The sequence below is a fragment of the Streptomyces sp. NPDC013455 genome (genome assembly GCF_040632975.1).
Lineage (GTDB): Bacteria > Actinomycetota > Actinomycetes > Streptomycetales > Streptomycetaceae > Streptomyces.
Window position 1 is genome coordinate 1 of sequence record NZ_JBEYCX010000033.1, and the last position, 43,355, is coordinate 43,355.

Genomic DNA, 43,355 nt, shown 5'->3' on the forward strand with positions numbered 1-43,355 from the left:
GCCGACGCCTGCTCGGTCGCCTCGCTCCGCGTCCACCGGCTGCTCGACCCGGCCGCCGACGGCACCCCGGTCGCGGACGGCACCCCGGCGGGCCCGGCCGGGCGGCGCGACAGGCGAGGGCCGCGGTCGTCGCCTCGCCCGCGCACACCACGGTGCCGGCCATCGCCGGCTGCTGGATTGGCGGCATCAGCGTTCAGCAGCTGCACGCCATCTGCGTCCTGGCCGGGCAGAAGGGTATCGGGAACCTTCCCAGGCCCTGGATTGTGTTGAGCTGGAGGGCTGTTCGCGGGGTCTGTTCTGGTGTTCTCCGTGGCGGACATGTCCGCCACGGTTACGTGTCACGTATGCCGCCGATGTCATGCGGCAGGCGGTGTCGCGACATCGCCTACCGGTGGGTTGAGGCGGGCGAAGCCTTCCTGGCGTTGGTAGGGAAAGTACGGGTAGGGCGCTGTCTTGCCGCTCGCCGCATTGAGTTTCGCCACCTGGTCGGGTGTAAGAGTCCAGCCGACGGCACCGAGGTTCTGCCGGAGCTGCTCCTCGTTGCGGGCGCCGATGATGACGGATGAAACGGTTGGCCGCTGGAGCAGCCAGTTGATGGCGATTTGCGGGATTTTCTTGCCGGTCTCCTGAGCGATCTCGTCGAGGGCATCGACCACGCGGTAGAGGTGTTCGTCCTCGACCGGCGGGCCGTAGTCCGCGGTGTGGTGCAGTCGGCTGTTGGCCGGCAGGGGCTGGTTTCGGCGGACTTTGCCGGTGAGCCGTCCCCAGCCGAGGGGGCTCCAGACGAGGGCTCCGAGGCCCTGGTCGAGTCCGAGGGGCATCAGCTCCCATTCGTAGTCGCGGCCGATGAGGGAGTAGTAGACCTGATGCGCGACGTAGCGCGGGTAGCCGTACCTCTCGGCGACCGAGAGGGACTTCATCGCCTGCCACCCGGAGAAGTTCGAGATGCCGACGTAGCGGACCTTTCCTGCTCGTACGAGATCGTCGAGTGTGGACAGGACTTCCTCGACGGGGGTGCCGGCGTCGAAAGCGTGCAGTTGGAACAGGTCGAGGTAGTCGGTACCGAGCCGGCGCAGGGCGTCCTCGCATGCGGTGATCAGACGCGAACGGGAGGAGCCCGCATCGCCTGGGCCGTCGCCCATCGGCAGGCTGGTCTTGGTGGACACGATCACCCGGTCCCTGCGGCCTTTGATCGCTTCGCCCAGCACCTCCTCGGAGGCGCCGCCGGAGTACACGTCGGCGGTGTCGAACATCGTGATCCCGGCGTCCAGGCAGATGTCGACGAGGCGGCGTGCCTCTCGCGCGTCGGTGGTGCCCCAGGCGCCGAACAGCGGTCCCTGGCCGCCGAAGGTGCCGGCGCCGAAGCTCAGTGCGGGGACCTTGAGGCCGGACGCACCCAGCCGTCGGTATTCCATCGCTGTTCCTCTCTCGCTGCCTGACTGGCTAACGGTTCTGGAGTTCCGTTAGTGTGTGCCTCAAGGTAGCAGACGTAAGCGATTAATGGAACTGGAGTCCCGTTATGGGGTTTGAGGGTGCGGATCCGGGGACCCTCCGTCCTGGAGGGCGCACGGCGCGGGTGCGGTCGGCGGTGCTGCAAGCGGCTGGGGACGCCTTGGCAGAGCATGGCTTTGCCCGCCTGGACCTCGCCGACATCGCGCGCCGTGCCGAGGTGGGCAAGACCACCGTCTACCGCCGCTGGGGAACGGTGACCGGCTTGGTGGCCGACTTGCTTGTGGACATGGCCGAGCAGTCACTGCCGCGTACCGACACCGGTTCGCTGCTCGGCGATCTCAAGGCAAACGCCCGTCTTGTGCAGCGCACCTTGGCCGACCCGCGGCAAGGAGCACTGTTCAAGGCAGTGATCGCCGCCGCCACCTGCGAGGCCAGGACGGCTGAGGCCCTGCACAGTTTCTACGACATCCGCGTCAAGGAGTGGGCGCCCTGCGTCCAGCAAGCCATCGAGCGGGGCGAGGTGCCTGAGGGCACCGATGTCCACGAGGTCATCCGTGCTGTCTCCGCCCCCCTCTATTACCGCCTGCTGACCACGGGCGACCATCTCGACGAGGCCGCCGCGGACCAAGCCGCCGAGGCCGCCGCAGCCGCAGCGTGCGCGGGAGCATACGTGCGGGGTGAACGAGGTCTTTCGTGACCGACTTCTTGCACCCGTCCGAGTGCTGATCACCGTGCGCCGATCTTGGGGGGATAGGGACTCAAGGTTCCGTCGACCTCGGGGGCGATCTCGTTGTGGTGGCCGAGCATGCGGGTGGCCATGGAAGGCGAGGGCCTGGTCAACGAGCAGGCGCATCGCGGCCGCGCGTTCCCGCTGGGCAAAGAACCCCGGGCGGGGGAGGCGGAGTGCGAGGGCCTCAGTGGTCATGAGCTGCCCTGCCCGCCGGCCGGGAAAGAGCCATGGGGCCCAGTTGGCGGCGCTCATGGTGTTGGGTCGCTGGCGGAGATGGTCCGGCAGCGACACCATGGAGCCTTCCTTGAGGACCAACGGCAGCTCGATGCGCTCAGTCTCGGTTCCGACCCGCACCGGCGCCGCGGAGACTGGTAACTCCGGGCCGGCGGACATTCCCGAGCCGCGTGCACAAGAGTCCTCCCCGGAGGAGTCCAAGACCACTGCACACCCCGATCGGCAGCCCTGGAAGGTGCCGTACGACGAGCCCGGTCCCCTCGCCGTGCTGCTGGACTCGCCAATCTCCTCGGACGAGACGTTCTTCGATCTTCTTCGCATCCTGGGGATAAGAGGACTCGAGCCAGACGCGGCACGTCTCGGTGAACTGGCACAGGCCCTGGCCGGACAAGCAGCCGGCAGCCGTCAAGGTCGACTGACCGCCGGGCGGTCCGGCCCCTGTACGCGAGGGGCAGCTGCTGACGTTGTGGGGCGTCGAAGGGCCAACGGCCGACGGCGCCACAGCAGGGCCGGCCTCCTCGGAGACCAGCCCTGCGTCGTCGGTGGTGGGGAAGAGGCACATCACGCAGTGCGCGCCCACGGTCGGGTTGCTTTGCCACGCAATGTCTCGCGGTGAGTACGCCGACCGTCGGAGCCGGTACGCCTGTGGTTGCGTGAGGGCGGCCGCCACCGCGGATCTGGTGCTGCGGCGCGCTGACGTGCCGGCGGGGACGCGGCGCGGGTCGACCGTGAAACCAGTGGTCCAGGTCGGACTGATCACGTTGCCCGGCTGCCAGGACCCCTGGTCCCGGGCGCGGGTCATGCGTAGGAGCCGACCCGCCCGCGCCCCAGCAGGTGAACGGGCTGGCATTCCACGGTCGGCGGTATCAGACCTCGCCGCGCCAGGCGCCGGTCTCGTTGCCGCCGCGGGATTCGATGAACTCCTTGAACCGCTTCAGGTCGCCGGTGGCCTGCCGCTTGACGAAGCCGAGTTTGTCGCCGACGGTCTCGGCCAGCCCTTCGGGCTCGTAGTCGAGCTGCAGCATGACCTTTGTGGTGGTCTCGTCGATGTAGTGGAAGGTGACGACGCCGGCCTGCTTGGCCTCACCGTCGACGCTGGTCCAGGCGACTCGCTCGTCGGGGATCTGCTCGGTGATCTTTGCGTCGAACTCCCGCGTGACTCCGCCGATCTTCGTCACCCAGTGGGTGAGGGTGTCGCTGCGCTGCTCGATGCGCTCGACGCCGTCCATGAACCGCGGGAAGTCCTCGAACTGGGTCCACTGGTTGTAGGCGGCGCTCACGGGGACGTTGACCTCGATGGATTCCTCGACCTGCGACACGGATGATCCTTCCTAGGTGATGTCAGCTGTCCAGTGACACGTTCCTTCTAAGGCGGTTCTCATGCCTGCCGGCGTGTGCCCGTCTCGGCCGACCTCCGCTGACGCCTTCACGACCCGCCGCCCGAGGGGACCTCTGACGTGCTCAGTGCCCAGGGCGTCCCCCGAGGGGCGCCGGTGACCGGCTGACCGTCAGGGCAGGAGCGGGGTGACGGCGCGGGCGTGCTCCCACATCCCGTGCAGTTGCTCGAGCGGCCGCTGCTGTTCGCCGTGCAGGGCGTTGAGGACGACGAGGCATCCGGTCAGGGCCGGCACCGCCCACTGCACGCAGGCGAGCTGGCGCTGGGCCTTGGCGGTGTCGATGGGGTGCTTGGCTGCCTTCTCGGTGTCCTGAGGGTCGGAGGAGGAGGCGAGTTCGATCTTCCTCCCCAGGACGCGGGCATAGGCGGTGGCGGCCAGTGCCGCCGCGGTGACGACCGTCTTCGCGGTGGAGGAGCCGGCCACACCTTTCTGCCTGCCCACCCGGTGGGCGTTGACGGCGAGGAGGCCTCCGCCTCCGTACAGGTGCGCAGCGACGGCGGCCGCACTGACCGGCATCCACTTGGTCCAGCCGGCTGATGCGATGCGCGCCTGGGCGGTCTCTGTACCGCCTTCCTGTCTGGCGGCCCCGTTGAGACCAACAGCGCCCATCAGGGAGCCACCGAACCACGCGGACAGCCCCAGATCGTGCAGGCTGCGGATAACGGTATTGCGTCCGGACACGGCGGTGCTCCTTGCAATGCGGGACATCGGTGAGCCGATGAAAGGGCAGGTCTCCGACCACCTTCGCCCGGCCATGGGCTGCTCGCGAGCGCTGATCGCCCAGTCGTGACCGGTGAAGGTGGCGGTGGCTTCATTCGCGGCCTCCGACAGCCTCCGCGGCCCACGCCGGACGATCCGCGCGGGCCACCGTGAGCGCACGCCTCCCGCCCGAGCAGCAGGAATGGCTGTCCACACTGGACATCGGCCGTGGCGCGGCTGACCTGCAGAGCGGTCTCACGGTCCCCAGCGCCATCCCCGCGCTGGGGGCGTCATCGCTGCGGCAGGGCCAGCACCCGGTATGGGCGCTGGTCGGCTCCTCCTGCTCGTGGCGGCACCGCGCGAGAGACCGAGACACGTTCACCTTTCGGCGGCTTCTGCGTCCTTTGCCTCGCCGACCACAACGGTCACCCCTCAGTGCCGCCTGGAAGCTACCGTCGGCTTCATGCGGTCACGGAAACGCCGGAAGGCAGCAGTGGTCTCGAACGGCGAACAACCGACATTCGCACCCATGACGAGGCAGGAACGCGAGCTCGGCGCCTACGAGCTGCTGCGGGCAGCCCGTAAGGCCGCCGCCATCCTTCGCACCCAGTGCCCTGCAGAGGAGCGTGCGGAGAAGGTGAGCAAGGTGGTCTCGCAGGCTGCAAAGCTGCTGGGCCTGCCGCCCGGCCCGGTTCCCGGCGATGCGGCGTCCCAGGAAAAGCTCGTCAAGGCTGCCGGTGAACTGGCGGTGCTCCTGCGTGCTTACAACTGGGCCGACAGCGACATCACGGTCACGGCCCTGGACGACGACATAGTGAGGCCCCACATCGGCGAGAGGGGTGCGGCCGACGGCTTCGACGCCCTCGGCAAACTCATCCTCCCGGAGGCCTCCCCCGAGGGCTGGGCGAGTGAGCTGGTCACCAGCTCCGCCAAGGGCAACCCCACGCTCGAAGCCGCCGTCAAGTTCGGCAAGTACCTGCTGCACCCCACGCCCCTGCTCGTCCTGGACGACTTCACAAAGATCGTCGGGCAGGCGGTGCACTCTCTGAACGTCATCCGGTTGGACACATGCGTGAGCGACCTGCGCACCTTCATGCAGGACGACTTCCCGGCCATCGAGCCGGAGAGGACGTTCATAAAACCTGACGTTCTTCCTGGCGACATTTCGTACGGCAGGTTGGACGGACTGGACTGCCCGGCGGCGCAGCCTTTCGACCACACCCACGCTGAGCACACGGTCGAGGCACCGGACGGACCCGACATCGCTCTCGGCGGCCTCTAAGCGGAAACACGGGTGCGGCTCGGACGCGAGTGCCTGGAGCGACGCCGGCCCCGCGAGCGGGCGTACGCGCGGGGGCCGGCGGGGGAGCGGTGACGATGAGGGAGGGCCGTGCGGTGGTCTGCTGGTGGCGGCCGAGGATCATCAGCCCGGGCCGGGCACGACGGCCTAGCGCCCGGCGGCCGGCGGGTGAGGCGAGCAGCCGCGGCTGGCGGCCGGGCCCGACCGTTGCCTCGGGTTCCGGCCCGCGTCCCGCTGCCCGGCTCCGTCGCCGGCCGCCGCTTCCGGCCGAGCGACCGGCTTCGGCTGCCGCAGTCGGCTCGGCCGTGCCCGGTCCGCACCCCGGCCGCTTGCCACCACGGCCGCGCCGCTGTGCCCTGCCGCTCCGTGATCCGCATGTCCCCGCCCGGCCGCGCGCCCGCCGCCCGCCCGGCCGCGCGCCCGCCGCCCGCCGGGCCGCGCACGGCCGCAACGGCCGGCGGCCCGCGCACGGCCGCAACGGCCGGCGGCCCGCGCACGGCCGCAACGGCCGGCGGCCCGCGCACGGCCGCAACGGTCGACGGCCCGGCACCTCGCGGGCGCTCCCTCGCCGGTGGCAGGTGTGCAGCCGGCGCAGCCGAGGTGACGATGGCGGCCGATCCGGGGGCGCGTGCGCCCCGTCCGGGCGGCCTGCCCGTCCGGCGGACTCCGCCGCTGGGGCTGCTCGGCCTGCTGATCGCTCTGCTGCTGATCCGGCTGCCCTTCCGTGTCCTGTTGCGGGTGGTGCGTTGGACCTCGCGCCACTGGTGCCGGTACGAGGCCACCGGGGCCCAGGGTGCGGCGGCTCTGGCAGCGGTGCGACAGGCCGCTGCCCGCCATCCCGGACGCGCCGCCTGCCTCGAAACATCCCTGGCCTCGCTCACGTTGCTCGCCCTGCGCAGACGCCTGACGTGGTGCATCGGCACGGCCGCCGACCCGTTGCGGTTCCACGCCTGGATCGAAACCGCGGCCGGCCCGGTCATGGCCGCGGACGAGCAGGGCATCGATGCCTTCCGCCGCATTTGACTGCGTGAATTCTTCGAATCCCGCCCCCTCGGGTGACAGGCGGAGAGATTACCGGGCAGTTTCAAGGACTGCGGTCGATGCGGCACGGAAAGGACTTCACCCGTCACCCTTTCCGCGCTAACCTGACAAGGCGAAAGGGCGGCTGCCCCGTCGGCAACCGCCCTTCGTGAGGAACGGACACGTTCCTCAGATGCGCCCCAACAGCGCGTCAACCGGTGTCGTCGCTCCGTGCACCTGCGCCAGCACAACCCAGAGCACGAGGACGACGACGATGATGACCATCCGCAGCTGCTCCCGCTGCAGGGAGACCGAGCAGCGGGTGGTCATCGTCATCTTGACCCCCATGATTCCGTCACCTCCTTCCCGCAAGCCACCGCCCCTTTGTGCAATGCACGTAATCCAGTGTTCTCCGCAACCCGCTTGAAATCAATCGCCCTTCCTGCGGCTCTGACGTGCTTACAGGCGCTTTATGCCCGCACGTTATCGAGAACGAGAATTCAAATCGGAGCAACTTCCCGGCGCAGCTGGCCTCGGATCGCGGAAATCGAAAGACGAGACGGCCCGCAGCCCGTCACCTGCCCCGAACGGCCCCGCTGGCGGCCGGTGGAGCGCGGGCCGGGCGCACCCACCCCGCGGCGACAACACCCTCGGTGGAACCCGGGCACACCACGGGCGCCGAATCGAAGACCAAAGGGTCCCGCCGCGCCCACCCGGGGCCCAAACAGACGAACAGCCGGTCCGGTCGGCCCGCACCCAGCCCGCGTCACCGGCCTCCACCCATGCCGTGTGATTAGTGTCACATTCTCATGGGTGGCGGCCCTCGCCGGGAAGCCGCTGCTGCGACACGACCCGAGAACGTGCGCGGCCCATCTCGAGGGGGGAGGCCCGCACCTGACGCGCTGCCCGCCGCAACGGACGGGGGACCGTCGCCTACCAGGCCTGCGCCGAGGACGACTGGTTCTGCACCGGTGGCTGTACCGGGCCTGACCATCCGCCGGCCTCGGGTAGATCGTCCGGGCCGCGAGGTGCAGGCTCCGGCAGATCCGGTACGGCGCCGACCTGGTCGCGGCCCGCCCCGCAGCCACCGCACTCACCCGGAGGCCGAACGGTACATTGCCGCCATGTGCATCTCGACGGGTGAGGCCGCGTTCTCCGGCACGATCGTGTACTGCGGAAGGCAGCACCACCCGGTGCACGGTCTCATCCACGTCCTGGGCTACCAGAACACCGCCGTCAATCTGGCGGACGGCCCGAACGCCATGCTGTTGCACCTGCCCACCACGCAGCTCACCCCCAGGCACTTCCTCTCCGCCGGGCGCACGGGCGACGTCCTGCACCGCATGGTCGCCGCTGCCGGAACCGCCACCGCCCGAGCCGACGACATCGCGTGGATGAGCGCGGAACCGCAGCCCGTCCAGGTCTTCGACCACGACGTCTACACGGTGCTCCTGGCCACCGACCCCACCGCAGTCCCCACCGCGCTGCGACAAGTGCCGCCGCACCGCCGCCCCGACCTCGACCCCGGCCTGCTGCGCTTCTACGCCGACCACTTTCCCGGCCACACCATCGCCGTGTGCTGCTTCGACAACGCCGACGCGCAACGCGCCAAGCCCCTGCTGCTGTGGTACCCGCCACTCGACCCCGACCGGTTGACCGTGCCGGCCCTGGACAGCCACACCGGAACGGTGCCGGACCTCGACGCCGCCGTGGCCGTGGACCACTGGGTCCTGTTCGCCACCGACCAAGCCCCCGCCGGCTGGGGTGAACCCGTCGACTACCCCGGGAACATGCGCCACAGTCTGCGCGCCTTCCTTCCCACCGCCGTTGTGGGCCGGTACTACGGCGGAGGGCAGACTCTGCTCAACGGAGACTTCTCCATCAGCCACCGGAGCCTTCTCGCCGGCGACCTCGACCGCGTCGAGCGCCTGCGACCGACTCGGCGCTGACGAGGCGGGGACGACCGGGCTGCCGCAGTCAGCCGAACCCCCATCACCCATTAGGGTCGGGCGGTCGTCCCCGTACCGGGCGGCGAGGGCGGCGAAGACGGCGCGGACCTCGTCGCCCGCGGCCGACTGTCGTCCGGCCTGGCACAGTTGAGGGTCAGCCGGACGCGGCGCCGACGGGGGCCGGCAGGAAGTCCGGTACCCAGGTGCCCAGGCCCAGCGGTTCGGCCCGGCGGCGGACCAGGTCGGCGAGGGCGAGGTCGAGGGTGCCCAGGCCGAACGGGGAGAAGACGGTGACGCGGTCCCCGGGGCGCCGGAAGGGTTCTGCGGCGTTCAGGACGGAACCGATGGAGGTGGTGATGAAGTCCCGGCTGCCGCTCAGCTGTTCGGCCAGGTGCAGGGAGGTCGACTCGCGGCACACGTGGTCCGCGTCGTCGACCACGTTGACGGCGGACAGGATGCTCTCGGGTGTCAGGTCGCGCAGGGACACGTGCAGCACCAGGGTGCCGGGCCGGCAGGCGTCGGTGGTCAGGTGCGGGGCGGCGGCGGTGGTCGCCAGGCAGACCAGCCGGTGGGCGGCGAGCGCCCCCTCGGCGTTCCCGGCGACCTCGGTCCTCAGCCCGGGCCAGCGGGCCTGACAGCGGGCGGCGAAGGCGTCCGCCCGGGAGCGGTCGAGGTCGAACAGGGTGACCGTGGCGAGGCCGGGGAGGACGGCCCGGAGGTAGGCGAGGATCTCGAAGCCGATCACTCCACAGCCGATCAGGGAGACGCCGGTCTCCGGGACGGACGAGCCCAGCGCCGACGCCGCGAGGGCGGCGCTCGCCGCGGTACGCCGCGCCGAGATCACCGAGCCCTCCAGCAGGGTCTCCGGCTGCCCGGTGGCCATGGAGTTGAGGATCATCGCGGCGGATGCGCGTTCCAGGCCGCTCGCGGTGTTGCCGGGGAAAGAGGCGATCCACTTGATGCCCGCCACCGGCGCGTCCTCGCCGAGGTAGGCGGGCAGGCCGATGATCCGGTTGCGCGGGTCCTCGGGAAAACGGAGGAACACCGAGTGCGGCAGGGCCGTCCGGCCCCGGTCGTGCAGCAGGTACGCGCGGCGTACCGCTGCGAGGACCTCGGCCTCGGCGCCGTCGAGGACCTGGTGGACCTCCCCGGATCCCAGAATCAGCATGATGCCACCTTCATCGCCGACTTCTTCTCCTTCCACAGGTGGGACACGTCGCCGAAGTGGCGGGCGACCCATTCGTCGTCGTAGATCGTGTCGAGGTACCGCTCCCCGCGGTCGGGCAGGACGACCGCGCAGCGCGCGCCCACCGGGATGCGGTCGGCCATCTGGTCGACCGCCGCCACCAGGGCCCCGGAGGAGCCGCCCGCGAGGACGGCCTCCCGGGCGGCGAGCTGCCGGCAGCCGACCACGCAGTCGAGGTCCGTCACGTGGACCACCTCGTCGGCGAGCCCGTCGCGGTACAGCGCCGGCCGTACGGCCGCGCCGTGGCCCGGGATCAGCCGGGACGTCGGGACGCCGCCGAAGATGGCGCTCCCCCTGGCGTCCACCGCGACCACGGTCACCGGCAGCCCCTGCTCGCGGACGTACTCCGCGCAGCCCCGCAGCGTGCCGCACGAACTCGTCGCGCAGAACAGGTAGTCGATCCCGCCCGGCACCGCCTCCACGATCTCGCGCATCGTCCGCCGGTGCGCCTGGGGGTTCAGCGGGTTGGCGTACTGGTTGGGCCAGTAGGCGCCGGAGGTGCGGGCGACCAGCGCCTTGATGCGGCTGATCCGGACGGGCAGGTACTCGCCGGTCACCGGATCGCACTCGCTCACCACCTCGACCTCCGCGCCGAGGGCCCGCATGACGGCGATGTTCTGCCGGTTGGTGCGGGGGTCCACCACGCAGATGAACCGGAGCCCGTAGTAGGCGCAGATCTGGGCGAGTCCGATGCCGAGGTTGCCGGAGCTCGATTCGACGACCACCGAGCGGCCGGGCACGAGGGTGCCGTTCCGGATCAGCTCGCGCAGCATCTCCAGGGCCGACCGGTCCTTCATGCTGCCGCCGGGGTTGAACGCCTCCAGTTTGGCGTAAGTGGTGAAGTGCCGCCCCGGGGCGAGCTTGGCGAGTTCGACCAGCGGGGTGCCGCCGATCGTGCCGAGAACGCCGGCCGGACCGTCGTCAGGTTCGGGCATGGTGGCCTCGCCCCGTCGGATCGGGGCACGGCCCGAGCATGGTGCGGAACACGCTGGTTCCTCCTGTCAGCACTGGATCGAGGGTGTGTGCGGCGGCCTCCGCCCGGTCGCGTCCGGTGGGGGAGTGGCCGCGGCCGGGCCGGAGCCCGGCGGGTCACCGCGCCGGTGGGCCGGGCGCGGTGCGTACGGAGCGGGCGACCGAGGCGGCGCCGGCGACCAGCACCATCCAGCCGGCCAAGGCCAGCGCGGCGGTCCGCGCGCCGGCCGAGTCGAGCAGCAGGCCGCCGAGGAGCGAACCGATCGGCAGCGCCCCGTTGGAGAGCGTGCTCGTCGCCGCCAGCACCCGGCCGCGCAACCGGTCCGGGGTGAGGCTCAGTTGGTAGCTGCCCAGCGCCACGTTCCACAGGGGTCCGACGAACCACATCGCGGCGTAGGCGGCGGCGAGCGTGAGAGGGTCGCGGCTGAGGGCGATCACGGCCATCAGCGCCGCCCACGCCCAGTTCGCCCCGATCACCAGGGCGCCCAGTCCGGCCCGGCGGGCGAACCAGGGCGCTGCGAGCGAGCCGAGGACGCCCCCGGCCCCCGCGAAGCCGACCATCAGGCCCACCCCCGCCGAGGACGCCCCGACATCGGTGGCCAGCACGATGGCGACCAGGAACAGCGCCCGGAACATCAGGTTGCTGCCGGCCACCAGCAGGGAGGTGGTGCGCAGGAAGGGCTGTCGCCACAGCCACCTCAGGCCCTCGCGGACCTGCTCGCCCATGCTGCCGGTGCGCGCGGACCGCTCGGCCTCGAACTCCTTGCGGATGAGCAGAAGTCCGGTCAGCGAGACCAGGTAGGTCAGCGCGTCGGCCAGGAACGGGACGGCCCGGCCGAGACCGAACAGCGCACCGCCGAGCGGTGTCCCGAGCATCACGGCGGCCCGCCCCCGCGCCTCGTTGCGGGACAGGGCCAGCGAGAGCTGGCCCGGTGGTACGACGTTCGGGACGGCCGCGTGCGCGGCGAGCCCGTGGAACACCGTGAGCGCGCCTTCGGCGAACCCCACCGCCAGGACCAGCGGCAGGCCCAGGACGTCGAGGACGGACGCGACCGCGATGACCGCCGCGCCGAGCGCGCGCAGTCCGTCACACCAGATCATCAGCCGCCGGCGCGGCCAGCGGTCCACCAGGGCTCCGGCCGGCAGCGGGAGGAGCAACGCGGGCAGCAGCGCCACGAAGCCGGCAAGTCCGGCGGCGAACGCCGAGCCGGTGATGGCCAGGACCAGCAGCGGGTAGGCGATGGTGGTCGCCGTCGAACCGAGCAGGGAGACCGCTGAGCCGCCCCACAGCAGCAGGAAGTCCCGGTTGCGGTGCAGCGGGACCACCGGATCGGCGGTGCCCGCGTCCGGCGGATCCGGCGGACGCGCGTCCGCCGACGCCCTGGTGTCGGAGCTCGTCATCCGTCCCCTCCTCGTCCGGTCCGGGCCGGACGCTAGCCGCGCGCCGCCCGCTCCATCTGCCGGCGCAGACTGAGCGGTCGCATGTCGGTCCAGACGGTGCCGATGTGGGCCAGGCACTCGGCCCGCGTGCCCTCGGTGCCCTCGGCGTGCCAGCCGAGCGGCAGCTCACGGTCGGCGAGCCAGACGGAGTACTGCTCCTCGTCGTTGAGGACGACGCGGTACGTGCGCTCGTCGATGTCTTCCTCGGCCATGCGGGCCCTCCCTCGCGTCAACTGCCGCGTCACGAACGTCACGTGACCGGTGGCGGCGCCAGGAAGCCTGTCGCAGTCACCCGGTCCGGCTGCAGAGAAGGAGGCGCAGTCACCGCACCGCCAACGCTGCCGACGTGACTGCCGGTTGTTCTCTCGAAGCCGCAGCGGCCCGGCGGCGACGCTGAGGCGCATGACTGCGAACCCCTCCATCCGGACCGCGCCGGACGACCGCGCCCGGGAGCGCGACGCGAGCTCCGCCCTGCCCCTGACGATCTCGGCCGATTCCCCCGGCACGCCCCTGTCCGCGTACCTGTCGGCCGCCCGACCGCTCGTCCGCGGCCGGCTGCTCGAACACGGCGCGGTGCTGCTGCGCGGTTTCGACGTCGGCGGCGTGGACGGCTTCGAGGCCGCGGTGCGGGCGGTGTCCGGCGCGCCGCTGCCCTACGCGGAGCGGTCCTCGCCGCGCAGCACCATCAGGGGGCAGGTGTACACCTCGACGGACTACCCGCCGGACGAGGAGATCTTCCTCCACAACGAGAACTCCTACCAGGCGGACTGGCCGCTGCACCTGTTCTTCCACTGCGTCGAGCCGCCGGACACCCTGGGCGCCACGCCGCTCGCCGACACCCGCCGGGTGTACGAGGCGATCGACCCGTCCGTCCGGGAGGAGTTCGCCGCCCGGGGCTGGATGGTCGTGCGCAACTTCTCCGACGGCTTCGGCGTGCCGTGGCAGCAGGCTTTCGGCACCGACGACCGCGGCGAGGTCGAGGCGTACTCCGCCCGCAACGGCGTCGAGACCGAGTGGACCGCGGACGGCCTGCGGACCCGCGCGCGCCGCCGGGCGGTGCACCGCCACCCGGTGACCGGGGAGACGGTCTGGTTCAACCACCTCACGTTCTTCCACGTGACCACGCTCGCCGAGGAGGTGTGCGGCGCGCTGCGGGAGATGTACGACGACGCGCAGCTGCCGACCAACACCTACTACGGCGACGGCCAGCCGATCCCCGACGAGGTCGTCGCGCACCTGCGGTCCTGCTACCGCGCCGAGCAACGGCGCTTCGACTGGCAGCGGGACGACGTGCTGCTCGTGGACAACATGCTGTCGGCGCACGCCCGCGAGCCGTTCACCGGGCCGCGCCGGATCGCCGTGGCGATGGCCGAGCCCTGCTCGGCAGCCGTGCGTTCCGCCCCGTTCGCGGAGGTGACCGATGCCCACCGGTGACAGCGGACACCCGCTCTCGTACGCCCAGGAACAGCTGTGGTTCCTGGACCAGCTCCGCTCCGGCGCCTCCACCGAGTACCTGATGTGCGAGGCGTTCCGGATCCGCGGCCCGCTCGACACACAGGTGCTGGAGGCGGCGTTCACCGAGATCTCGGCGCGGCACGAGATACTCCGCACCCGCTACGGCACCGGTGCGGGCGCCGGGGCGCAGTACGTGGACGAGCCCGGCCCCGTCCGGCTCGCCCGGGTGGACCTGACCGGCGCGGCGCCGGCGGAGCGTGAGCCGCACCTGCGCGAGCTCCACGCGGCCGAGCTGCGCACGCCCATCGACCTCCGGCACCAGCCACCCTGGCGGCTGACCCTGGTCCGGTTCGCCGAGGAGGACGCCGCCCTGCTGGTGACGGTCCACCACATCGCCTTCGACGGGTGGTCCTGGGGCGTCCTCGCCCGGGAGCTGCACGAGCTCTGCACGGCGTTCGCGGCCGGCCGGCCGTCGCCGCTCGAGCCGGTGGCGGTGCAGTACGCGGACTTCGCACAGTGGCAGCGCGACACCTGGGCGGCCGCCCCCGGGCGGGCCGAGCAGCGGCGTGGCTACTGGCGGGAGCGGCTGGCGGGCCTGGAGCCGCTGGAGCTGCCCGCCGACCGCCGGCGCCCGGCGCACTGGGACCCGGCCGGGGACAGCGTCGCGTTCACGGTGCCGGCGGAGCCGGCCCGGCGGCTGGCCGTGCTCGGCCGGGACGCGGGCGCGACCCCGTTCATGGTGCACCTGGCCGCGTTCCAGCTGCTGCTCGCGCGCTGGTCCGGCCGGACCGACGTGGCGGTCGGCGTATCGGTCTCGGACCGCAACGAGGTCGAACTGGAGCCGCTGGTCGGCATGTTCCTCAACACGGTGGTACTGCGAACCGACCTGTCCGGCCGGGGCTCCTTCCTCGACCTGCTGGCACGGGTGCGGGAGACCACCCTGGACGCCTACGAGCACCAGGACGTGCCGTTCGGCTGGGTGGTCGCCGACCTCGCGCCCGAGCGGGACCCCTCCCGCAACCCGGTGTTCCAGGTCGGCTTCGCGCTGCACAACGCCGAGCGGCGCCCGCTGCGGCTGCCCGGACTCGACGTCGTGAAGGCCGCGCCGGCCACCGACCACTCCCCGTTCGACCTGTCGCTGCACCTGTCCGAACTCCCGGACGGCTCGCTGGCCGCCCGGCTGATCTACCCCACCGCGCTGTTCGACCGGGCGCGGGTCGAGCGGATGGCGGCGAGCCTGCTGCGGCTGCTCACGAGCATCGCCGAGCACCCCGACACCGCCGCGCACGCGCTGGAGACCGTCCCCGACGCGGAGCTGGCGGCCTTCGAACGCTGGAACCGCACCGAGGCGGAGCGCCCACGGCAGTCGCTCGCCGAACTGTTCTTCGCCCAGGCCCTGGCCACACCGGACGCGGTGGCGGTGGTGTCCGGGACACGGGAGACCGGATACGCCGACCTCGCCGACCGGGTGCGGCACCTCGCCGGCCTGCTGCGCTCGCGCGGCGTCGGCCCGGAGAGCGCCGTAGGCGTCGCGCTGCACCGCGGCACCGACCTGGTCGCCACCGTCCTCGCGGTGCTCACCGCGGGCGGAGTGTTCGTGCCGCTGGCCCCGGACCAGCCACCGGAGCGGCTGGCCCACCTGGTCGCCGACGCCGAAGTGACCCTGCTGGTCACCGAGGGGGCGCTTCGCGCGCAGCTGCCGGCCCACCCGAACACCCTCGTGCTCGACGCCGTCCGGCCGGAGGAGACCGGGGAGGCTCCGGCCCTCGAACCGGTGGGCACGGCCGGCACGGAGGCCGCGTACGTGATGTACACCTCCGGTTCGACGGGCCGGCCCAAGGGTGTCGTGGTACCGGAAGCCGCGATCCGCAACCGCGTGCTCTGGTCGGTGGAGCGTTTCGGCCTGGGCCCCGGCGACCGGGTGCTGCAGAAGACCACCATCGGTTTCGACGCCGCCCTGTGGGAGTTCCTCTCCCCGCTGGTGTGCGGAGCCGCCGTGGTGACGGGTCCGCGGGACGCCCACCGCGACCCGGCGGTGATGGTCCGCGCCGTGGTGGACCACCGGGTCACCGTGCTGCAGGGCGTGCCCTCGATGCTGCGCCTGCTGCTGGACGAGCCGGCCGTGGCCGACTGCGCCTCGCTGCGCCTGGTCTGCTCGGCGGGCGAGCCGCTGCCGGCCGAACTGGCCGCCCGGCTGCGCGGCACGCTGGAGGCCGAGGTGGTCAACACCTACGGCCCCACGGAGTGCGCCGTGGACTCCACCGCCTGGCGGTTCGATCCGCGGGAGCCCGGCGACCTGGTCCCGATCGGCCTGCCGCTGCCGAATGTGCGCACCTACGTGGTGGACGCCGAGGACCGGCCGGTGCCCATCGGGGTGACCGGCGAGCTGTACGTCGGCGGCATCGGGCTCGCCCGCGGGTACGCGGGCCGGGGCGACCTCACCGCGGACCGGTTCGTCCCCGACCCGGACGCGGCCGTCCCCGGCGCGCGCCGGTACCGCACCGGAGACCTGGTGCGGCGCCGCGCGGACGGCGCGCTGGAGTACGTCGGACGCGTCGACGACCAGGTCAAGATCGGGGGAGTGCGCATCGAGCCCGGCGAGATCGAGGCCGCGCTGGTGGCGCACCCGTCGGTGGCCGCCGCCGTGGTGGCCGCGCACCGGTCCCGCGCCGGCGACGCACGGCTCACCGCGTACGTGGTGCCCGTCGCGGGGGAGCGGACCGACCCGGAGGCGCTCCGCGTCCACCTGGGCGCCACGCTGCCGAAGGCGATGCTGCCGTCCGCCGTCGTCGAGCTCGCCGAGCTGCCGCTCATGCCGAACGGAAAGGTGGACCGCCGCCGGCTGCCGGCGGCCGCCGAACCGGACCAGCCCCCCACGGCGGCCCGGGAGGCCCCGCGCACCGACGCCGAGCGGACCGTCGCCGAGCTGATGGCCGAGGTCCTCGGCGTCGAACGGGTCGGTGCGCAGGACGACTTCTTCCTGCGCGGCGGCCACTCCCTGCTCGCGATCAAACTCGTGCTGCGGCTGCGGCGCGCCTTCGGCGTCGAACTGACCGTCGGCGAGCTGTTCCACGCGCGGACGGTCGCCGCGCTGGCCGCCCGGCTCACCGAGGCGGGCGCCGGCCCGGACCCGGCCCCGGACACCGATCCGGACGCCGTCCGGCCGGCGGGCCGGGACCGCCCGCTGCCGCTCTCGTTCGGCCAGCAGCGAATGTGGTTCCTCGACCAGCTGGAGCCCGGGAGCCACGAGTACGTCGTCCCGCTGGCGCTGCGACTGACCGGACCGCTCGACACCGCGGCGCTGCGCCACGCGCTGGACGCGCTGTCCGAACGGCACGAGGTACTGCGGACCAGGTACCGCTCCGACGGCGGCGAGCCCGTCCAGGTCATCGATCCCGCCGGTCCGGTGGACTTCACCCTGACCGATCTGGCGGGCACACCCGACGCCGGGACCCTGGCCCGCGACCTGGTGGACGAGCTGGCCCGCCGGCCGTTCGACCTCGCGCACGGGCACCCGCTGCGGGCGACCCTGATCCGCACCGCTCCCGAGGACCACCTCCTCGTCCTGACTCTGCACCACATCGCCTTCGACGCCTGGTCGACCAACGTCTACCTGCGAGACCTGGACCGTGCCTACCGGGCCCTCACCGCGGGCGAGCCGGTGCCGCACGCCCCGCAGCCGGTCCACTACGCGGACTTCGCGGTGTGGCAACGCGACCAGCAGCGGGCCGGCCGGCTGGACCACCAGCTCGCCTACTGGCGCGACCGCCTGGCCGGCCTCACGCCCGTCGAGCTGCCCACCGACCGGGTCCGCTCGGCGGTCCGCGACGCCCGGGGCGACAACGTCGTCGTCGAGGTGGCGCCGGAGGTCGCCCGGGCCGTCGCCGAACTGGCCGGCCGGCACGGCGCGACCCCGTTCATGGTGCTGCTCGCCGCGTTCCAGATGCTGCTGCGGCGCTGGACCGGCCGCGACGACCTCGCGGTGGGCACCCCGGTCGCCGGGCGGAACCGCGAGGAGACGGAGGAAGTGGTCGGGTTCTTCACCAACAACCTGGTGATCCGCAGCGACCTCGGCGGCAACCCGGTCTTCGGGGAGCTGCTGGAACAGGTCCGCGGCACGGTGCTGGACGCCTTCGCCCACCAGGACGTGCCGTTCGAGCACCTGGTCGACGCGCTGCGGTCGGAGCGGGACCTCTCCCGCAACCCGCTGTTCCAGATCATGTTCGAGCACCAGCACCTGGCAGGCGTCCCCGACCGGCTCGGCGCGGTCGCCGTGGAGCCCGTCCGCGCCGGACTGGAGATCGCCAAGTTCGACCTCACCGTGACCGTCAAGGAGCGCGGCGGGCGCATGTACTGCTGGTTCGAGTACGCGACCGCGCTCTTCGACCGGGAGACCATCGAACGGATGGCGGGCCACTACCTGACCCTCGTCGGCAGCGTCACACGCGCCCCCGGTGCGCGGATCGGCGACCTCGGCATGCTCACCGGCGACGAGCGGCACCGCGCCCTCACCACCTGGGCCGACCCTCACCCCGGGCGGGCCGCCCTGCTCGACCCGGCCGAGGAACACGGGCTGTGCGTACCGGACCTCTTCGCCCGGCAGGTCCGGCGGGCCCCGGACGCCATCGCCGTGGTCTTCGGCGACCAGCAGGTCAGCTACGCCGAACTCGACGCGCGGGCCGACCGGTTCGCCGCCCGGCTGCGCTCCCTCGGCGTCACCGCCGAGACGGTCGTCGGCTCCTGCCTGGAACGGAGCGTCGAGGCGGTGGTGGTGCTGCTCGCCGTGCTGAAGGCCGGCGGCGTGTACGTGCCGTTCGACCCGCGGCACCCCGCCGAGCGGCTGGACCTCATGCTCGCCGACGCCGGCCCGGAACTCGTGGTCACCACGCGCGCGTTCGCCGGCCGGCTGACCGGCGCCCACCGGGTGGTCCTGGCCGACGCCGACGCCGACGCCGACGCCCAGGACGACCCAGGCACCGCACCCGGCGGCCCGGCGCCCGTCCCGATCCGGCCGGGGAACCTCGCCTACGTCATCTACACCTCCGGCTCGACCGGCCGCCCCAAGGGCGTGATGATCGAGCACCGCTCGTACGCCCACCACTGCCGGGTCATCGCCGACGCGTACGGCATCGCCCCCGGCGAACGGGTGGCGTTGCTGTCCGCACTCACCTTCGACGTGGCGATGGACCAGATCGCGGCGACCCTCGTGGCCGGCGCCACCGTCGTGGTCGCCGACCCGGTGTTCTGGACCCCGGCCGAACTGCCCGCCCGGCTCGCCGAGCACGGCGTCACCGTCCTGGAGATCACCCCGTCCTACTACCGGGCCGTCCTGGAGTCGCCCGACCTGCCCCTGCTGGAGTCGCTGAAGCTGATGAACGTCGGCAGCGACGTGGTCACCGGCCTGGACGCGCGGCGCTGGGCGGAAACCGGCCTGCCCGCCCGCTTCCTGTGCAACTACGGGCCGACCGAAGCCACCGTCACCTGCCTGCTGCACCCCGTCCCGGAGGGGCCCGCGGAGGGGGACGCGGCCGGCGCCCTGCCGCTCGGCCGGCCCGTTCCCGGGACCCGGGCCCACATCCTCGACGCGGATCTGCAGCCCGTCCCGGTCGGAGTGCCCGGCGAGCTGTACCTGGGCGGCGTCCGGCTGGCCCGCGGCTACCACCGGCGGCCGGACCTGACCGCGGAACGGTTCGTCCCCGACCCCTTCGCCACCGAACCCGGCCGGCGCCTCTACCGCACCGGCGACCTGACCCGCCACCGGCCGGACGGCTCCATCGAGTTCCTCGGCCGGATCGACCACCAGGTCAAGGTCCGCGGCCTGCGCATCGAACTCGGCGAGATCGAGGCCGCGCTCGCCCGGCACCCCGCCCTCCAGGAGGCGGTGGTCACCGCCCCGCAGACGGCCCCCGGCGAACGCAGGCTGGCCGCCTACCTGGTGGCGCGCCCCGGCAGCCCGATGCCCGACGTGGCCGAGCTGCGCGGACACCTGGGCGCACTCCTGCCCGAGTACATGATCCCCTCGGTGTGGGTGCCGCTCGACGCGTTCCCGCTGACGGCCAGCAAGAAGATCGACCGCAAGGCCCTGCCCGACGCCTCCGCCGCCCTGGCCGGCGGCGCCCGCGAGCACATCGCCCCGCGCGGCCCCGCCGAGGAGGCCGTCGCCGCGATCTGGTCCGAAGTCCTGGGCCTGGAGCGGATCGGCGCCCAGGACGACTTCTTCGCCCTGGGCGGGCACTCGCTGCTGGCCACCCGGGTGCTGGCCCGGCTCCACGAGACGTTCGCCGTCGAGCTGCCGCTGCGCCTGCTGTTCGAGGCCACCACCGTGGCCCGGCTCTCCGAGGCGGTGTCCGAGGCCGTGGAGGCCGACATCGCCGCGCTCACCGACCACGAAGTGGCGGGCCTGCTCGCCGAGGAAGGCCTCCGATGACCGACATCAGGGACCGCGAGCAACTGCGGCAGGAACTGCTGCGCCGGCGCCTCGCCGGGCGGGCGGCCCCCGCCCCGGCGGACGGCATCGCCCGCGCGCCGCGCGACTGCGGCCCGCTCCCGCTCTCGTTCGCCCAGCGCCGCCTGTGGATCCTCGACCGGCTCCAGCCCGGCGGCACCGAGTACCTGATGACCGTGGCGCTGCGGTTGCGCGGCCCCCTCGACCGGGGCGCGCTGCGCACCGCGCTGGACGGCATCCTCCGACGGCACGAGGTGCTGCGGACCCGCTATCCGGTCGTCGGCGGCGAGCCCGTGCAGGTCGTCGACGGGCCGGGGCGCGTCCCCTTCGACGAGGAGGATCTCAGCGCACTCGACCGGGCGGCCGCGGACGCCCGGATCGGCGCCCTGGCCACCGGCGCGCGCCGGCCGGTCGACCTCGCCGAGGGCCCGGTGTTCTCCGCCGTGCTGGCCCGTCTGGCACCGCAGGAGCACGCGCTCCTGCTCACCGTCCACCACATCGCGTGCGACGGACGGTCCGAGGACATCCTGGTCCGCGAACTCCTGGAGCGCTACGACGACGCGGTCGCCGGGCGGGCGACCCGCTCGCCGGAACCGCCGGTGCAGTACGCCGACTTCGCACGGTGGCAGCGCGAACGGCTCTCCGGCGCGGCGCTGCGCCGCCCGCTCGACCACTGGTGCGAGCGGCTGGCCGGGCTGCCACCCCTGGAGCTGCCCACCGACCGGCCCCGTCCGGCCGTACGCGACACGGCGGGCCGGCTGGCGCCGCTCGCCGTTCCGGCCGACACCGCCCGGCGGTTGACGGCGCTCGCCCGGGAACACGGCGCCACCCCGTTCATGGCCCTGCTGGCCGCACACGCCGTCCTGCTCGGCCGCTGGAGCGGGCAGCGCGACGTGGCCGTGGGCTTCCCGGTGGCCGGGCGGGACCGGTCGCAGCTCCAGGACGTGGTCGGCCTCTTCCTCAACACGCTGGTGCTGCGGGTCGACCTGTCCGGAGCGCCGTCGTTCGCGCAGCTGCTGCGGCAGGTCCGCGAGAGCGCGCTCGACGCCTACGCCCACCAGGAGATGCCCTTCGAGCGGCTGGTCGAGGAGCTGGCACCGGAGCGGGACCCGTCCCGCACACCGCTCTTCTCCTCCATGCTGCTGTGGCAGGACGCGGCCGGTTCGCCGGCACCGGCGGCGATGGGCGCCCTCACGGCCGAGCGACTGCCGGTCGGCGAGAGCACCGCCAAGTTCGACCTCACCCTGGGCCTCGCCGAGCAGCCCGACGGCTCCCTGTCCGGTGCCGTCAACTACGCCTCGGCGCTGTTCGACCCGGCGACGGCCGAGCGGTTCGCCGCGCACTTCACGCGCCTGCTGGAGAGCGCCGTCGCCTCGCCCGGCACCCCGGTGGACGAGCTGGACATCCTGCCCGCCGCGGAGCGCGACCTCCAGCTCCTCGGCTGGAACGCGACGGGCCGGCACTACCCGGCCGGCACCCTCCCGCTGCTGTTCGAGACCCAGGCCGCCCGCACCCCCGACGCCGAGGCGGTGCGGTGCGAGGGCGTCCGCCTCAGCTACCGGGAACTGGACGACCGGGCCGACCGGCTCGCCCACCACCTGCGGACCCTCGGCGTCGGACCCGAGTCCGTCGTCGGCGTCTGCCTGCACAGGAGCACCGACCTCGTCGTTGCCCTGCTCGCGGTGCTCAAGGCCGGCGGCGCCTACCTGCCGCTCGACCCGGACTATCCGGCCGACCGGCTCGCCTTCATGCTGGCGGACTCCGGTGCCCGCGCCGTGGTGACCGACCCCGGGCTCGCCCCCCTGGTGCGCGACCGCGCGCCGCACCTGGTCGACATCACCGGTGACATCCCCGACGGCCGGGACCACGGCCCGGTCGCCGCCGTGGTCCCCGAGCACCCGGCGTACCTGATCTACACGTCCGGCTCCACCGGCCGCCCCAAGGGCGTGCTGATCGAGCACCGGGCCATCGTCAACCGGCTGCACTGGATGCAGGAGGCCTACGGACTCGGCACCGACGACCGGGTGCTGCAGAAGACGCCCTACAGCTTCGACGTCTCGGTGTGGGAGTTCTTCTGGCCGCTGATCACCGGTGCGACGCTGGTGCTCGCCCGCCCCGGCGGCCACCGCGACCCGGCCTACCTGGCCGGGCTGATCGGCACCGAGGCGATCACCACCGTCCACTTCGTGCCGTCGATGCTGCGGGCCTTCCTCGCCGAGCCACTGCCGGCACTGCCCTCACTGCGCCGCATGGTGTGCAGCGGCGAGGCGCTCCCCGCCGACCTGGTCGCCGCCGTGCACGAGCGGATCGGCTGCGAACTGCACAACCTGTACGGACCGACCGAGGCCGCCGTGGACGTCACCGCGACCCGGTGCGAGCCGGGCCTGCCCGTCACCATCGGCCGGCCGATCGCCAACACCCGCACCTACATCCTGGACGCCTCCCAGCGGCCGGTGCCGATCGGCGTGCCGGGCGAACTCCTGCTCGGCGGCGTCCAGCTCGCCCGCGGCTACCTGAACCGTCCGCAGCTCACCGCCGACCGCTTCGTGCCCGACCCCTTCGCCACCGAGCCCGGCGGGCGGCTGTACCGCACCGGCGACCTGGCCCGGTACCGCGCGGACGGCACGATCGAGTACCTCGGCCGGCTCGACCACCAGGTGAAGATCCGCGGCCAGCGGGTCGAACTCGGCGAGATCGAGGCGGTGCTGGCGGAGGCCCCCGGCGTCACGGCCGCGGCCGTCGCCGTGCACGACGAACAGCTCGTGGCGTACCTGGTGCCGTCCTCGGCCGACGTCGAAGCGGCCCGTGAGCACCTGCGCGGGCGGCTGCCGGAACACATGAGGCCCGTGCACTGGACCCTGCTCCGGACGCTGCCCCTGACGCCCAGCGGCAAGACCGACCGCAAGGCGCTGCCCGCGCCCGACCGGGCGCGCTCCGACCTGGTCGGCGCGTTCACCGCGCCGCGCACGGGCATCGAGCAGACCGTCGCGGACGCCTTCGCCACGGCTCTCGGCGTCGACAGGGTCGGCGTGCACGACGGCTTCTTCCAGCTCGGCGGGGACTCCATGCGCGCCATCCGGGCCGTCGGGGCACTGCGCGACCAGGGACTGGCCGTCTCCGTCCAGGACGTCTTCGCCCGGCAGACCGTCGCCGAACTGGCCCCGGTGGCGGCCGCCCGGCCCGCGGCCGAGCCGCAGGAGACCACCCTGGTCGGCCGTTTCGAGCTGCTGGCCCCGGGCGACCGGGAGCGTCTCCCGCAGGGCCTGGCCGACGCCTACCCCATGGGCCAGGTCCAGGTGGGCATGGTCTACGAAATGCTCGCCGACCCCGAACGCAACACGTACCAGAACGTCAGTACCTTCCAGATCGTGGACGACGGCCCGTTCTCCGCCGAGGCGTTCGCCGGCGCGGTACGGCTGCTGATCGAACGGCACGAGATCCTGCGCACCTCCTTCCACCTCTCCGGGTACTCCGAACCGCTCCAGTTCGTGCACGCCGCGGACGGCCTGGAGGTGCAGATCGGCGTCACCGACCTGCGCGGCCTGCCACCCCGGGAGCAGCAGGCGCGGGTGCGCGGCTTCCGCGCCGAGGCCCAGCGCACCCCGTTCGACGTCGGCCGCGCCCCGCTGCTGCGCTACCACGCCCACCTGGTCGGCGACCGGGAATGGCTGCTGACACACGTCGAGTGCCACGCCATCCTGGACGGCTGGAGCCACCACTCGGTCATCGGCGAGCTGCGAGCCGCCTACCGCCGGCTGTCCGAAGGCGCAGCGGCCCCGTCCGCCGAGCCGCCCCGGGTCCGCTACGCCGACTTCGTCCAGCTGGAGAAGCGGGCCCTGGCCTCCGCGGCGGACCAGGAGTTCTGGCGAGACCGGATCACCGGCCACGAGCGGCTCCGGCTGCCCGCCGACTGCGCCCCCGCCGAGGCGGACCGGCCGGCCCCCGAGGTGCGGCTGTCCTGGCGGGACCTGGAGCCGCGACTGCGCCGGCTCGCCGCCGACACCCAGACCTCGCTCAAGAGCGTCCTGTACACCGCCCACCTGAAGGTACTCGGCCTGATCAGCGGCCAGCGCCGGTTCTTCGCCGGCGCCGTCACCAACGGCCGGCCCGAACTGCCGGGCGGCGACCGGGTGCGCGGCATGTACCTCAACACGGTGCCGTTCGCCGTCGACCTGCGGGCCCCGAGCTGGCGCGCACTGGTGCGGTCGGTGTTCGCCGAGGAACTGGCCCTGTGGCCGCACCGGCGCTATCCGCTGCCCGCCATGCAGCGCGCGTGGGGCGGCGGCGAACCGCTCGTCGAGGTGGTCTTCGCCTATCTGGACTTCCACGTGCTCGACGGGCAGCGCGCGGACATCGGCACGGTCGACGACCACAGCCCGAACGAGTTCACCTTCGATGTGTGGACCTTCCCCGGCGAACTGCGGATGACCTGCCGGCCCGGCTGGGCCGGCCAGGAGCGGCTGGCAGCGATCGGCGAGACCTTCCTGGCCGTCCTCACCGCGATGGCCGACGATGCCGACGCGGACCCGGACGCCTTCCGCGCACCCGCCCTGGAGCAGGCGGCCGGCACGCCGGCCGCCACCCGGCCGCTGCCCGAGGTCTGCGTGCCTGAACTGCTCGCGGCCCGCGCCCGCCCCGGGGCGACCGCGCTGGAGGACGGGCAGCGGCGTCTGACCTACCGGGAGCTGGACGCCCGTTCCAACCAGCTGGCCCACCTGCTGCGCGGCCTCGGCATCGGCCCGGAGACACCGGTCGCGCTCTGCCTGGACCGCGGCATCGAGGCGGTGCTGGCCATGCTCGCCGTCCTCAAGGCCGGCGGGTACTACGTGCCGCTCGACCCCGCCTACCCGGACGCGCGCATCGGCTACATCCTGGACGACGTCCGTGCCGGGGTGGTCCTGTGCCGCCCGCAGGACACCACCCGCCTGTCCGGGTTCGCCGGCGTCCGCGGCATCCCCCTGGACACCGGGGCGGCCGTCCTCGACGGGCTGCCCGAGACCCCCGTCGAGGCGGGGACGGGCCCCGACAACCTGGCGTACGTCACCTACACCTCGGGCACCACCGGCAGGCCCAAGGGCGTGCAGGTCACGCACCGGGGGATCGTCCGGCTGGTGCACGACCCGAACTACGCCGACCTCGCCCCGGACCAGGTGCTGCTGCTGCACGCGCCGCTCGCCTTCGACGCGTCCACGCTGGAGGTGTGGGGGGCGCTGGCCAACGGCGCCCGGCTCGCCGTCTGCCCGCCCGGTGCGACCAGTGCCGACGAACTGGCCGAGGTGGTCCGGCGGCACGGGGTGACGGTGCTCTGGCTCACCGCCGGCCTGTTCCAGCACATGGTGGAGACCCGCCCGCAGCTCCTGGCCGACGTCCCGCAGGTACTCGCCGGCGGCGACGCGCTCTCGCCCTCGCACGTGCGCACCGCCCTGGCGCACGGCGTGGCCCTGACCAACGGCTACGGTCCCACGGAGTGCACCACCTTCAGCACCGCGCTGCGCGGGGTGACCGAGGCCGACGCCGACCGCGGTGTGCCGATCGGCACACCGATCACCGACACGCGGGTGCTGGTGGTCGACGACGACCTCGCCCCGGTGCCCGTCGGGGTGCCCGGCGAACTCCTGGTCGGCGGCCCGGGACTCGCCCGCGGCTACCTCGGCCGCCCCGATCTGACCGCGGACCGCTTCGTGCCGGATCCCTCCGGGGCGGTCCCCGGGGCGCGCCTGTACCGCACCGGGGACATCACCCGCCGCGACGCCGACGGGGTGCTGACCTTCCTCGGCCGGCGCGACGGCCAGGTGAAGATCCGCGGCCACCGGGTCGAGCTCGCCGAGGTGGAGGCCGCGCTCGGCGGCCTCCCGTCCGTCCGGGCGGCGGCGGCCGCCGTGCACCCCGGAGCGGACGGCCTCAGGCGGCTGGCCGGCTATGTCGTCCTCGAACCCGGGCACGGTCCGCTGGACGTCGCGGTTCTGCGCGAGCAGCTCCGCCGCCGGGTGCCCGACTACCTGGTGCCCGGGGCCTGGGTGGAGTTGCCGGCCCTCCCGCTCACCGCTAACGGCAAGATCGACCGGGCCGCGCTGCCCGAGCCCGTCGGGCCCGCCGTGACATCGGCCTTCACCGCCCCGCGCACACCCACCGAGCGGGCCGTGGCCGAGGTCTGGGCCGAGGTGCTCGGTGTGGAGCGGGTCGGCGTCGACGACGACTTCCACGTCCTCGGCGGTCACTCGCTGGCCGTCCTGCGGATCACCGCCCTGCTGCGCGAGCGGCACGGCATCGAGCTGACCGTCCGTTCCTTCCTGGAGCACCCCACCGTGGCCGGTCTCGCCGCGGCCGCCGAGACCGGCGCACCGGCGCCCCAGTCGCTGGTCTGGCTGCGGCGCGGGGGCAGCCGGCCGCCGCTGTTGTGCGTGCACCCCGGCGGCGGCAGCGCCCACTGGTACCGCCCGCTGGTGCCCTGCCTCGACCCCGACCAGCCGGTCGCGGCCTTCGCCTGGCCCGGTCTGCAGGCCGAGCACGGCCCCGTCCCCTCGACGGAGCAGATGGCGGAGCGCTATCTGGCCGAGCTGCGGGCCGCGGTGCCACACGGCCCGTACCGGCTGCTCGGCTGGTGCGGCGGCAGCGGCATCACGAGCGAGCTGGCGCACCGGCTCACGGCCGAGGGGGAGGAGGTCACCTTCATCCTGCTCGACCCGGGACTGGACAACCACGAGCGGTTCGAGCTGTGGCGGGAGTACTGGCTGATCGAGAGCTGCGTGGCGAAGTTGACGGAGCTGGCCGCCGCACCGCCCGAGCAGGACACCTCGGTGCTTCGGGCGGAGACCCTGTCACTGCTCGAACACCTGGTGGACGACGTCGACCCGGAGGTGGGGATCGTGCTGCCGGAGCACGGCGCCGGCGAGGTCTGGCTGCCTGCCGCGAAGATGTGGCGGGAGGTCATGGAGATGTGCCTGACCTACCGGCACCGGCCGTACGCGGGCCGGCTGCACCTGATCGCCAGTGACGAACTGGCGGACGGCAAGCACGAGGTGGCCTCCGGGCAGTCGTTCCCCGACTACCTCGCCCGCTGGCGCGAACTCGCCGGGGACGTGACGCTGCACCGGATCCCCGGTGACCACTTCGGTGTCATGAAGCCGCCGCACCTCGGCCGGCTCGCCGAGGCCCTCACCGGCATCCTCGGCGGCGCGAGCGCGGAGGGCACGGGCTGACACCGGCGAGGGCGGAACCTCCGGGAGGGCGGGGCGCACCGAGCGCCCCGCCCTTCCGGCGTCGGCGGGGCACGTTCGGCCAGGCCCTGGACGAGGAGTCGGGCGCCGCGGCGCCCGACGGTTCGGACCGGCGCACGGCGGACGCCGGACTCGACGCCCAGGGTCCTCCGCGCGCATCAGGCCGATGAGGCCGGATCTCAGGCGGATCAAGCCAGCGGGCTCTGGTGCCGTGCAGCGCACGGCGGAGGAGAGCACCGGGCAGAGCATGGCGGCGGTCCACGACAACGCGACTGGGGGCACCGCAGCCGGGTCCGGCCGGAGCCGGCGCCGTGCAGCCGTGTCCGCAGGCGACGCGTCCGCGACGGGGCCGGAGCGTCGCCCGCGGCACGGCCGTCGCGTCCACCGGACCGCCCGGGGAAGCGGGGTGCACCAGACCGCCCCGGGGAAGCCGCGTCCACCGGACCGCCCCGGGGAAGCCGCGTCCACCGGACCGCCCGGGGAAGCGGGGTGCACCGGACGGCCCGGGGAAGCCGGGTGCACCGGACCGCCCGCCCGGTGCCGCCAGGGCGGCACCGCGTGCGACCGGGCCGGGCCCCGGAGAGGGGCCCGGCCCGGTTCGGTGGCGCGGGAGTGGACCGCGGCTCGGAAGCGCAGGTCCGGTGGGGTGGCTCAGTCGGTGACGGCGACGAGGCGTAGTTCGGAGGTGTAGCGCCGGCCCTCGTCGTCGGTGAGCCAGGTCTGTTCGGGGGTGGGGAGCATCTCGGTGACGGTGAGCCGGGCGCCGGGGTCCTTGCGGGCGAGCCGGCGGGCGGCCTTGGCGAGGATGTTGACGTAGACGGGGCTGTCGAAGTCGACGAAGAACGGCCGCGGTTCGGCGGGCGAGACCACGAAGACGAAGCGGGGCAGCTCGTGCGCGTCCCGCCACTGCCGGGCCCGGACGAACCGCCGGGCCTCGTTCTTGTCGTCGGCGAAGGCCAGCGACGAGCCGGTGAACCGCCAGGACTCCCGGGCCACCGTCATGCGGTCGATGGTGACCCGGGGGGAGTGGTCGGCTTCCGGCAGGAGCCGGAAACGGTCCGTCACCAGCGTGGTCAGCACATGGGCGAAGACCTCGACCGCCGGGAACACCGCACCGTCGGGCAGCACCACGCAGAGTTGGTCGCCGCGGCGTTCCACCACGGCGTCGGCGCTCGGCACGGTCCGGTCGCGGTGCGGGTCGGCCGTGTTGTCGAGGAGGGCGACCTGGTAGTCCTCCGGCCGTACCAGCGCGTGCCGGATCCGGGCGGAGAGCCGGGACTTGTGCTCCTTCGGCAGCAAGGGCATCAGCCGTGGCGCCGGGTGGTCCCGGTCGGTGCGGCCGAAGAGCTGGCGGGGATCCGGATGCTGGTTGACGAACAGTTCGTTCCCGAGCGTGTTGGCGGCCAGATGGAGTTCGCCGAGGGTGATGTGGAGCCGGCCGTGCCCGGCGCCTGCCTCCTCCATGGTGATCATCACGTCGGGGCTGACGTACCGCGCCGCGGTCCAGCCCGGTGCGGTGGCCGGCCCGAAGGCATCCGCGACCCGGTCGGCGATGTCCGCGCCGACGACCGTGACCCGGCGCACCCCCTCCGACACCGGGAGGATCCGCTGCCAGCGGCGCTCGAACTCCGCCTGGAGGTCGGCGGCGTCGGTGACCGCGGCCCCGTGGAGGACCGGCATGCAGGCGAACCAGAAGGTGGCGAGGTCCACCGGCCGCTCCGGCTCGGTACCGGCGCGCAGCCGCTCGTACACCTCGGTGACGCGCTCCGTCAGACGGGCGGCCAGGGCGGAGGTGAGCCAGCCGGCCGCCGACATCAGCAGGTCGAGCGGTGCGAGCGCGGCCAGCACGTCGCTGCCGAGCGTCACCCGGGCGGCGCGGCGGCTGTCCGAGTAGACCACCGCGCGGCCGGGCGCCGTGGTGGTGCTCTTCTCGCGTTTGGCGGCCGCATCGGTCACTCGCCGGAACGCCTGCTCGACGGAGGCGAGCGCCGCGACCAGGCGCTCGGGGTCCTCGGCTGCCGCCCCGACGGCCTGGACCGCGTCCTGCAGTTCGTCCAGCCGGGCGAGGGCGGCGGCGCGCAGGGCCGGCTCACCGATCCGCTCCAGGCAGGCGCGCAGCCGGCGGTCGGGCCGGATGTCGGCGGGTACGTCGAGCCGCCAGGTGATCCAGCGCAGCCTGACCAGTTCCTCGAGCAGGGCGGGCACGTCCGTTCCCGGGCCGGCCTCCTGCTGGATGGCCCGGACGGAGCGGGTGCCGTCGCACAGGCGCAGCACCCGGAGCGTCTCCGGCGGCACCGGGCGCGGTGGCCTGGCGGGGATCCGTACGGTGTCTCCCTCCAGCCGTACGAACGGCACCCGGCGGGGTGCCGTCCAGGCGCGCACCGCCGGGTCGGCGTCGATCTCCCGGGCCAGGGCGTCGACCGACCAACTGGACCAGAAGACCTCCGAGGACGAGGTCAGTCCGGTGCCCGGCTCGACGGCCACGCCGGGCCGGGAGGTGTCGAAGGTGCCCCAGCCGACCGGCCCGAAGAAGCCGATGGTGTCGTTCTTGACGCAGAACCGCTGCCAGTAGTGGGCGACCAGCTCCTCGCGCTGGCGCTGCTTGAAGGTCCGGCCCCCGGTCGCCGGCGACCAGTTGAGGAACGGCCGGATCGCCGAGTCGAGCACCCCCCGGTTCTGCCAGGCGACCGCCGCCCGGAACCGCCCGGAGGCGGCGATCTCCTGCGCGCTCTCGACCACCCGCACGGCGGCCCGGGTGAACTCTCCCTCGAAGGCGTCCCAGGCCGCGCCGGACAGGGCGTCCCCCGGACCGAACTTGTCCGCGGCCGCGGCCAGGCCCTCCGGCGCGAGCCGCAGCACCCCGTCCGCCGGGAACCCCGCGCCGCGCACCGCGACCTGGTCCCACAGCCGCCGGCGGCCGCTCAGGAAGACGGATCCCTCGTGCATCCCGGTGCCCCTAGGCCGACGCGGGAGCGAGGGACAGGTCGTCGACGACGACCTCCGCGAGCTCGGCCGGGGACGGATAGGTGAAGACCAGGGCGACGGCGACCTCGGCGTCGAGGAGTTCCTGGAGACGGTCGACGATCTGGAAGGCGGCGAGCGAGTCGCCGCCCGCCTCGAAGAAGTCGCTCGCGGCGTCGAGGGTGTCGTCACCGAGCGTCTCGCGGTAGTAGCCGGTGATCCGTACGGTGAGTTCGGCGGTGTCGATGAGCTTCATGGCCTTTCCTTCTGTGAGTGGTGTGGGTGTCGGCAGCGGAAAACGGAGGAGGAGGGGCCGCGGCGCGGCGCGGCCGGTGGACGGGGTGACCGGTCGCCGGCCGGTCGCGGTCAGCGGCCGGTGCCGGCGTGCGCGGATGGGGCGGCGGCCAGGGCCGCGGCGCTGTTGCCGCCGGACACGACGACGGCACTGCGGCCGGGCAGCCCGAGCCGCAGGGCGCCGGCCAGTGCGACGGCACCGCTCGGCTCGGCCGGGATGCCGGCGCGGTGCAGCAGGGCCATCGCGTCGAGCACGGCCCGGTCGCCGACACCGATCAGCTCGTCGACCCGGTCCCGGACGATCGGGAGGATCACCTCGCCGGGCCGCTGGCCGCGCAGCCCGTCCGCCACCGAGTCGCCGGGCGGCAGTTCGACCGGACGGCCGGCGGCGAGCGAGCGGGCGTAGCGCCGGGTCCGGTCGGGTTCCACGCCGATGATCCGGACCGCGCCCGGGAGGTGCGCCGCGGCGAGGCAGACGCCGGCCAGCAGGCCGCCACCGCCCACCGGTACGAAGATCGCGTCGAGGTCCGGGGCGTCCCGGAACACTTCCAGGCCGACGGTGCCCTGTCCGGCCACCACCAGTTCGTGGTCGGAGGAGGGCACGAGGGCGGCCCCGGTGCGGGCGGCCAGGTCCATGGCGTACCGGTCGCGTTCGGCCACCCCGCCGGGCACCCGGACGACCCGGCCGCCGAGCGCCCGGACGGCCCGTTCCTTGGTCTCGGCCGCACCCGCCGCCATCACCACGGTGACGCCGACGCCGAGGGTACGGCCGAGCGTGGCCACCGCGATGCCGTGGTTGCCGGAGGACCCGGCGACCACCTCGTCGGCACCGAGAGCGAGCATCGCGTTGGCCGCGCCACGGAGCTTGAACGACCCGCTGCGCTGGAGGTGTTCGGCCTTGACCAGCAGACCGGGCAGGGAGTCGCGGCACAGCAACGGGGTGTGCCGGACGTGGTCGGCGATCCGGTCGGCGGCGGCCAGCACGGCGGCCGGTCCGATCCGGGTCTCGGCGGCTGTCATGACACCGGCCACGGCACGGGGGCGCGCAGTGCCCGGCGGTCGGCCTTGCCGCTGTGCGTGACGGGCAGGCGCTCCAGCCGGGTGAACCGCCTGGGCATCATGTGCGGGGGCAGCGTACGGGCCAGGTGCGCGCGCAACTGGGCGTCGGTGGTGCCGCCGAGCGGACCGGTGACATGGGCGCCGAGCCAGGTCCGGCCCCGGTCGTCGGTCTCGGCGGTCACCACGGCGCCGGTGACCTCGGGGTGCGCGAGCAGGGCGCCCTCGATCTCGGCCGGGTCCACCCGGTGACCGCGGATCTTGATCTGGCGGTCGGCCCGCCCCAGGTACTCGAGATTCCCGTCGGGGCCGCGCCGGGCGAGGTCGCCGGTCCGGTACAGGCGTGTGCCGGGCGGCCCGTACGGGTCGGGCGGGAACCGGTCCGCTGTCGGGCCGGGCTGCCCGCCGTAGCCGCGGGCCACGCCCGCACCGCCGATGTGCACCTCGCCGGTCCACCCGTCCGGGACTTCGCGCCCCTGCGGGTCGAGCAGGCGTACGACGGTGCCGTCGACGGCGGTTCCGACGGTGTCCGCGGACGTGTCGGGGGCGGCCGGCACCTCGTACCGGGTGGAGGTCATGGTGCACTCGCTGGGCCCGTACTGGTTGACCAGCCGGCCCCCGACCAGAGCGCGGCCGCCGGCGGCGAGGAAGGGGCGCAGCGACTCGCCGCTGGAGCAGACCAGGCGCAGGGCGCGCAGCCGTTCGGCCGCGCGGGGGGACTGGGCGAGGAAGCTCAGGAAGGAGGGAGTGGTGCTGAGGACGGTGTCGACCCCGTACGCGGCGACGGTGTCGGCGAAGGCGTCCGCGCCGAGCAGCTGCGAGCGTGCGACCAGGACGACGCATCCGCCCGCGGCGAGCGGTGCGAAGGTGTCCCGGATGGATGCGTCGTAGCCGGGCGGGGCGAGCTGGAGGGTGACGGTGCCGGGGCCGAGGGCGTTGTCGCGGACGACCGCGCGGAGGTACGCGTCCAGGCCACCGTGCTCGATCAGGACGGGCTTGGGGGCGCCGGTCGAGCCCGAGGTGTGGCAGACGTAGGCGAGCGAGCGCGGACCGGGGGCGGGAAAGGCGGTCGGCGGCGGGCCGGCGGCCGGGAGCCGGTCGACCAGGACGGCGGGCGCGTCGACCAGCGGTCCGAGGCGGTCGGCGAGGGCTGCCGAGGTGAGCAGGTGGGCCGCTCCGCCGCCGGCGGCGAGCGTGGCGAGCCGCCGGTCGGGCAGGTCGGTGTCCAGGGTGAGGAACGCCCCGCCGGCCCGGACGACCGCGGCGGTCGCGACCACGGCGTCGACGCCGCGGGGCAGGGCCACGGCACAGACCCGCTCCGGTCCCACACCGTGGGCGGCGAGGTGGGCGGCGAGCCGATCGACCCGGTCGGCGAGTTCGCCGTAGCCGGTCGGTCCGTCGGCGGTCAGCACGGCGGGGGAGTGCGGCGCGCGGTCGGCGTGCGCACGGATGTCCTCGGCGAAGGTCCGCCGTGCGGGGGCGGTCATGCCGGCTCCCCGCGGGTGGCGCTCCGGTCGACGGCGACGAGGCGTAGTTCGGAGGTGTAGCGCCGGCCCTCGTCGTCGGTGAGCCAGGTCTGTTCGGGGGTGGGGAGCATCTCGGTGACGGTGAGCCGGGCGCCGGGGTCCTTGCGGGCGAGCCGGCGGGCGGCCTTGGCGAGGATGTTGACGTAGACGGGGCTGTCGAAGTCGACGAAGAACGGCCGCGGTTCGGTGGGCGAGACCACGAAGACGAAGCGGGGCAGCTCGTGCGCGTCCCGCCACTGCCGGGCCCGGACGAACCGCCGGGCCTCGTTCTTGTCGTCGGCGAAGGCCAGCGAGGAACCGGTGAACCGCCAGGACTCCCGGGCGACGACGGTGGAGTCGATGGTGATCCGGGGCGAGTGGTCGCCGTCCGGGCGCAGGGTGAAGCGGTCCATCACGCGGTTGGTGAGCGCGTGGCAGAACACGTCGAGCAGGTCGAAGACCGAGCCGTCGGGCAGCACGGCCGACAGCCGGCCGTCGCGCTCTTCCACCCGCACGTCACCGGAGCGGACGGTACGCGGGCGGTGCGGGTCGGCGCTGTGGTCGGTGAGTGCGACGTAGTGGTCCTCCGGGCGCTCCAGGGCCTGCCGGCTGCGGGCGGACCACTTGAGCGGAAGCTCCTTGGGCAGCATGGGCAGCAGCCGCGGGCCGGGGAAGTCCCGGGTGGTCTCGTCGAGCAACTGCCCGCGGTCGGGGTGCTGGTGGACGAAGAGCGACTGGCCGAGGGTGTTCATGGCGACGTGCAGTTCGCCGATGACGAGCTGGAACTCGCCGCGTTCGACGCCCTCGAGGTCCTCGGCGACGATCATCAGGTCGGGGCTGATGTACCGGCTGATCGACCAGCCGCGCCCACCCTCGGGGAACGCCTCGCGCACCTGGTCGGCGATGGCGGCACTGGAGAGCGAGACCCGCCGGGCGCCGGGCGGGGCGTCGATGATCCGCCCCCAGCGCTCGCGCAGGTCGGCCTGGATGCGCTCGATGTCGGCGAACGACTCGGGGTGCGGGGCGGGCAGGCAGGCGAACCAGAGCGTACCGAGGTCGACCTGCCCGTGCCGCCGGCGCAGCTCGAGGTAGGCATCGTGGATGCGCGCGCCGACGGCCTCCGCGTACCGGTTGGTCATCCAGCGGGCGGCGGTCAGGCACAGCTCCAGCGGCGCGAGCCGCTCCAGGACGGCGGTGCCCACGGTCGCCGTCGCGGACCGGCGGCAGTCGGAGTACACGAGGGCGCGGTTGGGGGCGGTCCGGGCCCCCTTCTCACGGAGCGCCGACACCTCGGTGATCTCGGCGAAGTCGGCCTCCAGGGCGGCGAGCGCGGCGGTCAGCTCCTCGGGGTCGGCACCGGCCCGCTCGACCCGGTCGCGGCCGGCCACCAGCACCGCCAGCTTGGCCAGGGCGGGCTCCCGTACCGCCGGGTCGCCGATCCGCTCCAGGAGGGTGCGCAGCTCCCGCTCGGGGTAGGTGCCGGCGGGCACGTCGAGCCTCCAGCCGATCAGCCGGCGGGAGACGAGCCACTCCAGGGCCTCGGTCACCTCCCGGGCCGGCAGGTCCCGGCCCAGCTCCCGGGCCGCCAGAGCGGTGATCTCGGCGGGCGTCCGGCGCCCGTCGCACAGGCGCAGCACGGTGAGCGCGGGTTCGGGGACCGGCTGCGGCGGGCGGCCGGGCAGGCGCACCGCGCCGTCGGCCACCCGGACGAACGGAACCTGGCGCGGCGGTGTCCACCCGCGCACCCGCGGATCGCGGTCGATCGCCTTCGCGAGGGCGTCCATCGACCAGCTGGAGAAGTAGACCCGGGACGCGGCGACCAGGCCGGTGCCGGAGCGCACCTCCACGCCGCGCCGGGACGTGTCGAAGGTGCCCCAGCCGACCGGGCCGAAGAAGCCGATGGTGTCGTTCTTGACGCAGAACCGCTGCCAGTAGTGGGCGACCAGCTCCTCGCGCTGGCGGGGCATGCTGGTGCGGCCCTCGGCGGACGGCGTCCAGTCGAGGAACGGCTTGATGCCGGTGCGGAGCACCGTACGGTTCTGCCAGGCGACCGCGGCCCGGAAGGGCGCCGAGGCGGCGATCTCCTGGAGGTCGCGCGCGGTCCGCACCGCGGCCGCGGCGAAGGCCTCCTCGAACGCCTGCCAGTCCGCCCCCGCCGGCACCTCCTCGGGGGCGAACTTGTCCGCGGCCGAGGCCAGGCCCTCCGGCGCCAGCCGGAGTACCCCCGCGGCGGGAAAGCCGGGCCCGCGGAGCGCGAAGTGCGTCCACAGGCGCCACCCGTCGCCGGGCATGCGTATGGTGTCGGACATTGCTGTGCTACCTCCCTGGGATGTGTGCGCCGGGCCGGCGGCCGACCGGTCGTCAGGCCGGCTCTGCCGGGATGCCGCCGAGGCACCACTCCAGAACGGCGCGGGCGCTGTGGTACTTGTTCTCGGCCTGTTCGAACGCGATGCTCGCGGGGCCGTCCAACACCTCACCGGTCACCTCGTCCCCCCGGTGCGCGGGCAGGTCGTGCATGAAGACGGCGCCGGGGCAGGCCGCCATCACGGCGGCGTCCACCCGGAACGGGACGAAGACGCGCCGCCAGTCGGGGTCGGGCTTGGTCGTGCCGGTCGTCTGCCAGCGCGTGGTGTAGACGATGTCGACCTCCGGCAGGTCGGCCATGTGGTGCCGCTCCTCGACCAGCGCGCCGGACTCCTTGGCGTGGCCGAGAGCCCGGTCGAGGAAGTCCGGGTCGAGGCCGTAGCCGGCCGGGGTCCGCACGTGCAGCTCGGTGTCCCGGAACCGGCTGAGGGCCAGGGCGAGCGCCGAGGCGGTGTTGTTGCCCTCGCCGACGTACAGCACCCGCAGCCCCTCGATCCGCCCGAAGCGGCCGAGCATCGTGGTGAGGTCGGTGAGCGCCTGGGTGGGGTGCTCGGCGGCGCTCATCGCGTTGACCACGGCCATCCGCTGCTGGGCGGCGTAGGCCCGGAGCTCCTCGGTACTGCCGGCGGTACGCGCCACCAGTACGTCGAGCATGCGGGAGAGCACGTCGCCGGTGTCCCAGGAGCTCTCCCCGGTGTTCTCCTGGAGGTCGCCGGGACCGTAGGTGATCAGCCGCCCGCCGAGCCGGAGCGCGCCGGCCGAGAACGCAGTCCGGGTGCGGGTCGACGTCTTGCGGAACAGCACGCCGACGACGGAGTCGGCGAGCGGCCGGGCGCCTTCGCACTCGCCGGCGGCGTACTGGGCGCCGCGGTGCACGAGCCAGCGCAGCTCCCGGTCGGTCAGGTCGTCGACGGAGATCAGGTGGTGGCGGTTGGGGCGAGGCATCGGATTCTCCTCCTGGGGTGGTCGGCCGTCAGTTCGCCCGCAGGGCGTCGTGCAGGATGCCGAGCCCCTCGTCGAGCAGGCCGGGCGCGACGGTCAGCGGCGGCATCACCTTGAGGACCTCGTCGTACCGGCCGCAGCGCTCGACGATCAGACCGTGCTCGAAGGCGTGACGCTGGACCCTCTCGGCCCGCTCGGGACCGCCCGCCCGGGCGGTGTCGATGCCGAGCACCATGCCCCGGCCGCGCAGCACGAGGTCGGGGTCCAGCGCGCCGACGTCGGCCCGGAACCGGGTGAGGCGTTCCGCACCCTGCCGAAGACCGGTCAGGAAGTCCTCCTGCTGCCACAGTTCGCACGCCGCGGTGGCCGCCACGAAGGCGAGCTGGTTGCCGCGGAACGTGCCGGTGTGCTCACCGGGCTGCCACAGGTCCAGTTCGCGGCGGAACAGCGTGAGCGAGAGCGGCAGCCCGTAGCCGCTGAGGGACTTGGAGACGGTGACGATGTCCGGCATGATGCCGGAGTCCTCGAAGCCGAAGAACGTGCCGGTGCGGCCGCAGCCGGTCTGGATCTCGTCCAGGACCAGCAGCACCCCGTACCGTTCGGTGACCTCGCGCAGCCGGCGCAGCCACTCCCCGCTCGCCGGATAGACGCCGCCCTCCATCTGCACCGGTTCGACGACGACCGCCGCGGGCAGTTCGGTGCCGGAGGACGGGTCGGCCCACAGCCGTTCGATCAGGCCGATCGACTCGAACGGGCCGAGCGGGCCGTCCTCGAAGGGCACGAAGGTCACGTCCCCGCCGGTGACCGAGCCCGCGCGGCGGGCGCGGCGGCTGCCGGTGATCTCCAGCGAACCGCGGGACATGCCGTGGTAGGCACCGGTGAAGGCGGTCAGACCGGTGCGACCGGTCGCCCGGCGGGCCAGCTTGAGAGCGGCCTCCACCGCGTCGGTGCCGGTCGGACCGGTGAACTGCACCTTGAAGTCGAGGCCGCGGGGCCGCAGCACGACGTCCGTGAACCGGGTGAGGAAGTCGCGCTTGGCGACGGTGTGCAGGTCGAGGCCGTGCATGAGGCCGTCGCCGGCGAGGTGGTCGAGGATCCGCCGCTTGACGGCGTCGTGGTTGTGCCCGTAGTTGAGGCTGCCTGCGCCACAGAAGAAGTCGATGAAGGTCCGGCCGTCGTCGGTGTGCAGCAGCGCGCCCTTGGCGCGCTCGAACACCACGGGGAAGGTGCGGCAGTACATGCGCACCTCGGACTCGATCTTCTCGAAGACGGAGGTGTCGGTGATCGCGGCGAGGGTCATGGCGGTCCTTGGGCGAGAGGGCGGTTTCGGTCAGCGGCCGGCGGCCGTGCGGTCGCCGCGCGGACGGGCGGTCAGCCGCGGCAGGGGGCCGTCGCCGGCCAGCCGCGGGTAGCCGTCCAAGGCCGCGGCGAGGGCGGCGACGGTGGGGTGGTCGAACAGGGCCCGCACGGGCACGTCCACCCCGAGGGCGGCACGCAGTCGCACGGACACCCGGGTGGCGAGCAGCGAGTGCCCGCCGAGCAGGAAGAAGTCGTCGTGGGCGCCGATTCCGGTGGCACCGAGAACCTCCTCCCAGACGCTGGCCACGGACCGCTCCCTGCGGGTGCGCGGAGCGGCGGCCGGGCCGGCCGACTGCGGCGTCGGCACCGGCAGCGCGTGCCGGTCGACCTTCCCGCTGACGGCGGTCGGGATGGCGTCCAGCAGGACGAACGTGGCCGGGACCAGGTGGTGCGGCAGCGAGTCGAGCAGCTCGGCGCGCAGGGCGTCGGGCGTGGGAGGGTCTCCGGCGTCCTGCGCGACCAGGTACGCGGTGAGCTGCTGGCCGCCGCCGGCGTCCGGAGTCGGGTGCACCACGGCGGCGCGGACGCCGTCGAGGGCGAGCAACGCCGCCTCGACCTCGCCCGGTTCGATCCGGTGGCCGCGGATCTTCACCTGGTGGTCGCTGCGGCCGAGGATCTCCAGCGAGCCGTCCGGGCGGAGCCGGCCGAGGTCGCCGGTGGCGTAGAGCCGGCCGCCGGGCACGGTGGAGTGCGGGTCGGGCAGAAAGGAGCCGGCGGTCTGGGCAGGCCGCCCCCGGTAGCCCCAGGCGAGTCCTCCGCCCCCGATGCAGACGTGCCCGGTGACGCCCTCGGCCACCGGCTCCAGCCGGTCGTCCAGCACCCGGACGGTGGTGTTGTCCACCGCGGCCCACTCCCGTACCCGCCCGTCGGCGCCGTGCCGGGCCACACTGGTCCAGATCGTTGCCTCGGTCGGCCCGTAGAGGTCCTGGACCGGGGCGCCGCCGGCGGCGAGCGCCGCGGCCAGGTCGGTGTGGAGCTTCTCGCCGCCGGACAGCACGGTGAGGCCGGGGCCGGGGGTCCAGCCCGTGTCGACCAGCACCCGCAGCATCGACGGCGTGGCCTGGAGCAGGTCCGGGCGGGCCTCGTCGATCAGCCGGATCAGGCGCTCCGGGTCGCGGGCCTGCTCGCCGTCGGCCAGCACCAGCCGGGCGCCGGTCAACAGCGGCAGGCACAGCTCCAGCATCGAGGGGTCGAAGGAGGCGGTGGTGACGCCGAGGACGGTGGATCGCGGCCCCAGCTCCAGCCGGGCCTTCATCGCGTACAGGAAGTTGGTCAGCGCACTGTGCGGGATCTGTACGCCCTTGGGCGTGCCGGTCGAACCGGAGGTGTGGAAGACGTACGCGAGGTCGTCCGGGCCGGTGGTCCGGTCGAGCCGGTGCGCCGGACCGGTCGGCGGCAGGGCGCTGTCGATCAGGAGGGTCCCCGCCTCCGTGCCGGCCACCCGTTCGGCGAGCGGACCGCTGGTGACGACCACGGCGGCCCTGGTGTCCTCGATCAGGTGGCCGATACGCCGCACGGGGTGCAGGGGGTCGAGCGGAACGTAGGCGCCGCCGGCCTTGAGGATGCCGAGCAGCGCGACGAGGAGCCCGGTGCCGCGCTCCAACAGGACGCCCACCCGGGTGCCGCGGGTGACGCCGAGGTCACGCAACCGGTGCGCCAGCCCGTCGGCCCGCTCGTCGAGTCCGGCGTAGCTCAGCTCACCGTCCCGGCAGCGGACGGCGGTGGCGTCCGGGGTACGTCGCGCCTGCTCCTCGAACAGGTCGGTGACGGTCAGCGGGGGCACGGCGCGGGCGCTGCCGAGGCCGAGCGCGAGCCGGCGGCGGCGCTCACCGCCGGGCAGCGGCCCGAGTGCGGAAGTGGCGTGGGCCAGCGGCTCGTCCGGGGCGGCGAGCAGGCCGCGCAGCAGCCGTACGTAGTCCTCCGCGAGACGGGCGGCCGTCGCGGGTGCGAACAGCGCGGTGGCGTACTGCAGGCGCACTCCCAGGCTGCCGTCGGGGCGTCCGAGCAGGTCGAGCGCCAGGTCGAACGGTGTCCCGGCGACCGGCGTGGGCACCACCTCGACCGTGAGGCCGGGCAGGTCGGGCGGTTCGGCCTGGGAGTCGAGGGTCAGGAACGAGACCTGGAAGAGAGGGTTGCGGCTGAGGTCGCGGGGCGGGGACAGCTCGCCGACCACGCGTTCGAACGGCGTGTCGGCGTGCGTGAGGTCGGCCAGGGACGCGTCCCGGACCCGGTCCACCAGCTCACCGAAGCTCGGCCGGCCGGACAGGTCGGCGCGCAGGACCACGGTGTTGACGAAGGGGCCGATGAGGTCCCTGGCGGCGGCGTGGCCGCGGCCTGCGACCGGAGTGCCGAGCGCGAAGTCGTCCTGCCCGCTGTACCGGCCCAGTTGGGCCTGGAAGGCCGCGAGCAGCACCATGAACCGGGTCGCGCGGTGCGACCGGGCCAGCCGGTCCGCCTGTGCCACCAGGCCGGCCGGGAGGGTGGAGCGGGCCACGGCGGCGGCGCCGTCGAACTCGGCGGGGCGGGGCCGGTCGGTCGGCAGGTCCAGCGGCGGCAGGCCCCCCAGCCGCGAGCGCCAGTGGGCGAGGCCGCGGGCGAGCCGGGGTCCGGCCGACCGCTCGCGCTGCCGGGCCGCGAGGTCGGCGTACTGCAGGGGAAGGTCCGGGAGCCCGTGGGGGACACCGGTGGTCCTGGCGCGGTAGGCCGCGGCCAGGTCCCGGGTGAGGATGTTCCAGGAGGTGAAGTCGAAGGCGATGTGATGCACCACGACGGCCAGCAGGTGGTCGTCGGGCGCGAGCCGCGCCAGGGTCGCCCGCAGCGGCGGCGCGGTCGACAGGTCGACCGGCCGGTGCAGCGCGCGGTCGAGGACCGCGGCGATGCCGGCCGCTCCGGCGGCGGGCGCCTCTACCGTGTCCAGCGGAACCCCGACCCGCGGGACCACGTGGGCCAGCGGCTCGCCGTCGGCGGCCGAGTACCGGGTACGCAGCACCTCGTGCCGGTCCACCACATCGCCCAGAGCGGCGGCGAGGGCCTCGGTGTCGAGGCCGCCGCGCAGGCGCAGCGCCAGCGGAAGCAGATGGTCCGCCGTGCCGGGTCGCAGTTGGTCGAGGAACCACAGCCGTTGCTGCGAGAAGGACGTCGTCCGGCTGTCACCGCGGTCCACCGGCTCACCTCCAAGGAGTCGGGTAGGTCGTCACGCACCCCGGGTGGTCGGGGCACGTCCGGAGCTTGCCGTTCACGCGCGGCGGCGCAGTAGGGAAGGAGCGGCAGCGCGGGTCGCCGCATTTGCTGCGTCGATGTCTCTGGTCGCGGGGCCGCACCGGGGCCGCGACCGCGTCAGATCAGCCCGGTGCGGACGCCGTGCGCCACCGCGTGGGCTCGGTTGCGGACCTGGAGACGGGCCATCAGGTCGTACATCACGTTCTTCACGGTGTGCTGGGAGCACGACAGCTCACGGGCGATGGCCGCGTTGCCGTAGCCCTCGGCGACCAGCGTGAGCACCGTCTTCTGCCGGGCCGTCAGCGGCGAGTCGGGGGTCGGGTGCCGGCGCTGCGCGTCGCCGCCGCCCGCCTCTCCGAGGAGTCGGACCAGGACCCCGTAGGGCATCCGGCCCTCGCCGTACCGGGCAGCGTGGACGGCGGTGAGCAGGTGCTCCGGGGTGGCCTCGGCGGACTGCAGCATGGCCACCGCCCCGGCGCGGACGGCCAGCCGCACTCCCGCGGCGGTGAAGGTGTCGGCGACCAGCAGGAGCGGGCCGCCGCCGGGTTCCGGCCAGCCGTCCAGTGCCGCATCGGGCGTCCGGCCGGCGGCCACCCGGACGGCTCCGTCGGAGCGTCCGGCCGTCGGCTCGAAACCGGCCCGGCGCAGGCTGGCGGCCACCGTGTCGCGGGCCGCCCCGCCCGCCGGTCCGAGGTGCACGCGCAGCGCGCCGCTGTGCCGTCCGGCCTCCGGCGCCGCTTCGAGGACGAGGCCGCTCACAGCAGACCCGTCCGCAGGGCGTAGGCCACCGCGTGGGCGCGGTTGCGCAGCCGGAACCGCTGGGTGATGTCGCGGACCACGGTGGTCACGGTCCGCGCGGAGTAGCACAGTTCCCTGGCGATCTCATCGGTCTCCCGGCCGTCCGCCACCATCCGCAGCACCGCGCGTTCCCGCTCGTCCAGGTCCCAGTCCCGTCCACGCCCCCGCTCGCCCCGGTACGAGTCCGATTCCGCGCCCTGATCGAGGAGGCCGTCGATCAGGTCGGGCGGCACGGTGCAGTCGCCGCCGGCCACCGTCAGCACGGTCCGCACCAGCCGGTCGGCGTTGACCTCCTGCCGGCGCAGCAGGCCACGAGCCCCGGCGCCGATCGCGTCCGCGGCCTCGACCGGGGACATGTCGGAGGCGACCACGATGACGGCGGGTCTGTGCGGGCCGGAGCCGCTCGCGTTCACCAGGTCGAGTTCCCGGCTTCCCACCCGGTCGACGATCACGACGGCCACGTCGGCCTTCTCCTCCGGCTCGACCAGTGCGATGTCCGGGTTGCCGGACAGGGCGCTGACGGCGCCGGCCTCGAGCACCGGGTCCAGGGCCACGACGCACAGCAATAGGGGGTTGCCCATGTGCACTCCTCGGTCAGCGTGGGACGAACCTCTCGCCGAAGAGTCTCGGCACCCGAACGCCGTGCCGCATGGGGCCTGATCACCCGCATTCCCGCACCCCGCCGGGCCGCCCCCGGCCCGCACACAGGCGGCCCGACCGCACACGGCCGGGCGCCGCCGGGCGGCACCGGCCGCCGGGGGCGGGCCGCCGCCGACGCGCCCCGCGTGCCCCCCTTTCCGCACCACCGGGCCGCCCGGCGGTGCGGAAAGGGGGGCACGCGGGGGCGGCGACTGGGTAGACCGCCGCGAAATGTAGGGGTGCTGCTCCCCTGTACGGACGGGTGACACCGCTGGAACAGTGACGGACGTGACCACAACCGACACCGCCTCCCCCGCCACGGAGGCCGCGCCCTCCTGGTGGGCGCCGGCCGCGACACTGCGCGAACGGCTGTCGGCCCCGCACCCGCCGCCGGCGGCGGGCCCGGCCGCAGGGCCGCGTACCCGCTCGGCGGTCGAGCAGGCCTGCGAGTCCGTGCGCTCGGCCCGACTGGGCGCCGACGCCCGGCTGGTGGCGGCGCTCGCCGCCGAACCCCCGGCCCGGCTGGCCGCCCGGCTCGGCAAGCCGCAGTGGGCGATGTTCGTGGAGAAGGCGGTCGCCGCGGCTCCCAGGACACTATATTTGGTGGAAATGCGATCCAGTCTGGTAGTGCAACAGCTGAGGCACAACAGCAAGCATTAAAC

The 43,355-nt window shown here is 73.8% G+C and carries 26 protein-coding genes; 8 read left to right on the plus strand and 18 right to left on the minus strand.

The genetic code is table 11. The features are described 5' to 3' along the window. Positions 1–356: 356 nt before the first annotated feature. Entirely contained in the window at positions 357–1,415 is a 1,059-nt protein-coding gene (locus ABZ576_RS32750; protein ID WP_360749210.1) for an aldo/keto reductase, read from the minus strand. 104 nt (positions 1,416–1,519) lie between these two features. Between ABZ576_RS32750 and ABZ576_RS32755 the strand changes: the two genes are divergently transcribed. After that, positions 1,520–2,149 carry a TetR/AcrR family transcriptional regulator gene (locus tag ABZ576_RS32755; protein WP_360749213.1) on the plus strand — a complete coding sequence of 210 codons (630 nt, stop codon included), beginning with the start codon at positions 1,520–1,522 and terminating at the stop codon, positions 2,147–2,149. Between the two features lie 1,133 nt (positions 2,150–3,282). On the opposite strand, the gene ABZ576_RS32760 is transcribed toward ABZ576_RS32755, so the two are convergent. Both ABZ576_RS32760 and ABZ576_RS32765 read right to left on the minus strand, forming a co-directional pair. Then, positions 3,283–3,735, minus strand: a complete 453-nt coding sequence (locus tag ABZ576_RS32760; RefSeq protein ID WP_360749215.1) for an SRPBCC family protein — start codon at positions 3,733–3,735, stop codon at positions 3,283–3,285. Between the two features lie 189 nt (positions 3,736–3,924). Further along, positions 3,925–4,494 (minus strand): hypothetical protein, encoded by a 570-nt coding sequence (locus ABZ576_RS32765; RefSeq protein WP_360749218.1) that lies wholly within the window; start codon positions 4,492–4,494, stop codon positions 3,925–3,927. Positions 4,495–5,041: 547 nt separating this feature from the next. Here ABZ576_RS32765 and ABZ576_RS32770 point away from each other — a divergent pair. Together ABZ576_RS32770 and ABZ576_RS32775 are read left to right on the plus strand one after the other, a co-directional pair. Next, a complete protein-coding gene (locus tag ABZ576_RS32770) occupies positions 5,042–5,794 on the plus strand; it encodes a hypothetical protein (RefSeq protein ID WP_360749221.1) in 753 nt (250 codons plus the stop codon). Positions 5,795–6,418: 624 nt separating this feature from the next. Next, the gene (locus tag ABZ576_RS32775; protein ID WP_360749222.1) at positions 6,419–6,835 is read left to right on the plus strand and encodes a lasso peptide biosynthesis B2 protein; all 417 of its coding nucleotides are present in this window, start codon (positions 6,419–6,421) and stop codon (positions 6,833–6,835) included. A 186-nt stretch (positions 6,836–7,021) separates the two neighbouring features. On the opposite strand, the gene ABZ576_RS32780 is transcribed toward ABZ576_RS32775, so the two are convergent. Then, positions 7,022–7,180, minus strand: coding sequence for a hypothetical protein (locus ABZ576_RS32780; protein WP_360749225.1), 159 nt, complete (start codon positions 7,178–7,180; stop codon positions 7,022–7,024). A gap of 776 nt (positions 7,181–7,956) precedes the next feature. Here ABZ576_RS32780 and ABZ576_RS32785 point away from each other — a divergent pair. Further along, positions 7,957–8,781: a hypothetical protein gene (locus tag ABZ576_RS32785; RefSeq protein ID WP_360749228.1), complete on the plus strand. Its 825-nt coding sequence runs from the start codon at positions 7,957–7,959 to the stop codon at positions 8,779–8,781. 154 nt (positions 8,782–8,935) lie between these two features. Here ABZ576_RS32785 and sbnB read toward each other — a convergent pair whose 3' ends face one another. The 4 genes from sbnB to ABZ576_RS32805 all read right to left on the minus strand — a co-directional run bounded on the left by sbnB (position 8,936) and on the right by ABZ576_RS32805 (position 12,651). Beyond that, positions 8,936–9,949, minus strand: coding sequence for a 2,3-diaminopropionate biosynthesis protein SbnB (gene sbnB / locus ABZ576_RS32790; RefSeq protein WP_360749231.1), 1,014 nt, complete (start codon positions 9,947–9,949; stop codon positions 8,936–8,938). Then, positions 9,943–10,962 carry a 2,3-diaminopropionate biosynthesis protein SbnA gene (gene sbnA / locus ABZ576_RS32795; RefSeq protein WP_360749232.1) on the minus strand — a complete coding sequence of 340 codons (1,020 nt, stop codon included), beginning with the start codon at positions 10,960–10,962 and terminating at the stop codon, positions 9,943–9,945. The genes sbnB and sbnA overlap by 7 nt, the downstream gene beginning before the upstream one ends. A 154-nt stretch (positions 10,963–11,116) precedes the next feature. Beyond that, positions 11,117–12,400 carry an MFS transporter gene (locus ABZ576_RS32800; RefSeq protein WP_360749234.1) on the minus strand — a complete coding sequence of 428 codons (1,284 nt, stop codon included), beginning with the start codon at positions 12,398–12,400 and terminating at the stop codon, positions 11,117–11,119. A gap of 32 nt (positions 12,401–12,432) precedes the next feature. Next, the gene (locus ABZ576_RS32805; protein WP_355934218.1) at positions 12,433–12,651 is read right to left on the minus strand and encodes an MbtH family protein; all 219 of its coding nucleotides are present in this window, start codon (positions 12,649–12,651) and stop codon (positions 12,433–12,435) included. A 190-nt stretch (positions 12,652–12,841) separates the two neighbouring features. Between ABZ576_RS32805 and ABZ576_RS32810 the strand changes: the two genes are divergently transcribed. Genes ABZ576_RS32810 through ABZ576_RS32820 form a run of 3 tightly spaced genes read left to right on the plus strand, consistent with a single transcriptional unit; the run spans position 12,842 to position 27,538 of the window. After that, positions 12,842–13,873 carry a TauD/TfdA family dioxygenase gene (locus tag ABZ576_RS32810; protein ID WP_360749236.1) on the plus strand — a complete coding sequence of 344 codons (1,032 nt, stop codon included), beginning with the start codon at positions 12,842–12,844 and terminating at the stop codon, positions 13,871–13,873. Further along, on the plus strand, positions 13,860–20,321 hold the full coding sequence (locus tag ABZ576_RS32815) for an amino acid adenylation domain-containing protein (RefSeq protein WP_360749238.1): 6,462 nt from the start codon (positions 13,860–13,862) through the stop codon (positions 20,319–20,321). Before ABZ576_RS32810 ends, ABZ576_RS32815 begins: the two co-directional genes overlap by 14 nt. Further along, entirely contained in the window at positions 20,318–27,538 is a 7,221-nt protein-coding gene (locus ABZ576_RS32820; protein WP_360749241.1) for an amino acid adenylation domain-containing protein, read from the plus strand. Before ABZ576_RS32815 ends, ABZ576_RS32820 begins: the two co-directional genes overlap by 4 nt. A 669-nt stretch (positions 27,539–28,207) precedes the next feature. On the opposite strand, the gene ABZ576_RS32825 is transcribed toward ABZ576_RS32820, so the two are convergent. The 10 genes from ABZ576_RS32825 to ABZ576_RS32870 all read right to left on the minus strand — a co-directional run bounded on the left by ABZ576_RS32825 (position 28,208) and on the right by ABZ576_RS32870 (position 42,635). Further along, positions 28,208–30,502: a lantibiotic dehydratase gene (locus tag ABZ576_RS32825; RefSeq protein WP_360749243.1), complete on the minus strand. Its 2,295-nt coding sequence runs from the start codon at positions 30,500–30,502 to the stop codon at positions 28,208–28,210. Positions 30,503–30,512: 10 nt separating this feature from the next. Continuing rightward, entirely contained in the window at positions 30,513–30,773 is a 261-nt protein-coding gene (locus ABZ576_RS32830) for an acyl carrier protein (RefSeq protein ID WP_360749245.1), read from the minus strand. 110 nt (positions 30,774–30,883) lie between these two features. Next, positions 30,884–31,831 (minus strand): pyridoxal-phosphate dependent enzyme, encoded by a 948-nt coding sequence (locus ABZ576_RS32835; protein WP_360749248.1) that lies wholly within the window; start codon positions 31,829–31,831, stop codon positions 30,884–30,886. Then, positions 31,828–33,354, minus strand: coding sequence for an amino acid adenylation domain-containing protein (locus ABZ576_RS32840; RefSeq protein WP_360749250.1), 1,527 nt, complete (start codon positions 33,352–33,354; stop codon positions 31,828–31,830). The genes ABZ576_RS32835 and ABZ576_RS32840 overlap by 4 nt, the downstream gene beginning before the upstream one ends. Continuing rightward, positions 33,351–35,681, minus strand: a complete 2,331-nt coding sequence (locus tag ABZ576_RS32845) for a lantibiotic dehydratase (RefSeq protein WP_360749253.1) — start codon at positions 35,679–35,681, stop codon at positions 33,351–33,353. The genes ABZ576_RS32840 and ABZ576_RS32845 overlap by 4 nt, the downstream gene beginning before the upstream one ends. A gap of 52 nt (positions 35,682–35,733) precedes the next feature. After that, the gene (locus ABZ576_RS32850) at positions 35,734–36,681 is read right to left on the minus strand and encodes an ornithine carbamoyltransferase (protein ID WP_360749256.1); all 948 of its coding nucleotides are present in this window, start codon (positions 36,679–36,681) and stop codon (positions 35,734–35,736) included. Positions 36,682–36,709: 28 nt separating this feature from the next. After that, on the minus strand, positions 36,710–37,978 hold the full coding sequence (locus ABZ576_RS32855) for a diaminobutyrate--2-oxoglutarate transaminase (RefSeq protein ID WP_360749259.1): 1,269 nt from the start codon (positions 37,976–37,978) through the stop codon (positions 36,710–36,712). A gap of 30 nt (positions 37,979–38,008) precedes the next feature. Beyond that, a complete protein-coding gene (locus tag ABZ576_RS32860; protein ID WP_360749262.1) occupies positions 38,009–41,200 on the minus strand; it encodes an amino acid adenylation domain-containing protein in 3,192 nt (1,063 codons plus the stop codon). A 173-nt stretch (positions 41,201–41,373) separates the two neighbouring features. Continuing rightward, positions 41,374–42,015, minus strand: coding sequence for a response regulator transcription factor (locus ABZ576_RS32865; RefSeq protein WP_360749265.1), 642 nt, complete (start codon positions 42,013–42,015; stop codon positions 41,374–41,376). Further along, on the minus strand, positions 42,012–42,635 hold the full coding sequence (locus ABZ576_RS32870) for a response regulator transcription factor (RefSeq protein WP_360749267.1): 624 nt from the start codon (positions 42,633–42,635) through the stop codon (positions 42,012–42,014). The genes ABZ576_RS32865 and ABZ576_RS32870 overlap by 4 nt, the downstream gene beginning before the upstream one ends. Before the next feature lie 346 nt (positions 42,636–42,981). Here ABZ576_RS32870 and ABZ576_RS32875 point away from each other — a divergent pair, with 346 nt between their 5' ends. After that, complete coding sequence (locus ABZ576_RS32875) at positions 42,982–43,353, plus strand: hypothetical protein (protein ID WP_360749270.1); 372 nt, start codon at positions 42,982–42,984, stop codon at positions 43,351–43,353. The last annotated feature ends 2 nt before the right edge of the window (positions 43,354–43,355 follow it).

Coding starts and splice junctions, on each gene's coding strand:
- ABZ576_RS32750 (WP_360749210.1), bottom strand. CDS start 1,415: ATGGAATACCGACGGCTGGGTGCGTCCGGCCTCAAGGTCCCCGCACTG.
- ABZ576_RS32755 (WP_360749213.1), top strand. CDS start 1,520: ATGGGGTTTGAGGGTGCGGATCCGGGGACCCTCCGTCCTGGAGGGCGC.
- ABZ576_RS32770 (WP_360749221.1), top strand. CDS start 5,042: ATGACGAGGCAGGAACGCGAGCTCGGCGCCTACGAGCTGCTGCGGGCA.
- ABZ576_RS32775 (WP_360749222.1), top strand. CDS start 6,419: ATGGCGGCCGATCCGGGGGCGCGTGCGCCCCGTCCGGGCGGCCTGCCC.
- ABZ576_RS32780 (WP_360749225.1), bottom strand. CDS start 7,180: ATGGGGGTCAAGATGACGATGACCACCCGCTGCTCGGTCTCCCTGCAG.
- ABZ576_RS32785 (WP_360749228.1), top strand. CDS start 7,957: ATGTGCATCTCGACGGGTGAGGCCGCGTTCTCCGGCACGATCGTGTAC.
- sbnB (WP_360749231.1), bottom strand. CDS start 9,949: ATGCTGATTCTGGGATCCGGGGAGGTCCACCAGGTCCTCGACGGCGCC.
- sbnA (WP_360749232.1), bottom strand. CDS start 10,962: ATGCCCGAACCTGACGACGGTCCGGCCGGCGTTCTCGGCACGATCGGC.
- ABZ576_RS32800 (WP_360749234.1), bottom strand. CDS start 12,400: ATGACGAGCTCCGACACCAGGGCGTCGGCGGACGCGCGTCCGCCGGAT.
- ABZ576_RS32805 (WP_355934218.1), bottom strand. CDS start 12,651: ATGGCCGAGGAAGACATCGACGAGCGCACGTACCGCGTCGTCCTCAAC.
- ABZ576_RS32810 (WP_360749236.1), top strand. CDS start 12,842: ATGACTGCGAACCCCTCCATCCGGACCGCGCCGGACGACCGCGCCCGG.
- ABZ576_RS32815 (WP_360749238.1), top strand. CDS start 13,860: ATGCCCACCGGTGACAGCGGACACCCGCTCTCGTACGCCCAGGAACAG.
- ABZ576_RS32820 (WP_360749241.1), top strand. CDS start 20,318: ATGACCGACATCAGGGACCGCGAGCAACTGCGGCAGGAACTGCTGCGC.
- ABZ576_RS32825 (WP_360749243.1), bottom strand. CDS start 30,502: ATGCACGAGGGATCCGTCTTCCTGAGCGGCCGCCGGCGGCTGTGGGAC.
- ABZ576_RS32830 (WP_360749245.1), bottom strand. CDS start 30,773: ATGAAGCTCATCGACACCGCCGAACTCACCGTACGGATCACCGGCTAC.
- ABZ576_RS32835 (WP_360749248.1), bottom strand. CDS start 31,831: ATGACAGCCGCCGAGACCCGGATCGGACCGGCCGCCGTGCTGGCCGCC.
- ABZ576_RS32840 (WP_360749250.1), bottom strand. CDS start 33,354: ATGACCGCCCCCGCACGGCGGACCTTCGCCGAGGACATCCGTGCGCAC.
- ABZ576_RS32845 (WP_360749253.1), bottom strand. CDS start 35,681: ATGTCCGACACCATACGCATGCCCGGCGACGGGTGGCGCCTGTGGACG.
- ABZ576_RS32850 (WP_360749256.1), bottom strand. CDS start 36,681: ATGCCTCGCCCCAACCGCCACCACCTGATCTCCGTCGACGACCTGACC.
- ABZ576_RS32855 (WP_360749259.1), bottom strand. CDS start 37,978: ATGACCCTCGCCGCGATCACCGACACCTCCGTCTTCGAGAAGATCGAG.
- ABZ576_RS32870 (WP_360749267.1), bottom strand. CDS start 42,635: ATGGGCAACCCCCTATTGCTGTGCGTCGTGGCCCTGGACCCGGTGCTC.